Raw genomic sequence first — 56,560 nt, forward strand, 5'->3', positions numbered from 1 at the left:
CCGACGACGCCGCCCTGCAGCAGCGCCGCCGAGATCGCGTGCTCGAGCGAGGCCGCTTCTCCGGGCGGGAGCGCGCCGAGATCGACCTGCGTCACGGCGAGGAGGAGGGGGAGCACGGGCAGCAGTCCGAAGACCAGTCCCCAGAGCGGTGTCCGGCTCGCGACCACGCGTCGGAACTCCGCGGCGACGGCGCGGGTGAGCGGCCCCTCCGCGGCCGCGTCCGTCACCGCGCCCGCCGCTGCTCGAGGATCCGCGCGCCGCCGACCGCCAGGAGCGCCCAGACGGCCAGGACGGCCAGGGCGAGCGGCGCGGGGAGCATGCCCTCGACCGGCGCACCGGTCGCTCCCGCGACGGCTCCGATCGGGAGCAGTCGCCCGACGTCACGGGCGACGGTGAGCAGCGGCGCGGCGAGGGCGGCGGGGAGGACCAGGACGATCGGGATGCAGGCGTAGTAGTTCCGCACCGCGTAGCCGATGCCGACGCCCAGCACGCCGCTCACGGCACAGGAGAGGACGACGCCGACCGAGGCGGACAGCAGAGTGATGTCCGGCGTCAGGCGGCGGCCGGCCGTCGCCAGGACCACCGCGGTGATCGGCCACCAGCCCACGACCGCCACCACCCCGAAGACCGCGCCCGAGACAGCGCCGGCCAGCGCCTTCGCCGACAGGATCGCGTCCCGGCTGCCGAGCAGCAGCGTCCGGTCGAGCGAGTGGTAGTACGTCTCCCGGGTGTAGGCGTAGGACCCGTAGAAGCACGCGCCCAGGGCGGCGCAGGCCGCGAAGCCGAAGACGAAGCGGCTCGCCGGAGCGTCGTCGAGGCCGGTGAGCCGATCCGTCGTATCGGGCATGTTCAGGGCGAAGACGGGGATCAGGATCGCGTACGCGAGGAGGACCGGGAACGACGAGCCGCTGCGGGAGCGCAGGATCTCGGCCCGCGCGAGCGCGCCGGCCCCGCTCATCGGCCGGCCTCGCCGTCGACGAGGTCGAAGTAGCCGTCCTCGAGACTCCGCCCGCCCGAGCGGGTGAGGTCCTCGAGCGGGCCGTGGAAGAGCATCCGGCGCCGCAGGACGACCACCTCGTCGACGGTGTGCTCGAGCTCGGCGAGCTGGTGGCTGGAGACGAGGACCGTCCGTCCGCGCTCGGCCTCGGCGCGGATCAGGCGCCGCAGCCACCGGATCCCCTCGGGGTCGAGCCCGTTCGCCGGTTCGTCGAGGACGAGGATCTCCGGATCTCCGGCGAGGGCGGTGGCCAGGCCGAGGCGCTGGCGCATCCCGGTCGAGTAGCCGCGGACCGGCCGACGCGCCGCCTCGGCGAGGCCGACCGTCTCCAGCAGCTCGTCGACGCGGGAGAGCGGTGCGCCGACCGCGCGGCCGACGATCGCGAGGTGCCGACGGCCGGTGATGCCGTTCTCGAAGCCGAGGCCGTCGAGGTGCACGCCGACGACCCGGGCGGGAGCGCGCAGCTCCGCGAATCGGTGGCCGCCGATCCGCGCCTCACCGGAATCCGGGCGCAGCAGTCCGACCAGCCCGCGGAGCGCAGTGCTCTTGCCGGCGCCGTTCGGGCCGAGGAGCCCGACGACCGTCCCCTGCCGCACGGAGAAGCTGAGGTCGTCCACGACGCGGCGGCCGCGGAAGGTCTTGGTGAAGTGCTGGAAGTCGAGCGCAGAGCTCATGGGCGGACCTTTCGAGGGAGGGGGGTCATCGTCGTCGAGCGGTCGTCCCGCCGGCGCCGAGCGGTCGCGCGGTCAGGTCGTCGAGGAGCCGGTGCACGGGGTCGACCAGCGTCGGGTAGTCGCCGGAGACCGATCGCGCGAGCACCTTCGCGGCGGCGAAGGCGAGCGCGGGCCGGGCGTCGTCCGAGTGCAGCCGCTCGCCGAGCACCTCGACGAGCGAGCGCCGGGCGTCGGGAGCGGCGAGGGTGTGCACGTAGAGGGTCGCGACGTCGAGGTGCTCGGGGCCGCGCCCCCAGGCCTCCCAGTCGGCGAGGCCGAGCGGTGCGACGAGCAGGTTGCCGGGGTGCAGGTCGCCGTGCGCCGTCGTCCAGCACGGGGTGCCGCGCGGGAACCGGTCGCCGAAGAAGCTGTGCAGCAGCCGGTCCACGGTGGCGGGGACGGTCGACTCCCGCTGCGTCCACACGGCGCCGAGCGCGTCGAGGATGCGGCCGAGCTCGACCCAGACCGCCGGATCGACCTCGGTCTCCGGCGCGAGTTCCGCCGTCGGGGACAGGGCACGACCGGGCAGGCGGGTCATCAGCTCAGCGCGGAGCCGGAACCCCTCGACGGAGGGCGGGTCCCACTCCTCGACGGCGAGCACGACCGGCTTGGGCAGGGCCGGGAGCACGGCGCTCTCCGCCGTGCCGGTCCACCACGTCCCCTGGGCGAGCGCGGAGGGGGAGCTGACGAGGCGGAGCCAGAGCCGCTCGCGGTCGCGCCGGACGGGACCGGAGAGGGTCCTGCCTCGCCAGCCGAGGATCGTGTCACCGTCCCTCGCGGCGGCGAGCACGCGGAGGGCGTACTCGAAGGCGCTCTCGAGCACACTCCCGCCGGTCACCGGCCGACCCCCAGGCGGCGGAGTGCGTCCCCGGCGACGAGATCGAGCACCGCGCCGCCGATCGTGCCGACGCCGAGGGAGACCGAGGCGCCCCCCACCGGGGGAGTGCTCGCGGAGTCGGGCAGGGCGAGGGGATAGCCCACGGCCGGTACGTCGTCGAGCCCGGTGAGGGGCGCGAGCGCCGCGATCGGGGCGAGCAGCGACTCCGCAGGCCCGCTGACGACGGCCGTCGACCGCGGGGACCGCACCGCGATCCCGTTGCTGGTCAGCCGCACCGGGGTGCCCGGCACGATCCTCGGGTCGGCCGAAGTCCGCACGAGGAAGGCCTCGCCGTTGCGGACGACGTAGCCGCCCTCGATGCGCTCCTCGAGGGGGAGGGCTGCGACGCCGGCGAGAGCGGCGGCGAGGACGGCGGACGCGACGGCGACCCGGAGCGCTCCGACTCGCGCTTCTCTCGCGGCTCGCGCGAACCGGACGAGGGAGACGACGAGTGCGCCGAGGAGCGCTGCGGCGAACACGAGCGCGATGACCGCGCCCGGCTCGGTGAGGATCAGGACGGGGACGCTGCGGACGTACGCCCAGCCGATCAGGAGCAGGGCGAAGCCGCGGCAGCCGACCCCGAACAGGACGAGCCAGGGGGAGGTACGTGGTGCGGTGCCGCCCAGCAGGCGCAGAGCGCTGTCGCCGACGGCTCGGATCGCGGCTCTGCGCAGGAACGGCCGGTCGAGGACCGCGACCAGGGCCAGGTAGCCGTCGAGGTGCACCAGGGGGATGAGGTTGGTGACCGCGCTGAGTGCGGCCGCGACGACGAAGCACGCGAGGGCGGACCGCCCCGTCGGCGCCCACAGCAGGGCGGTGGCGGCGCTCGCCGCGAGGACGAGGTGCACCGCCGGGCCGGCCAGCGCGACCGCCGCGCGGGAGCGCCGGTCGCCCAGCCGCCAGCCGTCGGTGACGTCGCAGAAGAACGCGGGCGCGAGGTAGAAGATCATCAGCCCGGCCCGGCGGGGTCGTCCGCCGAAGGCGGCGAGGGACACTGCATGACCGGCCTCATGGACCGCTCCCGCGAGCAGGAATGCGACCGAGACCGCGAGGAGCGAGGGCAGGGGCAGTGGCTCGCTGAGGACGGCGGCGATCTCCGCCGAGTGCGCGATCGCGCTCGCGGTACCCAGGAGCAGCACCGCGACGACGGCGGTGACCGCGAGCAGCCGGACCGGTCGGCGGCGCAGGAGCCGCGCGAGCACGAGCGCCGGCCGCGTCGTGTCGAGCAGGGTCAGCTGGAGACTCGCCGGCGGTCGGAACTGCAGCCGATGCGACCGGGGCTCGCGGCGCTCGGAGCCGGCGAGGAGCCCGGCCGTCGCGAACTCGCGGAGCAGGGCGGCCGTCTCCTCGTCCGTCAGGGAGGTGCTCCCGGTGCCCTCCGTCTCGTCCGTCTCGTCCGTCTCGTGCGCGCTCGGGCGCAGCCCGGCGGCGAAGGTCGCCACCGCGGGACCGACCCGTGCGCGCGGGACGCCCCGCACCGAGAGGATCCACGGAGCGCCGGGCGCGATCGGCTCGTCGATCGTCACGGTGTCCGCCAGCCGGGGCGCGGGATCGCTCATGCCCGGACCAGCTGCAGCAGCGTCGAGTCCTCGGTCTCCACCAGCGCGGTCCGCGCGACGAGCCGCAGTCCCGCGCGCTCGGCCTCCACCGCGACCTGGTCGGCGTCGACGACGTTCACCCGCGAGCGGAAGAAGCGTGCCGCCGCACGCCCCTCGGGATCGAGACCGAGCTGCACGACCTCGACGTCCCGGTGGAGACCGTCGGGGGTGACGGCGGACGTCACGACGGCCGCTCCCGGTCCGCCGGACGGCCCGGGCACGGCGCGGATACGCGAGCTGCGGCTGCCGGCGACGTAGGCGTGGTCGGGGCTCGACGCGGTGATCAGGAGGACGCCGTCCGCTCCGAGGTGCTCGCGAGCGGCCCGGAGGAAGGCGTGCCGGCCGGCCCGGTCCAGAAGTGCGATGGACGTGGCGCCGAGGACGACGGCGCCGAAGCGCTCCGGCAGGTGGAAGCAGGTCATGTCGCCGACCAGTGCCCGGGAGCCGTCGGCGATCCTGGCGGCGGGCAGTGCCGCGATCCGCGTCCGGAGGATGTCGATCATCGTCGGCGAGAGATCGAGGCCGACGACGGGGCGGCCGAGGCCCAGGAGGGGCACCGTGAGGCGTCCGCCGCCGCAGGCCAGCTCGAGGATCGGCCCCTCGGTCCGGCGGGCCGCCGCGAGCAGGGGGCTGATCTCGCTGCGGTCCTCCGCGGTGAAGTGCTCGTAGACGACGGAGCCGTCCGGGCCGTAGAGGTCCTCCGGCGCCGCGGGGACGGGGGAGAGGGCGCCGAGGAGGGCGGCGCTCGCCGCGGTGAGCGGCGGCGGGTCCGAGGGGTGCTGCATGGTCGCTCCAGGTCTGAGAGGGGGCGGTCCCGGACGCTCGAGCGTCCGGGACCGCGGGAGGTGCACGGTCGGCTAGGTCGCGAGCAGCACGATGCTGCCGAGCGCGATCACGATCCTCAGACCGGCGTCGGCGGTCCGCCAGCCGTCGGCCGGAGCGACCGCGGGTTCGATCTCCTGGAAGAGAACGGGGTTCTCCATTTCTCACCTCCTCGGTGATGAAGTCCTCGGTGAAGAGGTGCTCTCCTCGAGAGCTAGGTCAGGACGATCGCGCCGAGCCCGAGGCCGACAGCGATCCCGAGCTTCGTGGCGATGTACCAGTCGGAATCGGGTGCGGCCATCGACTCGATCTCCTCGAATCGCAGGGGGGTGGGTGGTTGCATGCGTCGTCTCCTCGTGTCGTCGTCTGGAATCCGGGTGTCATCGGTCGGTCCCGGTCAGGTGAGGAGACCGACGAAGACGCCCGCGACGAGGAGCCCCGTCGTGAAGCCGGAGGCCGCCGACTCCCAGTCGGGAGCGACCGCCTGCTCCAGCTCATGGAATTCGAGCTCGTTCGTGGTGTTCATGTGTTCACCTCCCTCGTTCGGTCGTAGGGCCCGCGCCGGCGGGAAGGCCGCGCGCAGGAGTCGGAGGGCGTCGTCGAGCGCCAGGCCGGGCAGCGCCGAGCTGTCCCAGCGGGCGACGATCGCGAGTGCCGCGTCGCGGAGGGCGCGGTCGGCGACGGCCGGAGCGGTGATCCCCCACCGCTCGGACCACTGGGCGCTGCCGACGACGGGGTCCGGGTCGAGCCCGAGGGGAGCGGCGAACCACTGCCAGACGGCCCGTCGTCGCGCGCGACGCTCCGGGGAGTCGCGACTCCACAGGACGGGCAGCAGCGGCATCGTCGCCGGCACCTTCCGCAGGCCCGCGCGACTGCTCACCTCGTTCGCGAGGTACCAGTGCGTCGCCGCGAAGGGATCCGTGGTCGCCGAGCGCAGCGCGCCGTGACTGTCGGCGCTCGCCGCAGCGAGCGTCGCGCGGTCGGCGCGGCGGACGAGTCCGGCCTTCTCGGCGACGCGGCCGCCGGCCTCGCCCAGCGCCCCCAGCAGTCGCCTCGACCGGTCGTCGGCGGAGTGGTCGGCGGGCGACCCGGACCGCGAGCCGATCAATCGCAGGGCCGCCTCCGCCGCTCCCTCGAGCACGGAGGAGCGGGTCAGCGTCGCCGTGAGGTCGGAGTCGAGCACGGCGGCGTCGGCCCGGAGCGCTTCGCCGACCACGACGGAGCGGAGGCCGCCGATCTCGCGGCAGGCCGCGACGCTCGTCTCGCTGCCGGGCCCGATCGTCGTGGGCACCAGGACGAGACGAGGGACCTCCGTCGACGCGTGGAGGTCCGGGGCGAGAAGGCCGCCGTGCCTGCTCAGCAGTCCGTCGAGGCGCGATCGGAGGGCGCGGTCGGCGGCGAACAGGCGCGCCAGCGCCGCCACGTCGTGCAGCCTGCCGCCGCCGATGCCGACGAGGCGGTCGGGACGGACGGCACGGAGGGCGCGGTCGACGGTGTCGAGCAGCCGACCCTGCTCGGACGCGACGTCGAGGACGACCACCGGTCCGTGCAGTCGCTCGGGCTCGACGGCTCCGCACCGGACGAGCGCGCTGTCGAGCACGAAGAGGGTCCGCCGGGAGCCGGTGGTCGCCGCATCCGACGCCAGACCGGACCGCAGATCGGTGCTGCGGACGCTCATGCGTCGAGCGCCGCACTGATGATGCGCGGGATGTCCGCGAGGTCGTGGTCGCTGGACACCGCCGCAGGGAGGAACTGGATCCCGCCCGGCGCGGGATGCACGACCGCCCCGCGCCGCCGGATGTCCTCCACCAGGCCGAGGACCTCCTCGGCGCTGGCGACCCCCTCGATCCGCAGGGCCCGGAAGGACCCGGCACCGGAGGATCCGAGCACCCGCGGATGCGCGGTCAGCGCGGTGACGGCACGGTCGAGGCCGGTGCTCACGCGCGGGAAGCCGTCGGCTCCGAGCAGCTCGGGGAGCAGTGCGAGGCTCTGCAGGACGGCGGCGCAGACCGCGGGTGTCCCCGCCTGGGTCTCCGCGTGGACGAACGGGGCGTCGGCGGCATCGATCTCGGCGAGGAGCCGCTCGCCGACGACCACGGCGGCCGCCGCGAGCGTGCCGTTCGTCAGGGCCTTCGAGAGGACCACCGCGTCGGGCGCGAACGGCCAGCGCGAGGAGGCGAGGAACGGGCCGGTGCGGCCGAAGCCGGTCGCCACCTCGTCCGCGACGACGGGGACGCCGTCCTGGGACGCGCGCTCGAGTACCGCGAGGAGTGCGTCCGAGAGCGGGAGAGCGCCGGAGCCGAGGACGGGCTCCACGACGATGCCGCAGATGCGCCGTCCCTCACGGCGGAGCAGCGACTCCAGGGCGTCCGGATCGTCGTGCGCCACGTGCCGGACCCCCGAGCGGTCGACGCCGTAGAGGTCCTGGCCCAGCTCGTCGCCGCTCAGCGCGTGGGCGCCGTAGGTGAGCCCGTGGTAGCTGCCGGACAGGCCGACGACCAGCCGGCGCTCCGGCCGCCCGAGGAGCGCGGCCCGCTGGCGGAGCAGCTTCATGACCGCGTCGTTCGCGCTGCCGCCGGAGGTGGTGAGGAGGACGCGCCGGAAGGAGGCGTCCGGGAGCGAGTCGCCGACGACCGAGAGCAGCGCCGCAGCCGCCCGCTCCGCCCAGGGGTGACTCCGCCGGAAGAGGGACAGGTAGGAGGCCTCGGTCAGAGCCGCGGCGATGGCGGCGGTGAACTCCGGCCGGCCGTAGCCGAACGGCACGTTCCACAGTCCGCTCGTGAGGTCGATCGCCTCGACGCCGTCGGCGAAGCGGATGCGTGTCCCCGTCGCGCTCACTGCCGCGACGGTCCTGGCCGCCGCCGTCGGCGAGACCAGGGGCACGAGGACCGGCGAGGCCGTCACGCTCCTCTCCGGAGGTGGACGCCCTCGTGCTCGAACCGCTCGACGAGCCGCGCGACGAAGGCCTCGTCGGCCGGCGTTCGCACCCCGTCGTCCGGGCCCTCGCTCAGGAGCCGCTCGACGACGATCGCGGTGGCAGGAGCGAGGGCGAACCGCCGCAGGGTCCGGGGCTCCACCAGGACGCGCTCGTCGCCCCGGTGCAGGAGGATCAGATCGGAGCGCGTGAGCGTCGCCACCTCCCCGTCCGGTCGGAGGGACGTTCCGAGCCCGACCACCGACCACGCCGGGCCGGTGTCGTCGGCGGCGGCGAAGGCGAGGCCGGCGCGGTACAGCGCCAGCCAGGGGCGGCGCGCGATGTCGTCGGCGACATCGCCGCCCAGCGCGGCGAGCCGGTCGAGCGGACGGTACGACCTGTCGAGGGCGGCCGCGAGGCCGTCGGGGTCTCGGGCGTCGCCGAGGACCAGCCCGTCCGGACCGAGCGTCGCGACCCCGTCCCGGCCGACATCGACGGCGGCGACGGGTCCGGCAGCGGGGTCGTCCGTCAGCGGCAGACCGCTCACGGCGACCGCGGCTCCCAGGAGCTGCGGGACCAGCCGACCGGAGGCGCGGGCGGCGTCGGCGTCCTCCCGATAGGCCTGCCAGCCGTTCGCATCGCGGAGCCGTGCGGTCGTCGCACCGGTGACCGGGAGGAACGCGATCGAGGCGTAGTCCTCCGTCTGGACCCGCAGCTCGCCGAACCAGGCGACGTCTCCCGGCTCGTCGAGTCCACCGCGGTAGTCGAGGACGGCCGCGCCGTCGCAGGTCGGGGCCTCGCGGGTCGCATCGTCGTCGGTCACGCTCTCGGCCGGGAGGAGCAGGACGTCCTCCGGCCCGAGCAGTGGCTCCACCGCTCCTCGCCACCGCCGGTCGGCGAGGCGCACGACCCGTCGAGCGTCGACCCGGTCGCCGGTCACCCACTGGAGGACGGCCCGGGCGACTCCGCGTCGATCCACCGCGGTCGCTCGCGTGCCGTTGTCGGCGTCGGCGGAACGGGACGGAGTCGAGAGCGCCGTTCGCGAGCGGCGGTCGCCGCGATCGGGGGAGCGCGTCGCGTCTCCGTCGGAGCGGATCGGTCTCGGGTCGTAAGCCATACGCGGATGGTAACCGACCGAAGCTCACGTCTGTCAAGCGCGACTCGCCGACCGAATCGACGATCGCTGCTGTGCGCCACTGGCGGGGCTCGGCACGCGCCTCCGGCCCCTCCTGCCGGCGTCGGTGCTAGACATACCGGTATGAACAACGCAGCAGCAAGCAGGCGACTCCTGGGACGGCGGTGGCTGTCGTGAGATCCCGTTCCGACCTCGTCGTCCTCGTCGTGCTCGGTCTCTACGGCCTCGTCCGAGGCGTCCTCGACACCCCTGCGGTCATCGCGGCACCGAGCGCCCTCGGGATCGCGTCGCTGTGCACCTCCGCCGTGCTCCTGGTCGTGGCGATCGCAGCGCTCGCCCTCGAGCTGCGGCACAGACGGAGGAAGCGTGCCGCTGCGACCTCGCCCGCCGCCGCCCAGACGGCCCGAGAGGTCGGCGACGGGCAGTAGAGCCGGAGGCGTCAGCCCCTCGGCCTCGTCAGTACCCGCCGATGCTGGTCGGTTAGCCCCGCAGGGGCGTATCGAGACTTACCGTCCTCAGAAGGGCGGTCTGCAGACTCGTCTTTCTGGCACGGGTGGATCTCGATACGCCCGCTGCGCGGGCTACTCGATCAGCATGAACACCGCTGAGCGGGCGGCGGACGGCTCCGCACCCGTCGAGACGCCGGATCGCGGCCGCTCAGCCCGTCAGCCCCGCGATCGCGTCCAGCTCGTCCAGCGAGCCGATCCGCCGCACGCCGAACTCGACGGCCTCCGGCGGCAGCTCGCGCCCGTGCTCGGGCCCGCCGACGCGGTCGAGCCAGACCCCGCGCAGGCCGGCGTGCGCCGCGCCGATCGCATCGGTGCCCAGCCGGTCGCCGACGTACAGCGCGTCCGCCGGAGCGACGCCGAAGCGCTCGCAGGCGACGCGGAAGATCTGTGCATCGGGCTTCGTCACGCCGACCTCGCCCGACGCCACCAGGTGCTCGACCCGCTCCGTCAGCGCGATCGCGTCCATCTTGGTCGTCTGGAAGTCCACGTCGCCGTTGGTGATCACGCCGATGCGGACGCCCGCCGCGTCGAGCCGGTCGAGCACCGGCAGGGCGTCGTCGTGCAGCGTCCACGCCGCGACGTAGTGCCCCAGGTAGGCGGCGAACCACGCGCTCGCCTGCTCCGGCGTCAGCTCGACGCCGGCGTCGGCCGCGAAGGCCGTGGCGCGGGCGCGGCGCTGCCCCTCGTAGTCGAGCTCGCCGGCGAGGTAGCGGTGGTAGTGCTCCTCCTCCAGTGCGTACCATCGCCGCTGCAGCGCGCCCGCCTCGCCCGCGTAGGCGTCGCCGAGCAACGCCGCGTACGCGACGATGCCCTCGCGCACTGCGCGGGCGTGCGCGAAGAGCGTGTCGTCGAGGTCGAAGAGGGCCAGCCGCAGCACGGTCGGCTCAGCGGCCGCGGCGCAGCAGGCCGACGCGCTCGTACACGGTCGCGAGCGTGCGCTCGGCCGTCTCGGAGGCGCGGTCGGCCGCTCGAGCGAGCATCCGGTCGAGCTCGGCCGGGTCGGCGAGCAGCTCGGCGGTGCGCGCGCGGATCGGGTCGAAGGTCGCGGCGACGACCTCGACGAGGCCCTTCTTCAGGTCGCCGTAGCCGCGGCCCGCGTACTCCTGCTCGAGCGACTCGATCGTGCGGTCGGCGAGGACGGAGTAGATCGTGAGCAGGTTCGAGACGCCGGGCTTGGCGGCGCGGTCGAAGCGCACCTCCGACTCGGTGTCGGTGACGGCGCGCATGATCTTCTTCGCGGTCACCTTCGGCTCGTCCAGCACGCTCAGCAGGCCGGCGTCCGACTCCGCCGACTTCGACATCTTCGCGCCGGGGTTCTGCAGGTCGTAGATCTTCGCGGTCTCCTTCGCGATGTACGGCTCCGGCATCGCGAAGGTCGCACCGAAGCGCGTGTTGAAGCGGTTCGCGAGGTCACGGGTCAGCTCGAGGTGCTGGCGCTGGTCCTCGCCGACCGGCACGGCGTCGGTCTGGTAGAGCAGGATGTCGGCCGCCATCAGGATCGGGTAGGTGAACAGGCCGACCGAGGCCGCCTCCGCGCCCTGCTTCGCCGACTTGTCCTTGAACTGCGTCATCCGGCTGGCCTCGCCGAAGCCGGTGACCGTGTTGAGGATCCAGGCCAGCTCAGCGTGCGCCGGGACGTGCGACTGGATGAACAGCGTCGAGCGCTCCGGGTCGATGCCGGCGGCGATGTACTGCGCGGCCGTCGCGCGGGTGCGCTCGCGCAGCTCGGCGGGCTCCTGCGGCACGGTGATCGCGTGCAGGTCGACGACGCAGTAGTAGGCGTCGTAGTCGTCCTGCATCGCGACCCACTGCGTGAGGGCGCCGATGTAGTTGCCGAGGTGCAGCGAGCCGGAGGAGGGCTGCATGCCGGAGAAGATGACGGGCTTCGCGCCCGGAGTGCTGGGGGTCATGGTGAGGCCTCGTGTGCGATGGCGGCGCGGTCGGCGCCGGGGGAGAAGGGGGTCAGAGCTCGTAGTCGACGACGACGGGCGCGTGGTCGGACCAGCGGGTGTCCCAGGCGCTGGCGCGGTCGATCTCGTAGCTGCGGGCCAGGGCGGCGAGCTCCGGCGTCGCCAGCTGGTAGTCGATCCGCCAGCCGGTGTCGGTGTCGAACGCCTGGCCGCGCTGCGACCACCAGGTGTAGGGGCCGGGCACCTCGCCGGCGAAGCGGCGGCCGAGGTCGACCCAGCCCATCCCCGCTCCGGCGTTGTAGCCCTCCTCGCCCTCGGCGCCGACGAAGCGGTCGAAGTAGGCGCGCTCCTCGGGGAGGAAGCCGGCCTTCTTGACGTTGCCCTTCCAGTTCTTGATGTCGAGGGTGCGGTGGCCGACGTTGAGATCGCCCATCACCACGGCGAGCGGGTTGTGGGCCTGGAGCTGGGGGAGGCGCTCGATCATCGCGTCGAGGAAGCGCATCTTCTCGTCCTGCTTCGGCGTGCCGACGCCGCCCGAGTGGACGTAGGTGGAGACGACGGTCACGGTGCGGTCGCCGACCTCGTAGTCGGCCTCGAGCCAGCGGCCCGCGGAGTCGAAGTCGTCGGCGCCGAGCGCGACCCGGTGGATCGTGGCGCGCTTGCGCGACGCGAGCGCCACTCCGGCGCGGCCCTTGGCGGTCGCCTCGTCGTGCAGCACGTCCCACTCGTCGCCGAGCAGGCCGGTGAGGTCGTCGGTGGAGGCGCGGACCTCCTGCAGGGCGAGGACGTCGACGTCGCGGGCGGCGAGCCAGTCGCCCATGCCCTTGCGGAAGGCGGCGCGGACGCCGTTGACATTGACGGAGGCGATGCGGAGCGGCTTTCGAGTCACCGGAGCAGTCTACGGAGGACCGCCGACACGGAGCGGCACGCGGGGGAGCGGCGCAGCGGTGCATCCCGGACACGCAGAGAAGCCGGCGGCCCCGCCCCGCGCCGCCCCCTCGGAGGAGAGGGGCGACGTGGACACGGGACCGCCGGCGGGACCGCTCAGGACGGTCGGTCGGTGCGGATCAGACGGCGACGGGGCGGGCCGTGGCCGGCTCCGGGACCTCGGCGACGATCGGCGCGCGCTTGATGCTCTTCGCGATGATCACGCAGACCGCCGTGACCACCATGCCGACGAGGATCGCGACCAGGTAGAGCAGCGGCTGCCCCACGAGTCCGGTCACCCAGATGCCGCCGTGCGGGGCGCGCAGCGTCGAGCCGAACAGCGCGACGAGGGCGCCGGTGACGGCCGAGCCGATCATGGCGGAGGGGATCACGCGCAGCGGGTCGACCGCGGCGAACGGGATCGCTCCCTCCGAGATGAAGGAGGCGCCCAGCAGGTAAGCCGCCTTGCCGTTCTGGCGCTCGGCGTCGGTGAACAGGCGCTTGCGGAGCGAGGTCGCGAGGGCGAGGCCCAGCGGCGGCGTCATGCCGGCCGCCATCACGATCGCCATTACCTTGAACTGCACGGAGTTCGGGTCGCCGTCCGCGGGGACCGAGGCGAGCCCCGTGGTCGCGAAGGCGTAGGCCACCTTGTTGACCGGGCCGCCCATGTCGAACGCCATCATCAGGCCCAGGATGATCCCCAGGATGATCAGGTTGCCGCCGGTGAGGCCCGAGAGCCAGGCCGACAGTCCCTCGCTCAGCGCACGCAGCGGGGCGCCGAGGACGACGAACATCAGGAAGCCCGTGATGAAGGTCGCGATCAGCGGGATGATGACCACCGGCATCAGCGACTTGAACGCCGCCGGCAGCTTGATCCGCGAGATGTAGAGCGCCGCGTAGCCGGCGATGAAGCCGGACGCGAGGCCGCCGAGGAAGCCGGCGCCGACGGTGACCGCCACGGCGCCGCCGAGGAAGCCGGGCGCGATGCCGGGGCGGTCCGCGATGCCGAAGGCGATGAAGCCCGAGAGCACCGGCACCAGGAACGCGAAGGTCGCGCCGCCGATCAGGAACATCACTCCGGCCCAGTCGGTGATGTTGGCGATGTTGAAGCCGTTGTCGATGATCTGCTGCGGCGTGTAGCTGACGATCTGGTAGCCGCCGAAGAGGAACGACAGTGCGATCAGCAGACCGCCCGCCGCGACGAACGGGATCATGTACGAGACGCCGGTCATCAGGTTCTGGCGGATGCGCGTGCCGACGCCGACCTTCTTCGGGGCGGCGGGCGCCGCGGCCGGAGTCGAGCGGGCGGCGGACGGAGCCGTGCCGGTGCCGCGCAGGGCGAGGGCCCGGTCGAGCACCTCGTCCGGCTTCGACAGCGCCTCGGCGACGCCGACCTGGAGGATCGGCTTGCCGGCGAAGCGGTCCTTGCCGCGGATCTCGAGGTCGGCGGCGAGGATGACGACGTCCGCGGCGGCGATGTCGCCCGCGGTCATCTCGTCCGAGCCGGCGGCGCCCTGGGTCTCGACGTGGATCGGGTAGCCGCGCTTCTTCGCGGCCTGCTCCAGCGCCTCGGCGGCCATGTAGGTGTGCGCGATGCCGGCGATGCAGCTCGTCACCGCGACGAAGCGCGGGGCGCCCGTCGAGGCAACGGCGGCGGCGGGAGCGTCCTGGACCTTCGCGGCGGCGCGGTCGATGACGTCCGCGGCCTTCGCGAGCGCCTCCGAGGTGCCGACCTCGAGGGTCGGCTTGCCGGCGAAGCGGTCCTTGCCGCGGACCTCGAGGTCGGCGGCGAGGATCACGACGTCGGCGTCGGCGATCGTCTGGTCGGACATCGGGTCGGAGCCGGCGGCACCCTGGGTCTCGACCTGGATCTGGTAGCCCTTCTTCTTGGCGGCCTGCTCGAGGGCCTCGGCCGCCATGTAGGTGTGCGCGATGCCGGCGATGCAGCTGGTGACGGCGACGATCTTCACGAGACGACGACCTCTCGGGCGATGATGTCCGCGACTTCCTGGCCGCTGCCGGCGGCGCGGAGGGATCCGGTGAAGGACTCGTGGATCAGCTTGCGGGCGAGCTGGGCGAGGATCTTGAGGTGGGCCTGGTCGGCGCCGTCAGGGGCGGCGATGAGGAAGATCAGGTCCGCGGGGCCGTCCGGGGCGCCGAAGTCGACGCCGGACTTGGCGATGCCGACGGCGACGCTGGGCGAGACGACGTGCGAGGAGCGGGCGTGGGGGATCCCGATGCCGCCGGGCATGCCGGTGGCCATCTGCGACTCGCGGTCGCGGACATCGGCGAGGAAGCCGTCGAGGTCGGTGACGCGGCCGGCGTCGGCGAGCGTCTTCGCGAGCTGCGCGGTGGCGTCGTCCTTCGTGGCGGCGGTGAGGTCGACGATGACCGTCGACGCCTCGGTGAGAGCAGTCATGCGCTCAGTTCTCCAATCGGGAGGGTGGGGTCGGGGTTCTCGACGACGGAGACGTCGTCGAGGCGGAGGGAGTCGGGACCCGGGGCTTCACTGCCCGGGAGGGTGACGGCGGCGGTGCCCCAGGCGACGGCCGTCCGCAGACGCTCCGCCTCCGAGGCCTCGGTCGCCGACAGGTAGCCCGCGAGGGTGCTGTCGCCGGCGCCGACGGTGCTGAGGGGCACGACGGGGGGTGCGCCCGCCCACCACGACGAGTCCGCCGTGACGAGGAGGGCGCCGTGCTCTCCGAGGCTCACGAGCGCTCGCGCGTCCGGGAGGCGGAGGAGTGTGCGGGCTCCGTCGACGACGTCGCCGACGGACGCGAGGGAGCGGCCGAGGAGCTCCTCGAGCTCCTCGAGGTTGGGCTTCACCAGCGTCGCGGTGCCGGCCGCGATGATCGCAGTCAGCGGTGCTCCGGAGGTGTCGACGGCGAGGGGGACGCCGAAGTGGGTGGCGAGGCGTCCGAGCGCCGGGTAGAAGTCGTCGCCGAGGCCGGGCGGGACGCTGCCGCAGGCGACGAGCCAGCGCGGGCCGGCGACGACGTGGTCGCAGATCAGAGCGGAGAGCGCCTTCGCCTCCTCCGGCGTGACGGCCGGGCCGGGCTCGTTGATCTTGGTGGTCCGGCCGGTCGCGTCGTCGACGACGGTGATGTTGGTGCGGATCGGCTCGGCGATCGCGGCGCTGGCGGAGGCGACTCCGGCCGCCTCGAGCATGGTGCGCAGGTCGAGGCCGGTGGAGGCGTCGGCCGGGTAGATCGCCGTGGCCTCGACGCCGTTGCGGGCGAGGGCCCTGGCGACGTTGACGCCCTTGCCGGCCGGGTCGCGGCGCACGCCGTGGGCGCGGTTGACCTCGCCGACGGCGAAGCCGCTCGTCGACAGGGTGACGTCGATGCTGGGGTTGGCGGTGACGGTGACGATCATGCGCGGACGACCTCCGGGCCGGCCGATTCGATGTCGTCGGCGAGCTCGTCGTCGACCCCTCGATCGGTGATGACGGTGTCGATCGCGGAGAGCGGGGCGACGTGCCCGAAGTCCTGGCGGCCGAACTTGGAGTGGTCGGCGAGGACGACGACCCGGCGCGCGGCGGCGATGAGCGCGGTCTTGACGACGGCCTCGTCGAGGTCGGGGGTGGTGAGCCCCCGCTCCCGGCTGATGCCGTTCGTGCCGATGAAGGCGACGTCCACCGAGACGGTGGGGATCACCTGGGCGACCCACGGTCCGACGGCGGCCTGCGTGACGCCGCGCAGGTGCCCGCCGAGCAGGTGGAGGTCGATGTTGGGCCGGCCGACGAGCGCCACCGCGACAGGGAGGGAATGGGTGACGACCGTCAGCCGGCGGTCCAGGGGGAGCAGCTCCGCGAGGCGGACCGTGGTGGTCCCGGCGTCGATGGCGATCGAGCCGCCGTCGGGGACCTCGGCCAGCGCGGCGGTGGCGATGCGGTCCTTCTCCGCGGCGAGGTGGCCCTCGCGGGCGGCGACCTCGGGCTCGATGCCGAGGCGCTCGACGGGGATGGCCCCGCCGTGGGCCCGGCGCAGGAGGCCGCGCTTCTCCAGGCTGGTGAGGTCGCGCCGGATCGTCTCGGGCGTGACCGCGAGGGACTGCGCGAGGTCGCGGACCTCGACCCGCCCGTCGGTGCGGGCGCGGTCCAGGATCGCCTGGTGCCGCTCCGGTGCGTACATGTGGACTCCGTCGTCTCGCGAGATGCTACGCCTCGTCCGCGGTGTCGGTGTCGACCTCGGATCTGCGTTTACATCTTTTTAGACCCGTTCGTGTCCGGTGTCAACAGAAACGGACATATTCGTCGGACGTCGTTCCGCTCGGGGGCTCCGACGACGCATCAGCGTCGAGGAGAGCGCGCGTCGCGGAGAGCGACTGTCGCGGAGTCAGGCGGCCGCGTCGGCCAGCTCGTCCTCGAGGCGCGAGAGCTGCTTCTCCAGGCGTCGGCGCTTGAGCAGCGAGGCGTCCGGCAGGGCGGCGCGCAGGCGCTCGCGCTCCGCCTCGGCGAGGGTGCGGCGGGCGAGGCGCAGCTGCTCCTCGCGCTCGCGCTCGATCTCGTCCGGCGTGCGCTTGCGCGCTGAGATGCCGGCGTCGCTCATGCCCACCGAGATCCAGGAGGCGACGATCAGGATCACCTGGCAGACCAGGTTGAACCAGATCAGCAGACCGATCAGGACGGCGAAGGAGGCGAGCAGCGGGTTGCGCGAGGCGCCGCCGAGCAGTTGCGTCCCGAGGACCTTGAGCGCGCCGAGCGCGATCCCGCCCATCAGCGCGCCGACCCAGAGGTTCTTCCACGGGATCGGGATGCCGCTGAGGATCCGGAACGAGCCGGCGAGCGTCGCGGTGTCGAGCGCGAGCATGATCAGCAGGCCGACGACGGTGCCGGTGACCCGGCCGAGGGTCGAGTCGCTGCCGATCCCGAGGACGTCGAACGCGACGTCGACGAACGAGGTCGAGAAGACCGAGAGCGCCGCCGAGACGATCAGTACGGCGCCGAAGACGAGCGCGAGCCCCGCGTCCTTGAGCTTGAGCAGCACGAACAGGACGGTCGGACCGGGCAGGGAGAACAGGATCCGCACCGCCTGCCGGAGGCTGCCGAGGAAGTTGAGCGCCGTCCAGAGCAGACCGGCGGCGGCGATCACTCCGGTCCAGCCGAGGATCGTGGAGTCGAGCAGCGTGTCGATGGAGACCAGCGAGTTCTTGTCGCCGATCAGCCCGGGCACCGAGCTGGTGAGCAGCTGCAGGAGCGAGTCGCGCAGCGCCGCGTTGTCGCGCAGGACGAAGCCAAAGACCGCGAAGAAGACGAACAGCGCCGCGAAGATCGCGAACAGCGCCTGGAAGGCGAGCCCCGACGCGAACAGCGGCCCGCCGCTCTCGGAGTAGTGCAGCATCACCCGCACCGGACGTGTCCGCATGATCCGCTCGAACAGCGCCGGGATGCCGCGCGGTGCCTCGGTCGCCGCCTCCGTCATGCCCTCCAGCGTAGAGGCGCCGGGCGCGGCTCCGAGACGCACGCCTCCGCCGCGCGCGGCGACGCGACCTCCGGCTCGCGGGATCGCCCCCGGCTCGTCGAATGCCGCACATCCGACGTGCCGGAGCAGTTCCCGCGTGCCGGACCTCGGCGGCGCGACCTCCGGCTCGCAGAATCACCTCCGGCTCGTCGAATCGCCTCCGGCTCGTGGAATCGCCTTCGGCTCGTGGAATGCCGCACATCCGACGTGCCGGAGCAGTTCCTGCGTGCCGGACCTCGGCGGCGCGACCTCCGGCTCGCGGAATCACCTCCGGCTCGTGGAATTACCTCCGGCTCGTGGACTGCCGCACATCCGACGTGCCGGAGCAGTTCCTGCGTGCCGGACCTCGGCGGCGCGACCTCCGGCTCGCGGAATGATCCTCGGCTCGTGGAATTGCTTGCATCCCGCGTGCCGAGGTGGTTTCCGCGTGCCGAAGCTCGTCCGCGCGACCTCCGGCTCGCGGAATCGCCTCCGGCTCGTCGTCCTGCGCGCTTCTGACGAGCCGAGGCTCGTCTCGCGTGCCGAGGCGCCGACGCCGTCACGTCCGGCTCGCGGAACGATCCTCGGCTCGTGGAATCGCGGACTTCCGGCGTGCCGGAGCTGTTTCCGCGTGCCCGACCTCGTCCGCGGGACCTCCGGCTCGCAGAATCACCTCCGGCCCGTCACTCCGGCCGATTCTGACGTGCCCGAGCGCTTTCCGCGTGCCCGAATACGCCCGACGCGACCCTCGGCTCGTGGAACGACCTCCGGCTCGCGGAAGCACGTCACTCCGTCGCGCCGGAGCCTGTTCGGCGTGCGCCGGGGTGAGTCCGTCGTGATCTCCGGCTCGTGGAATCGCCTCCGGCTCGCGGGTGCACGGGCTTCTGACGTGCCGGAGCGTGTCCCGCGTGCCCAAGCATCGGCGCTGCCGTCCGCCGGTCGCCCGGAGACCTCGGCTTCCTCGAACCGTGCGCCTCTGACCGTCACGGGAGGCGTCCTCGCGTCGAACGCGCGGGGCTCAGCGGAGCGGGCCGCGCGCGCGGACCGCGAGGATGCTGTCGCGGGTGCGTGTCCAGTGATGCATCACGTCCGCGTAGGTGAAGCGGAGCGTCGTGTACCCGCGCTCGGCTGCTGCGCGGTCGCGATCCCGGTCTCGCTGGAAGGCGTGGGGGTCGTCGTGCCAGGCCCGACCGTCGATCTCGAGGAGCAGCCACCCGTCGATCACCAGGTCGACCCTGCCGACGCCGTCGATCTCGACCTGGATGTCGCACCTGATGCCGAGCGGATGCAGGCGGACCCGAGTGACCGACTCCGTCCCGGACTCCGACCGGGCGTCGACGAGCTCCGCGACGACGGCGAAGCGACGGGGCAGCGCCGCCAGCGCCTGGGCGAGACCATCGGCCCCGATGAGGCGCAGGCGCAGACACGAATCGGCGACGGCGACGGCGAGCTCGAGAGGCTGGCAGAGGAAGACCTGGGTCAGCGCCTCGATGCGCGTCGTCCGGATGGAGCGGTACTCCGCCGGCCGTGCACGGCGACTCCAGTGAGCGACCACGTCGTCGCCCAGTTCTCGCGGCCGCGGGCGCGAGCTGGAGGTGATGGCGAGGTGGAGTCGGGTGTCGGGCGGGCGGAAAGCGCCCGCCTCCGCCAGCAGCGAGATGCAGGACAGCGACCCGCAGGCCTCCGCCGCGCGCAGCTCCTCCGCCGACGCGTGCGGCGACGCGTACCAACCGCGCCTGATGCGGCGCAGCGCCCCCGATCGCACGGCGGCCGTGGCGTCGACGCCGACCGCGTGAAGGTAGCCGATGTGGTGCACTCCGTACTGCATGCGCCGACTCTGCCGTCGGACGGCGATCCGTGCGGACCTGATCGCCCGTTCGGTGGAGAGCTCGCGCTCACCGTGGACTGTGGAGGAGACGACCGGCGATCGAGGGCCGGCTCCGAGGACGTCGGGCTCGCACTTCGGGGTCCGGCTCGTCGATCCGCCGTCTTAGAGCGTGCCGAAGCAGTTTCCGCGTGCCGGAGCTCGGATGGGCCGACGTTCGGCTCGTGACTCCGAGTCGGGCTCGTCGATTCGACGGGTTTCAACGTGTCGGAGCCGTTTCCGCGTGCCGGAGGTGGCGCGGGCGATGTTCGGCTCGTGATACCGGGTCGGGCTCGTTGATTCGCCGGTTTCGAACGTGCCGAAGCCGTTACCGCGTGCCGGAGGTGGCGCGGGCGATGTTCGGCTCGTGATTCCGAGTCGGGCTCGTCGATCGGCCGGATTCGGGCGTGCCGGAGCAGTTCCCACGTGCCGGAGGTACACCGCGAGCACCGGGGACGACCAACGGCCCGCCGGATCCGAGGATCACGACGGGCCGAACGGGGGACGAAGCGTCAGGCGCGGCCGCGGATGACGGCCTGCTTCACCTCGGCGATCGCCTGGGTGATCTGGATGCCGCGGGGGCAGGCCTCGGTGCAGTTGAAGGTCGTGCGGCAGCGCCAGACGCCCTCCTTGTCGTTGAGGATGTCCAGGCGGGCTCCGCCGGCGTCGTCGCGCGAGTCGAAGATGAAGCGGTGCGCGTTCACGATCGCGGCGGGGCCGAAGTACTGCCCGTCGGTCCAGAACACCGGGCAGGACGACGTGCACGCCGCGCAGAGGATGCACTTGGTGGTGTCATCGAAGCGGGCGCGGTCGGCGACCGACTGCACGCGCTCCTTGCCCTTGGTGGGCGGGGTGTTCGCGATCAGGAACGGCTGCACCTCGCGGTAGGAGGCGAAGAACGGCTCCATGTCCACGACGAGGTCCTTCTCGAGGGGCAGGCCCTTGATCGCTTCGATGTAGATCGGCTGCGAGATGTCGAGGTCCTTGATCAGCGTCTTGCAGGCCAGGCGGTTGCGGCCGTTGATCCGCATCGCGTCGGAGCCGCAGATGCCGTGCGCGCAGGAGCGACGGAACGTCAGCGACCCGTCCTGGTCCCACTTGATCCGGTGCAGAGCGTCGAGGACGCGGTCGGTCGAGAACATCTCGACGTCGAAGTCCTGCCAGCGCGGCTCGGTGTCCTGCTCCGGGTCGAAGCGGCGGATGATGAACGTGACGGTGAACGCCTCCGGGGCCGCGGGGGCGGCGGGGGGCTGCTCGAGAGTGGCGGACGACACGACTAGTACTTCCTCTCCATCGGCTGGTACCGGGTGATCACGACGGGCTTCCAATCGAGGCGGATGTGGTCGCCCGCGTCGGAGGAGTGGGCGTCACCGGAGAGGTACGCCATCGTGTGCTGCATGTAGTTCTCGTCGTCGCGCTTGGGGAAGTCGTCGCGCATGTGACCGCCGCGGCTCTCCTTGCGGTTCCGGGCGGAGTAGACGACGACCTCGGCGAGGTCGAGGAGGAAGCCGAGCTCGACGGCCTCCAGGAGATCGGTGTTGAAGCGCTTGCCCTTGTCCTGCACCGAGATGTTGCGGAACCGGTCGCGCAGGCGCTGGATGGTGCCGGTGACCTGCTCGAGCGACTCGTCGGTGCGGAACACCTGGGCGTTCTTGTCCATCTCGTCCTGCAGCTCCTTGCGGATCGAGGCGATCCGCTCGGTGCCGGTGGCGCCTCGGAGCGAGGCGAGCATGTCGCGGATCGCGCCGGCGGGGTTCTCGGGCAGGGGAGTGAAGTCGACGGTCTGCGAGTAGTCCGCGGCGTTGTTGCCGCTGCGCTTCCCGAAGACGTTGATGTCGAGCAGCGAGTTGGTGCCGAGGCGGTTCGAGCCGTGCACCGAGACGCAGGCGCACTCGCCGGCGGCGTAGAGGCCGGGGACGACGGTGGTGTTGTCCGAGAGGACCTCGGCCTTGACGTTGGTCGGGATGCCGCCCATCGCGTAGTGCGCGGTCGGCATGACCGGCACCGGCTCGACGACCGGGTCGACGCCCAGGTAGGTGCGGGCGAACTCGGTGATGTCCGGGAGCTTCGTCTCCAGCACCTCGGCGCCGAGGTGGGTGCAGTCCAGCAGCACGTAGTCCTTGTGCGGGCCGGCGCCGCGGCCCTCCGCCACCTCCTGGACCATGCAGCGGGCGACGATGTCGCGCGGCGCGAGGTCCTTGATGGTGGGGGCGTAGCGCTCCATGAAGCGCTCGCCCGAGGCGTTGCGGAGGATCGCACCCTCTCCTCGCGCTCCCTCGGTGAGGAGGATGCCGAGCCCGGCCAGGCCGGTCGGGTGGAACTGGAAGAACTCCATGTCCTCGAGGGGGAGGCCCTTGCGCCAGATGATGCCGACGCCGTCGCCCGTGAGGGTGTGCGCGTTCGACGTCGTCTTGTAGATCTTGCCGAAGCCGCCGGTGGCGAAGATGATCGCCTTCGCCTGGAAGACGTGCAGCTCGCCGGTCGCCAGCTCGTAGGCGACAACGCCGGACGGCTTGTTCACGCCGTCGACCTCGGTCATCACCAGGTCGAGCACGTAGAACTCGTTGTAGAAGTTGATGCCCAGGCGGACGCAGTTCTGGAACAGCGTCTGCAGGATCATGTGGCCGGTGCGGTCGGCCGCGTAGCAGGCCCGGCGCACGGGCGCCTTGCCGTGGTCGCGGGTGTGGCCGCCGAAGCGGCGCTGGTCGATCTTGCCGTCCTCGGTGCGGTTGAACGGGAGGCCCATGTTCTCGAGGTCGATGACCGCGTCGATGGCCTCCTTCGCGAGGATCTCCGCCGCGTCCTGGTCGACGAGGTAGTCGCCGCCCTTGACGGTGTCGAAGGTGTGCCACTCCCAGCTGTCCTCCTCGACGTTCGCGAGGGCGGCGGCCATGCCGCCCTGCGCCGCGCCGGTGTGCGAGCGCGTCGGGTACAGCTTGGAGATGACGGCGGTCTTCGCCTTGGGCCCGGCCTCGATCGCGGCGCGCATGCCCGCTCCGCCGGCTCCCACGATCACCACGTCGAACTGGTGGTAGTGGACGCCGTCGGCGCCGAGGGTCTGGGTGAAGGCGCTCTGATCAGCGCCGCCGCTGTGGACGTGGCCTGGTGTGCTCACTGGGTGACTGCTCCGTTGAACGGGGTGGAAGGGCGGGAGTGGGGGAGGGGCGCTCCCGGTGGCGTGGCGGTGCCGCGCGGTCGGACCGCGCGGCACCGGGCGCCTAGGCGGCGCAGAAGGAGGGCAGCAGGCTCGGGTCCCCGCCGGTGGGGCAGGGGTTGAAGCCGAAGACGACGTAGGTGCCGAGCGCGATCAGCGCGACGACCGAGACGACGATGCCGCCCTTGAAGACGCGGGCCAGCAGCGGCGAGGTCGCGTAGTCGTTCACCAGCGTGCGCATGCCGTTGCCGCCGTGGATGAGCGCGAGCCAGAGCATCGCGACGTCCCACCACTGCCAGAACGGGTTGGCGAGCTTGCCGCCGACGAAGCCGAAGTCGATGGCCTTGATGCCGTCGCCGAGCAGGAGGTTGAAGATCAGGTGCCCGAAGATCAGGACGATCAGCACGACGCCGGAGGCGCGCATGTAGATCCAGCCCCACTTCTCCCAGTTGGTGCCGGAGGAGCGGGTCGGGACGTGCGGAGTCCGCGGTGCGGCGACGGTGCTCAATGGGCACCTCCCTCGCTGAAGACGTTGATGAGGTGGCGGGGTGCGAAGCCGAGCATCAGCACGACCCACAGGCCGATGACGACCCAGAAGAGCAGACGCTGGTTCCGGGTGGCCCAGCTCCAGAAGTCGACGAGGATGATACGCAGGCCGTTCATGGCGTGGAACGCGATCGCGGCCACGAGGCCGGTCTCGCCGAGGCCCATGATCGGGTTCTTGTACTGGGCGATGACCGCGTTGTACGCCTCGGGGCTCACGGCGATGAGGGCCGTGTCGAGGACGTGCACGAGGAGGAAGAAGAAGATGGCGACACCGGTGATCCGGTGCAGCACCCACGACCACATGCCTTCGCGACCGCGGTAGAGGGTTCCGGCCGGACGGCGGATCTTCCCCTGCTTCCGGGGTGCGAGGGTTTGAGCAGCTGAAACTGACACGAACAACCCTCCCTGGTTGACTGCTCCGTCGGCCTGACCGGACCCGCGACTCGAGGACGCGGGCGGGGCGGAGGAGCGGCGAGAACACTCGCTCGACGATTCTAAGCGCCGGGCCCGGTCGCCGCGGCTTAGGCGAGCCTTAGCTGCCGCGGGCCATCGACACGGGTGCGCCGACCGTCGCGTAGTGCGCGAGGAGCTCGTCCGTGAGCGCGCTCCAGGTGCGGTGAAGCACGCGGCGCCGGCCCGCCTCGCCGAGCCTCGAGCGGAGCCCCGGATCGTCCAGCAGCCGCTCGACCTGCCGACGCAGATCGGAGTCGCTCTCCGGCGCGTAGAGCAGCCCGTCCACGCCGTGCTCGATCAGATCGGTCGGGCCGCCGGCGTGCGGGGCGACGACCGCCGTGCCCGAGGCCTGCGCCTCCTGCACGGTCTGCCCGAAGGTCTCCTCGGTGCCGGTGTGCACGAAGACGTCCAGAGCCGCGAAGACCGCGGGCAGTCGCTCCCCGTCGAGCCGTCCGAGCATCCGCGCCGAGGAGCCGAGCGCCGCCGCGACCCGGGAGGAGGAGGGGCCGTAGCCGCCGACGACCAGGTCCGCGCCCGGAAGAGAGGAGAGGGAGGCCAGGCGCTCGACGCGCTTCTCGGGGGAGAGGCGGCCGATGTAGCCGACGAGCGCGTCGCCGGCGGCGACCGGCGCCCGCACCTCGGCGGCGTAGGGGGAGGAGCGCATCCGCGGGTGGAAGCGGTCGCTCTGCACGCCGCGCCCCCAGAGCGCGGTGCGCTCGATCCCGGCGGCGGCGAGGTCGTCGAGCGCGCTGGTCGAGGGGGCGAGGGTGAGGTCGGCGCCCGCGTGGATCTGGCGGATCACCCGCCAGGCCAGGGCCCGGGCGCCGCGGATGCCGTAGCGGGCGGCGAAGCGCGCGACGTCGGTCTGGTAGATCGCGACGCTGGGCACGCCGAGCCTGTTCGCGGAGGCGATGGCGCGCGCCCCCAGAAGGAAGGGCGAGGCGACGTGCACGACGTCGGGTTCGAAGTCGGCGAGCTCGCGGGTGAGCGCGAGCGTCGGGATCCCGACGGGGAAGTCCCGGTAGGCGATCGCCGGGTGCTCGACGACGCGGTGGCCGGCGTAGTGCCCGGGCGCCCCCGCGGCAGGGCACACGACGAGGGCCTCGATCCCGCGCGCCGCGAACTCGTCGAGGACCCGGAGGACGCTCGTGGTGACACCGTTCAACGACGGGAGGAAGCTCTCCGTGACGACCGCGACTCTCACCCTCCGGACGGTACGGGCGCCGTGTGAACGCGGGAGCGCGCCCGGGTGAACGGACGGACACGTCCGGGCGCCCTTGTATCCTGCGGACATGACATCACCTGAGACCGATGGCCGCGCCCCGCTCGACCGCTTCTACAGCGTGATCCCGGCAGGCGGGATCGGCTCGAGGCTGTGGCCGCTCTCCCGGGCCGACGCCCCCAAGTTCCTGCACGACCTCACCGGCTCGGGCCAGACCCTGCTCCGCGACACCTGGGACCGTCTCGCGCCGATCTCGGGCGCCGACCGCATCATGGTCGTCACCGGCCGTGCGCACCGCGCCGCCGTGGAGCGCCAGCTCGAGAGCCTCGAGGACCTCAACGTCGTCCTCGAGAGCGAGCCGCGCGACTCCTCCGCCGCGATCGGCCTCGCCGCCGCGATCCTCGAGCGCCGCGAGCCCGGCGTGATCATCGGCTCGTTCGCTGCCGACCACGTGATCAGCGGTCAGCACCTCTTCCACGACGCGGTCGCGGAGGCGGTCGTCGCCGCCGACGCCGGCTACATCGCGACCATCGGCATCACGCCGACCGAGCCCGCGGTGGGCTTCGGCTACATCCGCACCGGCGCCCACCTCGGCATCGAGGGCGCCGCGCACACGCTCGCCGTCGACTCCTTCGTGGAGAAGCCCGACGCCGAGACCGCCCGCACCTACGTCCAGAGCGGTCAGTACCTCTGGAACGCCGGCATGTTCATCGCTCGCGCCGACCGCCTGCTCGAGGAGCTCGGCCGCTCGAAGCCGAAGCTGCTCGCCGGTCTGCTCGAGCTCGCGGAGGCGTGGGACACCCCGGAGCGCGGCGCCGTCGTCGACCGCATCTGGCCGGGCCTCGAGAAGATCGCGATCGACTACTCGGTCGCCGAGCCGGCCGCCGCGGAGGGCAAGCTCGCCGTCGTCCCCGGCCACTTCTCCTGGGACGACGTCGGTGACTTCGCGTCGATCGCGAAGCTGCACGCAAGCGGCCTGCGCTCCGACCTGGCGATCCTCGGCGAGGACGCCCGCGTCCTGGCCGACTCCGCCACCGGCATCGTCGTCAGCGGCGGCAACCGCACCATCGCGCTGATCGGCGTGAAGGACATCGTCGTCGTCGACACCCCCGACGCCCTCCTCGTCACCACCACCGAGAACGCCCAGAAGGTGAAGGGCGTCGTCGACGCCCTCCGCCTCTCGGGCCGCACCGACGTCCTGTAGCCGATCGTCCCGAGATCCGCCCTCCCGGGAGAGGTGGATCTCGATACGCGCGCTCCGCGCGCTACTCGATCAGCAGGGTCGTACGACCGCATGTCTGAGCGGAGCCGCGTCCTTCCCCTGCTGGTCGAGTAGCCGCGCAGCGGCGTATCGAGACCGCCGTCCCCAGCAGGGCGGCTCTGCAGACTCACGTTCTGACGTCGGTGGATCTCGATACGCGCGCTCCGCGCGCTACTCGATCAGCATGGGTGGCCGCGCGCCCAGAGGGAGTCGTGCTCTCACCCGCTGGTCGCGCAGAAGTCCGGGAGCGAAGCGTCCCGGACTCCCTCGCCCGCAGGGTCGAGGGCCGCGAGCGGAAATCGCGTGCCAGCGATTTCCGCCAGCCCGACGCGACCCGCTCTGCGGAACGCACCACTCCAGGTGGCCGACCGCGGGGGAGGAGCCGCTCGCGGCTCCTCCCCAAGACCGGCACCGCGTCGAGGGCCGCGAGTCGGAATCGCGTGCGAGCGATTCCGGCCAGCCCGACGCGACCCGCTCTGCGGAACGCACCACTCCAGGTGGCCGACCGCGGGGGAGGAGCCGCTCGCGGCTCCTCCCCAAGATCAACACTGTGTAACGCTTCCCGAGTTGGCCCTCCGCGGCGGCTGAGCGTTCCGACACCTTGGGTAACGTGAGGTCATCGATGCCCTGCAGTGCCGATCGTGCGCGCGGGGCCGAATCTTGGAGGACGAATCTTGACTATCACCACGCGTAAGGCCGCGTTCGGCGGTCTCGCCGCTCTGGGCGTCACCGCGCTTCTCGCCGGTTGCGCCTCCGCCCCCGAGGAGACCGGCTCGAGCGCCGCCGCCGGTGGCGACTTCCTGCCCTGCATGGTCTCCGACGCGGGCGGGTTCGACGACAAGTCGTTCAACGAGCTCGGCTACAACGGCCTGGTCGCGGCGTCCGAGGACCTCGGAGTCACCCCGAAGACCGTCACCTCGGAGTCCGAGACCGACTACGCGCCCAACCTGACGAGCCTCGTCGACCAGGGCTGCAACCTGATCATCACCGTCGGCTTCGCCCTCGCCGAGGCCACCTCGGCCGCGGCGGAGGAGAACACCGACATCGACTTCGCCATCATCGACGACGCGTCGATCGATCTGCCGAACGTCAAGCCGATCACCTTCGACACCTCGCAGTCGGCGTTCCTCGCCGGCTACGCGGCGGCGTCGTACTCGAAGACGGGCGTCGTGGGCACCTACGGCGGCCAGCAGTTCCCGACCGTCACCATCTTCATGGACGGCTTCGCGGACGGCGTGGCGTACCACAACGAGCAGAAGGGCACCGACGTCAAGGTCGTCGGCTGGGACGTCGCCGCGCAGACCGGCTCGTTCACCGGAGGCTTCGCCGCCGGTGTCGAGGCCAAGTCGGCCGCGCAGTCCCTGATCGACCAGAACGCCGACGTCATCCTCCCGGTCGGCGGCCCGATCTTCCAGTCGGCCATCGAGGCCATCCGCGACTCCGGCAAGGAGATCGCCATGGTGGGTGTCGACGCCGACCTGTACGAGACCTACCCCGACGGCGGCGACCTGTACCTGACCTCGATCCTCAAGGGCATCGAGGCCGGCACGACCGACGTCACCTCCACCGCGGGTGCCGACGCCTTCGACGCGACCCCGTACGTGGGCACGCTCGAGAACGACGGGGTCGGCATCGCGCCGTTCCACGACTTCGAGTCGAAGGTCTCGGCCGACCTGCAGGGCGAGCTGGACACCATCAAGGAGGGCATCATCGACGGCTCGATCACCGTCGAGTCGCCGTCCGCTCCCGCCGCGTCCTGATCCCCGGATCGATCGCAGCGCACTGACGAAGAGGCCGGTGGGCCCGAGTTCTGCTCGGGCCCACCGGCCTCTCGTCGGCTGTCCCGCCGGCTCCCGCGCGCTGGCACCCCGCACCGAAAGTTAGATTGGACCCATGAAGCTCGAACTGCGGGGCATCACGAAGCGCTTCGGCGCTCTCGTGGCCAACGATCACATCGACCTCACCGTCGAACCCGGTGAGATCCACTGCCTCCTCGGCGAGAACGGCGCGGGCAAGTCCACGCTGATGAACGTCCTGTACGGCCTGTATCAGGCGGAGGAGGGCGACATCCTGCTGAACGACGTGGTCCAGCGCTTCTCCGGCCCCGGCGACGCCATGAAGGCGGGGATCGGGATGGTGCACCAGCACTTCATGCTCGTCCCGGTCTTCTCGGTCGCCGAGAACGTCATGCTCGGCCACGAGGAGACGAAGTCGGGCGGCCGGCTCGACCTGGCCGCCGCGCGCGCCCGCGTCCGCGACATCTCCGACCGCTTCGGCTTCGACGTCGATCCCGATGCGATCGTCGAGGACCTGCCCGTCGGCGTCCAGCAGCGGGTCGAGATCATCAAGGCGCTCTCCCGCGACGCGAAGGTCCTCGTCTTCGACGAGCCGACCGCCGTGCTGACCCCGCAGGAGACCGACGAGCTGATCGCGATCATGCGGCAGCTGCGTGCCTCCGGGACCGCGATCGTCTTCATCACGCACAAGCTGCGCGAGGTCCGCGAGGTGGGCGACCGCATCACGGTCATCCGCCTCGGCCAGGTCGTGGGCGAGGCCTCGCCGACCGCGAGCAACGCGGAGCTGGCCTCGCTGATGGTCGGCCGCGCCGTCGAGCTCACCGTCCAGAAGGAGCCGGCGCGGGCGGGCGACGAGGCCCTCGTCGTCAGCAACCTCACCGTCCGGGACGCGAACGGGCAGGCCGTCGTCGACGACGTCTCGTTCGAGGTCCGCCGCGGCGAGATCCTCGCCATCGCCGGCGTGCAGGGCAACGGCCAGACCGAGCTGACCGAGGCGATCATGGGCCTGCAGGAGCGCGTGGAGGGCACGGTGACCCTCGACGGCCGCCGGCTCGACGGCCTCTCCGTCCGCCGGGTGCTCGACGCCGGCGTCGGCTTCGTCCCCGAGGACCGCACCGAGGACGGCCTCGTCGCCGAGTTCACCATCGCGGAGAACCTGATGCTCGACCGCAGCGACAGCGGCCCGTTCGTCAAGGGTCTCGGCCTGCAGCTGAAGGCGCTGGAGACGTTCGCCGAGGAGCGCGTCCGCGAGTTCGACGTCCGCGCGCAGGGCATCACCACGCACGTCGGCCGGCTCTCCGGCGGCAACCAGCAGAAGGTGGTCCTGGCCCGCGAGCTCAGCCGTGAGCTGCGGCTGTTCATCGCCGCCCAGCCGACCCGCGGCATCGACGTCGGCTCGATCGAGTTCGTGCACAAGCGCATCGTCGAGACCCGCGACACCGGCGTGCCCGTCATCGTCGTCTCCACCGAGCTCGACGAGGTCGCGGCTCTCGCCGACCGCATCGCGGTCATGTACAAGGGCGGCATCATCGGGATCGTCCCCGCCGACACTCCCCGGGAGACCCTGGGGCTCATGATGGCCGGGCAGTCGCCCGCCGAGAAGGGTGCGGCCGCATGAGCGACGCGCAGTTGCCCGCCGTCGATCCGGACGCCGAGTCCGAGAGGGCGACCGGTCTCGAGCCGGGCCAGAAGCCGGGTCAGGAGGCGCGGCCCGGCCCGATCGAGAGCGGGGCCTCGCGCGTCCTCCGCGAGATCCTCTCCGGCACCGCGCTCATGTCGGTGCTGGCCGTCCTGCTCTCGCTGATCGCGGGCGGCGTGCTGATCGCCGCCACCGACCCCGAGGTCCAGTCGGCCTCGGGCTACTTCTTAGCCCGGCCGCTCGACACGCTGCAGGCGATCTGGCAGTCGGTCGCCGGGGCGTACTCCTCGCTCTTCCAGGGCTCGGTCTACAACTTCCGCCGCGAGGGCTTCGCGAACGGCATCAAGCCGCTGACCGACACCCTCGCCTTCGCCACGCCGCTGATCGCGGGCGGCCTCGGCGTCGCCCTCGCCTTCCGCGTCGGGCTCTTCAACATCGGCGGCCGCGGCCAGATGCTGATCGCCGCCGCCTGCGCCGGCTGGGTCGGCTTCTCCTTCGACCTGCCGTTCGGCGTGCACCTGGTGATCACCCTCGCCGCGGGCATCCTGGGCGGCGCGCTCTGGGGCGGCCTCGTCGGCCTGCTCAAGGCGCGGACCGGCGCGCACGAGGTGATCCTCACGATCATGCTCAACTACGTCGCGTTCTACTTCGTCTCCTACCTCCTGCGCACGCCGGGCGCCCTCCAGGCTCCGGGCTCGAACAATCCCAAGTCGCCCGGGATGAAGGACACGGCGGTCTTCCCCGACCTCCTCGGCTCCGGCTACTCGCTGAACCTCGGCTTCGTCGTCGCGATCCTCGCGACCGTCTTCGTCTGGTGGCTGCTCAACCGCTCGAGCATCGGCTTCAAGTTCCGCGCGGTGGGCGAGAACCCGCACGCGGCCCGGGTCGCCGGCATCGACGTCAAGAACAGCTACGTGTACGCGATGCTGCTCTCCGGTGGCCTGCTCGGCCTGGCCGGCAGCGCGCAGGTGATGGGCACCGTCACCACCGGCTTCACCTCCGGGATCGACGCGGGCATCGGCTTCGACGCGATCACCGTCGCGCTGCTGGGCCGCTCGCGGCCGTGGGGCGTCTTCTTCGCCGGCATCCTCTTCGGCGCGTTCAAGGCCGGCGGCTACTCGATGCAGGCCGCCGAGGGTGTGCCGATCGACGTGGTCCTCGTCGTGCAGTCGCTGATCGTCCTCTTCATCGCCGCGCCGCCCCTGGTGCGCGCGATCTTCCGCCTCCCGACGCCCGGGGTCGCCCCCAAGCGCCGCACGCGCCGCACCACGGAGGTGTCCGCATGACCACCGCAGTCTCCCGTGCCCCCGGGACCGCGTCCCGGGTCGCCGTCCGCAGCTGGAAGGCCCCGATCGCGTTCGGGATCTTCTCGCTGCTGGCCGTGATCCTGTTCGTGGCCCTCGGCCGCGACGGCACCAGCTCGTTCCGCCTCGCCTCCGGCAACGACTTCTTCGCCCTGCCGGACCTGCCGTTCCCGACCCGCGCCACCGGCGTGGTCGTGGCGGTCGTCCTGGTCGGTCTGACGGCGGTCGCCGTCGCCTTCACCCGCTCGGCCCGCCGCCTGCCGCTCTGGCTCTCGGCGCTCTTCGCGCTCGTCTTCCTGGTCGGCTTCCTGGTCTGGGCGTCCGCGGGCGCGACGCTGCCGCTGCCGGGGCTGCTCCTCGGCACCGTCGGGCTCGCGACTCCGCTGATCTTCGGCTCGCTCGGCGGGGTCATCTCGGAGCGCGTCGGCGTGGTCAACGTCGCGATCGAGGGCCAGCTGCTCGCCGGCGCCTTCACCGCGGCGATGGTCGGCTCGCTGACCCGCCAGCCCGTGCTCGGCCTGCTCGCGGCGATGATCGCGAGCGTGCTGGTCTCGTTCGTGCTCGCCGCCTTCGCGATCAAGTACCTGGTCGACCAGGTGATCGTCGGCGTCGTCCTCAACGTCCTCGTGACGGGGCTCACGAGCTTCCTCTACTCGCAGGTGCTGACCAGCGACGCCGCCGTCTTCAACTCGCCGGTCAAGTTCGACCGGCTGCCGATCCCGGGACTCAGCCAGGTGCCGATCCTCGGACCGGTGCTGTTCAACCAGACGATCATCGTCTACCTGATGTACTTCGCGATCTTCGCCGTGTGGTGGGGGCTCTTCAAGACGAAGTGGGGCCTGCGGCTCCGCGCGGTCGGCGAGCACCCCCAGGCCGCGGACACCGTCGGCATCAACGTGGCCAGGACGCGGTTCTGGAACGTCTCGCTGGCCGGCGCGATCGCGGGCATGGGCGGGGCGTACTACACGCTCGACGCGGTCGGCGCGTTCGGCAAGGAGATGACGGCGGGCGCGGGCTTCATCGCCCTGGCGGCGGTCATCTTCGGCCGCTGGGACCCGATCAAGGCCACCCTCGCCTCGCTGCTGTTCGGCTTCGCGACCAACCTGCAGAACGTGCTCGGCGTCATCGGCTCGCCGGTGCCGAGCGAGTTCATGCTGATGCTGCCCTACGTGGTGACGATCTTCGCGGTCGCCGGCCTGGTCGGGCAGTCGCGGGGTCCGGCCGCCGCCGGCAAGCCCTATCTCAAATCGTGAGGACGGATCCGATGACCGACATCGACTGGGACGCCTTGCGCACCGCCGCGCTCGACGCGATGGGCAAGGCCTACGTGCCGTACTCGAAGTTCCCCGTGGGCGTCGCCGCGCTGGTCGACGACGGCCGGGTGATCTCCGGCTGCAACGTCGAGAACGCCTCCTACGGCCTGACCCTCTGCGCCGAGTGCGCGCTGGTGTCGTCGCTGCACATGACGGGCGGCGGCCGGCTCGTCGCCTTCACCTGCGTGGACGGCAAGGGCGGCGTGCTGATGCCCTGCGGGCGCTGCCGTCAGCTGCTCTTCGAGCACTCCGCCGACGGGATGCTCCTGCAGACCGTGTCGGGCGTGAAGACGATCGACGAGGTCATCCCCGACGCGTTCGGTCCGCGCACCCTCGAGGCGTACGCGGCCGAGTAGTCCCGCCCCGCCGACGCCCTCCGCGGCGCCGACGGCCCTCCGCGGCCGTGCAGCGCCGCCGCCTCCCGCTCCCACTCCTGAACCGAGGACCTCGCATGACCCCGTCCACCCCCGTCGAGGCGTTCGACGCCGTCGACGTCATCCGCACCAAGCGCGACCGCGGCACGCTCTCGACCGCGCAGATCGACTGGCTGATCGACGCCTACACCCGCGGCTACGTCCAGGGCGAGCAGATGGCCGCCTTCGCGATGGCCGTGCTGCTCAACGGGATGGACCGCGACGAGATCCGCGACCTGACCCTCGCGATGATCGCGAGCGGCGAGCGGATGAGCTTCGACGGCCTCGGCAAGCGGACGGTCGACAAGCACTCCACCGGCGGGGTCGGCGACAAGATCACGCTGCCGCTGATGCCGCTGGTCGCCTCCTTCGGCGTCGCGGTGCCGCAGCTCTCCGGTCGCGGCCTCGGCCACACGGGCGGCACGCTCGACAAGCTCGAGGCGATCCCCGGCTGGCGCGCGGACCTCAGCAACGAGGAGATGTTCGAGCAGCTGCGGACGGTCGGCGGCGTCATCTGCGCCGCGGGCTCCGGGCTCGCTCCGGCGGACAAGAAGCTCTACGCCCTGCGCGACATCACCGGCACCGTCGAGGCGATCCCGCTGATCGCCTCCTCGATCATGTCGAAGAAGATCGCGGAGGGGACCGACGCCCTGGTCCTCGACGTCAAGTTCGGCTCCGGCGCGTTCATGACCGACATCGAGCGCTCGCGCGAGCTGGCCCGCGCCATGGTCGATCTCGGCAACGACGCCGGCGTCCGCACCACGGCGCTGCTGACCAACATGAACGTGCCGCTCGGCCTCGCGATCGGCAATGCGAACGAGGTCCGCGAGTCCGTCGAGGTGCTCGCCGGCGGCGGCCCCGCGGACGTCCGCGAGCTGACCCTCGCGCTCGCCCGCGAGATGCTGGCGCTGGCCGGGCAGCCCGACGCGGACGTCGAGGGTGCGCTCGACGGCGGCGCGGCGATGGACACCTGGCGTGCGGTCATCCGCGCCCAGGACGGCGACCCGGACGGCGCGCTGCCGGTCGCCCGCGAGACGCACGTCGTCCTGGCCGAGCGCGACGGCGTCCTGGTCGAGCAGCAGGCGCTGCCCTTCGGCATCGCGGCCTGGCGCCTCGGCGCGGGGCGCGCGCGCCAGCAGGACGCGGTGCAGCACGCCGCCGGCATCGACCTGCACGCGAAGCCCGGCGACCGGGTCCGCGCCGGTCAGCCGCTCTTCACGCTCTCCGCCGACGAGCCGTCCCGCTTCTCCCGCGCGCTCGAGGCGCTGGACGGCGCGTACCGCATCGGCGACGAGGGCGACGCGGTCCTCGACGGCGGCCCGCTGGTGGCGGAGCGCATCGCCTGACCCGCGCCGCCGCTCGGGTCGACCTCCGGCTCGCGGAACGGCCTCCGGCACGCGGAATCTGCGGATTCCGACGTGCCGGAGCTGCTTCCGCGTGCCGGAGGTGGTCGGGGTCGATATCCGGCTCGGCGAACCGAATCCGGCGCGTGAATTCCGCTCGTTCGGGCGTGCCGGAGCTGTTTCCGCGTGCCGAAGGTGAGGGTGGACGTCCGGCTCGTGAAACCGCGCCCGGCTCGTAAGATCCGCAGCTTTCAGCGTGCCGGAGTCGGTTTCGCGTGCCGGAGATGGGCAGGCAGGAGCTTCGGCTCGTGGAGTCGGCCCGGGCTCGTGGAATGCGCGGGTTCCGACGTGCCGAAGGTGATTCCGCGTGCCGGGATCGGGCCCAGAGGATGTCCGGCTCGTGGAATGAGCCCGGCTCGGGGGATTCGCGAGTTCCGGCGTGCCGGAGGTCGTTCCGCATGCCGGAGGTGGCCCGGCCTGCTCGCGCACCCGGCCTGACCCGGACGGGGTGGCAGCCGCGAGGGAGGCCGGCGCGGGCGGCACCGTAAGGTGGTCGGCGAACCGTCGTCCCACCGGAGGAGCACCGTGACCGACAGCACCGAGACCGGCAGCAGCCACGAGGAGTACCTCCTCCCGGGCGAGGGCATCCTCATCGACGACCTGCCCAAGGTGTCATTGCACGACCACCTCGACGGCGGACTCCGCGCCGAGACGATCGTCGACATCGCCGCGCAGACCGGCGTCGCCCTGCCCGCCGAGGACCCCGAGGCTCTCGAGCGGTGGTTCACCACCACGGCCGACTCCGGCTCGCTCGAGGACTACATCGCCACCTTCGAGACCACGATCGCCGTCATGCAGACCGCTTCGTCGCTCGAGCGCGTCGCGCGCGAGTTCGTGCTCGACCTCGCCGCCGACGGAGTCGTCCACGGCGAGATCCGCTGGGCGCCCGAGCAGCACCTCCGCTCCGGTCTCACCCTCGATGCGGCCGTCGAGGCCGTGCAGGAAGGACTCGAGCAGGGCGTCCAGGAGGCGGCCGCGCACGGCTCGCGGCTCGGCGTCGGCCAGCTGATCACCGCGATGCGGCACACCGACCGCTCGCTCGAGATCGCCGAGCTGGCCCTGCGCCACCGCGAGCGCGGCGCGATCGGCTTCGACATCGCCGGTGCGGAGGCGGGCTTCCCCGCGTCGCGGCACCGCCCCGCGTTCGAGCTCCTCGCCGCCGCGCACTTCCCGACGACCGTGCACGCGGGCGAGGCGGACGGCCTCGACAGCATCCGCTCGGCGCTCCTGGACGGCCGGGCACTGCGCCTCGGCCACGGCGTCCGGCTCGCGGAGGACATCCGCGTCGAGCGCCAGGACGACGACGCCAGCTACGTCACCCTGGGCGAGCTCGCCGAGTGGGTGAAGGACCGGCGGATCGCGCTCGAGCTCAGCCCGTCCTCGAACCTGCAGACCGGGGCGATCGCCGCGTGGGGCACCGAGCTCGCCGACCACCCGTTCGACCTGCTCTACCAGCTCGGCTTCCGCGTCACCGTCAACACCGACAACCGCCTGATGAGCGGCACGACGCTCAGCCGCGAGCTCGCGCTGCTCTCGGACGCGTTCGGCTACGACCTCGACGACCTCGAGGCGTTCCAGGTCAACGCGGCCGAGGCGAGCTTCCTGCCGCTGGACGAGCGCCGCGAGCTGATCGAGACCATCAGCGCCGGCTTCGAGGCGGCCTGAGCATGCCCCTCGACCCGCTCTCCGACGCCGCGGTGGCCCTGCGCCACCCCGCCGCCAGCTGGCGCGAGGCGGTCATGGAGGCGGGCCGCGCCCTCGAGCGCAGCGGCGCGGTCGACCCGGCCTACTCCCGCCGGATGGTCGAGCAGGTCGACGTGCTCGGGCCCTACATCGTGATCGCCCCCGGCCTCGCCCTCGCGCACGCCCGCCCCGGCAACGACGTGCTCGCGGACGGGATCTCGGTGGTCACCCTCGCCGACCCCGTCGCCTTCGGCCACAGCACCAACGACCCGGTCTCGGTCGTCATCGGCATCGCCGCCACCCAGGCGCACGGCCACGTCGGCTTCGTCTCCGGCCTCGCCGACGTCCTCAGCAAGCCGGATGCGGTCGCGGCCCTCGCCGCCGCCCGCACCGTCCGCAGCATCAACGCCGTCCTCACCGACGACACCCCGCACCACGGAAGAAGCGCATGAAGATCGTCACCCTCTGCGGCGCCGGAATCGGCACCTCCGCCATCCTCAAGCTCGGCGCCGAGCGCGCCCTCGAAGCCCTCGACCTCGAGGCCGAGGTCGTCGCCTCCGACCTCGCCTCCGTCGACGCCCTCGCCGCCGACGCGCAGGTCATCCTCACCTCCAGCGAGCTGATCGACAGGATCGGCAAGACCTTCGCCGAGGTCGTCGTCATCGACAACTACCTCGACCAGACCGAGATCACGGCGAAGATCGAGCGCGCGCTCGGCGGTGCCGTTCTCTGAGCCGCTCCCTGCGCGGCTCAGCGCAGTCGGCTTCTCGTCGTGGTGCGTTCCATGGAGCGTGTCGCGTCGCGCTGTCTCGAATCGCTTGGCACGCGATTCTCGATCGCGCGCTCTGCCTTGAGGGTGCTCGCTCCTGACCCGTGGTGCCGTTTTCTGAGCCGCCCCTTGTGCGGCTCAGCGCGGTCGGCTTGTCGACGTGGTGCGTTTCGTGGAGCGGGTCGCGTCGCGCTGTCGAGAATCGCTTGGCACGCGATTGTCGACAGCGCGCTCTGCCTTGAGGGTGCTCGTTCTGGGTGGGTGCGAGGGCGGTCCGGGTCGCGAGATGCCACTTGTGTGCGCGACACGCCGGGGGAGGCTTGCACAAGTGGCATCTCGCGAGGCGGGCGGCGGGGCGGCGGGTCAGGGGGCCAGCAGGGTGAGGGTGCGGGTGAGGAGGGTTCGGGCGCGGGCGGGGGAGAGGCGGGTCGGCTGCTCGGCGGCGCGGGCGACGGCGATGCCGTCGAGGACGGCGAGGAGGAGCGCGGCGTCGTCGGGGCCGAGCGGCGCCGTGGGGTGCGCGGCGTGCAGCAGCTCCAGGACGACGTCCTCCGTGCGCGACCAGCCGGCGGTGTGCAGGGCGCGGATCTCGGGGTCGGTGCCGGCGCGTGAGGCGAACGCGGTCCAGACGACGGCGTCGGGGACGTCGGCGTCCTCGACGCAGGCGATCGCCTCGCAGAAGGCGCGGAGACGAGCGTCCGCCGACGGCTCCTCCTCCCGCAGGTCGAGCATCCGTCGGCGGAACCGCTCCTCCACCGCTGCCATCGCGCCGGTCAGCAGCGCCTGCTTCGTCGGGAAGTGGTGCTGGACGGCGCCTGCCGAGACGCCTGCTTCAGCGGCGACGGTCCGGATGCTGAGCTGATCGGCCCCGCGCGTCGAGAGGACGGTGACGACCGCCGAGAGGATGTCGCTCCTGCTCTCGCGCCGATCGGCCACGTGCGCTCCCCTCGATCCGTCCGCTCGAGCAGGCTACGCTCTCGACCATGACCAATACGACTGTATTGCCAATCGCCGAGACGGCGAGAGCGCGCATCGACTCGCTGGACGTCGTCCGCGGCGTCGCGATCATCGGGACCCTCGGCACCAACATCTGGCTGTTCTCCCACCCCTGGGGACTGCTCGGGATGCTCAGCGAGCCGGTGACGCCCGGGACATCCCCGGGCGCGCAGACCGTGCAGCTGGTGCTGATGGCTCTGGCACAGGGGAAGTTCCTCGCCCTGCTCTCGCTCACCTTCGGCATCGGGCTGGCGATCCAGCACGCGTCGGCGGTCCGCCGGGGTCGGCGCTGGCCCGGCCGCTACCTCTGGCGGGCGACGCTGCTCCTGTTCGACGGCGCGGTCAACTACGTGCTGATCGCGGAGTTCGATGTGCTGATGGGCTACGCGGTGACGGGAGCGGTCGTGGCCTGGCTGCTGCTCACCCGGCCGCGGACGCAGCGGCGCACGGTGGTCGTCCTCGGGGCGTTGCACGTCCTGCTGATCTCGGCGCTCGTGGCGCTCGTGGCGACGCAGCCGGGTGCCGCCGGTCAGGGTCCGACGGGTCGCAGCCCCTACGCTGACGCCTCCTTCCTCGGCCTCGCCGTCTTCCGGCTGCAGAACACGGGAGTCTTCCGTGCCGAGCCCCTGCTGATCGGATTCCTGAGCCTGGCGATGTTCCTGCTCGGTGCTCAGCTGCTGCGCGCCGGCCTCTTCGCGGAGGAGGGGCGACTGCTGCGGCGGCGGCTGATGGTCCTCGGTGCGGTCGCCGCTCCGGTCGATCTGGCGCTCGGACTCACCGGGAGCGCGGCCGGTCTGCTGGCCGAGCGCTACCTCGTCGCTCCGCTGGTGGCGCTCGGGCTGCTCGCCCTCCTCGCCGAGCTCGGCCTGCGCCGGGGCAGCGACGGCTGGCTCGCGCGTCGCGCTCGCGAGGTCGGCCGGGTCGCTCTGAGCGCCTATCTCCTGCAGAACCTGCTCGGGGGCGCTCTGTTCTACGGCTGGGGCCTCGGGCTCGCGGTCACCGTGGCGCCGTGGCGGGTACCCGTGACGATCGGCGCCTTCGTCCTGATCGCGTCGATCGTCGTGCTCGCCGCGCATCTCTGGCTCCGCCGCTTCGCTGTCGGCCCGGTCGAGTGGCTCTGGAAGCGCGGCGAGCAGCTCGGGAGTCGTCCCTCGCGCTGACGACGTGGTGCGCCAGAGCCCGCGCCAGGGCGGCAGGGTCGGGACGTCCGTGCGATTCTCCGACCTGGCTCCGTCTCCGAGCCTCTTCACCGAATCGAGAGGACTGAAGTGCGCACTCGCATCCGCTGCACGATCGCCGGGCTCACCACCCTCGGGCTCCTGGCGGGAGGCGCTGTTCTGGGGGCGGGGCCCGCCTTCGCTCAGACCCCGTCACCCGCCGCGTCGACCGCCACAGCCACCTCCACTGCCGCTCCGGAGTGGAGTGCGACCGCGACCTACACGGGCGGGCAGCAGGTCACCCGCCAGGGGAGGCTCTACACCGCCGGCTGGTGGACCAGCGGCGAGGACCCGCTGCGGGTCTCGGGGGCCGTCGGGACCGACAAGGTCTGGCAGCCCGCCGCGGGCGTGACCGCGCCGACGGTCGCGCCGACCCCCACCGCCGCGCCGACGCCGACCGCCGCTCCCGCACCGACCCGCGCTCCTGCGTCCGTCACCGTCCCGGCGCCGTCCGCGAGCCTCGCGCCGGCCGCCCCCGCGTCGAACCCGTTCCCCGGTGTCGCGGAGTGGAGCGCGTCGGCGACGTACACCGGCGGCCAGCAGGTCGTGCGCGACGGGAAGCTCTACACCGCCGGCTGGTGGACCAGCGGTGCGGACCCCCGCGAGGACTCTGGACCCATCGGCTCCGGCAGGGTCTGGCAGCCGGCCGCCGCGGTCACTCCGGCACCGGCGCCGACTCCCGCGGTCACTCCGACTCCGGCGAGCACCACGACCCCGTCGCCCGCGCCCGCCCCGACCACCGATCCCGGGAAGGCCCCGAGACCTTCGGCGGCGCCCGCGACCGGAACGTCCCCCGCCGTCCTGCGCTCCGGCTACAAGGACATCACCATCAACATGGACTGGAACACCCACCAGCTGCGGACGGTGCTCGACGGGAAGATCGTCCCCCTCGTGGGGCCGGACTCCTGGGCGAGCCGGACCGGCAGCAGCGCGGTCACGCTCGCCTTCGCCTCCGGCACCGGGGACGCCCCGAACTGGGCGGGCGTCACGGCGGACGAGTTCCGCAGCTCGATCGACCAGCTGGTCGCCGCGGACGTGGACTACGTGCTCGCCACCGGAGGAGCCTCGGCGGTGTTCACCGCGAACGCTGCGCAGCTGGACTCCTTCATCAGCCGCTACGCCTCGAAGAACCTGATCGGCATCGACTTCGACATCGAGCGCGGGCAGACCGCCGCGCAGATCCGGGAGCTCGCCGACGCCGCTGCCGTGGCCGAGGTGAAGTACCCGGACCTCCGGTTCCAGTTCACCCTGCCCACCGCGGCGGCGTCGGACGGATCGAGGTACAGCCTGACCGACGTCGGAGTCACGACCGTCGAGGCGATCAAGGCCTCGGGCGTGCAGCACTACACCGTCAACCTGATGGCCATGGACTACGGGTCGCCGACCGCCGCGAACGCGGTCATCGATTCGACGACCGGGAGGACCGACATGGGGGCGTCCGCCGTCCAGGCCGCTCGGAACGTGCACGAGAAGCACGGCATCCCCTACTCGAAGCTCGAGCTGACCGCGATGATCGGCGTCAACGACGTGACCGAGGAGGTCACCTCCGTCGCGGACTTCGAGACGATCGCCGCCTTCGTGAAGACGCAGGGCCTCGCCGGACTGCACCACTGGTCCGTCGACCGGGACACGCCCTCCACCGTGGGCGTGGTGTCTCCGCTGGGCTCCGGGACGGCCATCCCGTCAGGAGCGTTCGCCGCGGTCGTCAACCGCGCCGGCTGACCCCCGCCCGTTCGCTGCGCCGCCCCGCCGACCCGTGGGGCGGCGCTGCGGCGTGCCCCGGACCCGGTCCTCGCCGTCCGTGTCGCTCGTCCTTCGCTGCATCCGTCCTCTCCGCCCGCCCCCTTCCCAGGAGCCGCCCACCCATGTCCTCGATCCCGTCCGACCCCTCCTCACCCGAACTCCGGCACGCCTCGCGGCGTCCGCGTCCGCTGCTCCGCCGACTCCTGTCCGTCCTCGCGGCGGCCGTCGCCGTCGTCCTCGGGCTCACCCTGTCGACGGTCGCGGCGGCGTTCGCGCTCGCCGTGTCCCTGCCCTTCGCGATCGCCGTGTGGGTGGTCCTGTCCCTGCTTCTCGTCTTCCTGCTGGTCTCGGCCGTGCAGCGCCTGCTCCCGCGACGGCCTCGGCCGGTCCGCCGGTCGGTGCGCCTGCGCACCCCGCTGATCGTCGCCGCGGTCGCGACCGCCGCCATCGGCGCGCTCGCCGGCGGGACCGTGCTCGCGCCGATCGGCGGGTCGTCCGTCGGCTTCGGCCCGGTGGCCCCGCAGTACTGGGACCTCTCCACCGGCTCGCACGTCGCGTACTGGAAGACCCCCGCTCCCACTCCCGGGGGATCCGAGGTCCCGATCGTGTACGTGCACGGCGGCCCCGGCGGCTATGTCGCCGCCCTGGACCTCGACTTCCTGCCCGCCCTCGCCGAGACCGGCCACGACGTCTACCTGTTCGACCAGCCGGGCGCCGGCTACTCCGACGACCTGCCGATCCACGACTACTCGCTGGAGCGGTCCGTCGCCGACATCGACGCCGTCCGGGAGAAGACGGGCGCGGATCGCGTGATCCTCGTCGGCCACTCGGCCGGGGGCTACCTCGCCGCCGCCTACACCGCCAAGCACCCCGAGCACGTGGAGAAGGCGGTCCTCCTCTCCTCCGGGACCTACGACCCGTCGGAGGACGGACGGCGCGCGGTCGCCGAGGCGCAGGCGGCAGCCGATGCGCGGCCGGTCAAAGACCCGGCAGAGCGGGCGGAGCCCGCAGCGGAGGAGCCCGCTCCTCTCCCGCTGGGCGCTCAGCTGCGCGCGGCCGCCGGAGTGGCGCTTCTGCGGTCGGTCGGCCCGGACGCCGCCGTGAACCTGCTCCCGCAGGACGCCGGCAGGCGTGTGGCGGCGGCGTCGCTGGGCGAACCCGGCGGCATCAATGTCTACTCGAACCTGCTGCTGACCGACGACTTCCTGGCGCACTGGGCGATGACGCTCGAGCAACTCCACACGGTGGACGTGCCCACGCTGGTCGTGCGGGCGCAGGACGACTTCGTCGACTGGCGCGGCCAGCACGCCCTTGCCGAGGCGATCCCCGGCGCGCAGACGGTCTTCATCCCCGAGGGCGGGCACGCCCCCTGGGTGCGGGCTCGTGAGCGCAGCCTCGCCGCCGTGTCCGACTTCCTCCTGGACCGGGCGCAGCCGATCTCCACCGGCGACGCCGACCCGGGGCTGGCGGACGCTCCCGATCGCGGCTGACCGCCGCTCAGCGCAGGAGCTCGGCGGCTCCCGTCCGCAGGGCGTCGAGGCGGGCGGCGACCGCGCCGCGGCGGGCGTCGGCGTCCGCCTCGTGCGACCACGCGTCGAGGTAGAGCTTCACCTTGGGCTCGGTGCCGCTCGGCCGGGCGATCAGGCGGGCGCCGTCGAGGGTGAACCGCAGTGCATCCGTCGGCGGCAGCGCTCCGCCCGCCGCGAGCAGGTCCTCCGTGCGCTGCACGGCGAGGCCGGCGATCGCGGCGGGCGGCGCGCTGCGCAGCCCCGCCATGATCCGGCCGATCTCGGACAGGTCGGTCACCCGGAGCGAGATCTGCTCCGAGCCGAACAGGCCGAAGCGCTCGGCGAAGGCGTCGAGCTCGTCGGCGATCGTGCGGCCCTCCGCGGCGAGCGAGGAGGCGAGATCGAGGAAGGCGAGCGCCGCCGAGATGCCGTCCTTGTCGCGGACCGTCTCCGGGTTCACGAGGTAGCCGAGAGCCTCCTCGTAGCCGAAGACGAGGTCCGGGACGCGGGAGATCCACTTGAAGCCGGTCAGCGTCTCCGCGAACTCCAGCCCGTAGTCCCGGGCGACCGCTCCGAGCGCGGGGGAGGAGACGATCGAGCAGGCCAGCGCGCCGCCCGTCCGGCCCGCGGTGCGGGCGCGCTCGGCGGCGCGCCAGCCGAGCAGCGCGCCCACCTCGTTGCCGGAGAGGCGACGGAAGCCGTCCGCGAGCGACGCGTCCGGGATCGCCGCGGCGAAGCGGTCGGCGTCGGGATCGTTGGCGACGATCAGCTGAGCGCGGCCCGAGCGCGCGGTCGCGAAGGCGAGGTCGAGCGCCCCGGCCTCCTCGGGGTTGGGGAACGCCACCGTGGGGAACGCGGGATCGGGGTCGATCTGCTCGACGACCACGGCCGGCTCGTCGAAGTCGGCGGCGGAGAGCACGCGGTGCGCGGTCTCCCAGCCCACGCCGTGCATCGCCGTGTAGACGACGCGGAGCGGCGCCGACTGCCGTCCGACCGCCGCCGTCGCGGCGATGTAGGCGTCGACGACGGATTCGTCGGCGACGCGGTACTCGCCCCGCGGCAGCTCGGTGACGCGGCGCTCGGTCGCGACCGCGAGGATCCGCTCGGCGATCGCGGAGTCGACCGGCGGCACGATCTGCGAGCCGTCGTCGTCGCCGCCGAGGTAGACCTTGTAGCCGTTGTCCTGCGGCGGGTTGTGGCTCGCCGTCACCATCACTCCGGCGTCGGCGCCGAGGTGGCGGACGGCGAAGGCGAGCACGGGAGTCGGCAGCAGGCGGGGGAGCAGCACGGCGTCGGCACCCGCGCCGGCCATCAGGGCGGCCGAGTCCTCGGCGAAGACGCGGGAGTTCCTCCGCCCATCGTAGCCGATGACGATCAGCGGGCGCTCGAGGCCTTGCGCGCGCAGATGGTCGGCGAGCCCGACGGCCGCCTGCGAGACGAGGACGCGGTTCATCCGGTTCGACCCGGCCGCGATCGCCCCGCGGAGCCCGGCGGTGCCGAAGGCGAGGCGCTCGCGGAAGCGGTCCGCCAGCTCTGCCGCGGCGGCGGGGTCACCGGCGGCGTCGGCCGACAGCAGGTCGACGAGCTCCTGCCGCGTCTCCGGGTCGGGGTCCTGGGCGAGCCAGTCCTCGGCGCGCGCGCGGACGTCCGCCGTCACAGCGCGCCCGTGATCCCGGCGAGGAGGCGGGCGAGGTCGTCCTCGGCGTTCCGCCCGGCCTCGAGGACCTCCTCGTGGCTCAGCGGCGTCTTCTGGATGCCCGCCGCCAGGTTCGTGATCAGCGACATGCCCAGCACCTCCATGCCCGCCTCGCGCGCCGCGATCGCCTCGAGGGCGGTCGACATGCCGACGATGTGGCCGCCGATGATCCGGGCCATCTGCACCTCGGCCGGGCTCTCGTAGTGCGGGCCGCGGAACTGCACGTAGACGCCGTCGTCGAGGTCCGCGCGGGTCTCCCGGGCCAGCGCCCGCAGCCGGGCCGAGTAGAGGTCCGTGAGGTCGACGAAGGTCGCGCCCTCGAGCGGAGAGTCGGCGGTGAGGTTGATGTGGTCGCTGATCAGGACCGGGGTGCCGGGGGTCCAGTGCTCCTTGATGCCGCCCGCGCCGTTGGTGAGGATCATCACCGAGGCGCCGGTCGCCGCGGCGACCCGGACGCTGTGCGCGACCCGGCGCACGCCGTACCCCTCGTAGTAGTGGGTGCGGGCGCCGATGATCAGCGCGCGCTTGCCGGTCGGCAGCAGCACCGAGCGGAGGCTGCCGCCGTGGCCGTGCACGGCCGACTTCGTGAAGCCGACGATGTCGGTCGCCGGGACCACGGCCGTCGTCTCGCCGATCGCGTCGGCGGCCTTGCCCCAGCCGCTGCCGAGCGTGAGGGCGATGTCGTGCTTCTCGACGCCGGTCGCCTCGATGATCTGGGCGGCGGCCTCGGCGGCGATCGCGAAGGGATCGGCGTCGGCGGAGTCGAGCGGATTGGGGGTCTGGTCAGCCATTCCCCCACCCTATCCACGCGCGACGCGGGGGCGGGCTCGGCCCGCGGACCCTCCTGGACCCGCGTCGATTGGGCGAACTCCCAGCACGGGAGGACAATGGGAGACATGCCTTACGAGTTCGAGCGCACGCAGCGGATCGCCGTCCTCGGAGGGGGACCCGGCGGCTACGAGGCCGCCCTCGCCGGAGCCCAGCTGGGCGCCGAGGTCACCCTCGTCGAGCGGGTCGGAGTGGGCGGATCGGCCGTCATCACCGACGTCGTGCCGTCGAAGTCGCTGATCGCGACCGCCGAGGCCACGAATGCGATCGGCGAGGCCGCCGACCTCGGCGTGCAGTTCTTCACCCGCCACGAGCAGACGAACAAGCCGGTCCGCCCCGAGGTCGCGGTCAACCTCGCCACGGTCAACAAGCGCCTCCTCGGGCTCGCCCGCCAGCAGTCCGAGGACATGCGCGCGAACCTCGTCCACCACGGCGTGCGCATCGTGCAGGGCGACGGGCGCCTCGACGGCTCGAACGCGCTGATCGTCGCGACCGCGCCCGGCGACGAGGGCATGGACTTCGACCGGATCGAGGCGGACACCATCGTCGTGTCCGTCGGCGCCAGCCCGCGCATCCTGCCGTCCGCCGCGCCCGACGGCGAGCGGATCATGAGCTGGACCCAGCTCTACAACCTCAAGACGGTGCCAGAGCATCTGATCGTGGTCGGCTCGGGCGTCACCGGCGCGGAGTTCGCCTCCGCGTATCGCGCGCTCGGCGCCAAGGTCACGCTGATCTCCTCCCGCGACCAGGTCCTCCCCGGCGAGGACGCGGACGCCGCCGCCGTGATCGAGAACGTCTTCAAGCGCAACGGCATGGTCGTGCTGTCCAAGTCGCGCGCCGATCGCGTCGAGCGCACCGAGACCGGCGTCCGCGCCGTGCTGTCCGACGGCCGCGTCGTCGAGGGCTCGCACTGCCTGATGGCCGTCGGCTCCATCCCGAACACCGCCGGCATCGGCCTCGAGGAGGCGGGCGTCCAGCTCACCGACTCGGGCCACATCCGCGTCAACCGCGTCGCGCGCACCAGCGTCCCCTCGATCTACGCGGCCGGCGACTGCACCACGTTCCTGCCGCTCGCCTCCGTCGCCGCCATGCAGGGCCGCACCGGCGTCTTCCACGCCATGGGCGACGCGGTGAACCCCACCGAGGTGCGCAACGTCGCGGCGAACATCTTCACCCAGCCCGAGATCGCGACCGTCGGCTGGAGCCAGAAGGAGATCGAGGAGGGCCTCGCCCAGGGCGAGATCTACAAGCTCCCCCTCGCCGCCAACCCGCGGGCCAAGATGATGGGCATCCGCGACGGCTTCGTGAAGGTCTTCGCCCGCACCGGCTCCGGCACCGTCATCGGCGGCGTCATCGTCGCCCCCAAGGCCAGCGAGCTGATCTTCCCCCTCGCCCTCGCCGTCGAGCACCGCCTCACCGTCGACCAGGTCGCCCGCGCTTTCACCGTCTACCCCAGCCTCACCGGCTCCATCTCGGAGGCGGCGCGCGCCATGCACATCGTCAGCTGACGCTGACGATGTGCACGCCATCCTCTGAGCCGCTCCCCGCGCGGCTCAGCGCAGTCGGCTTCGCGACGTGGTGCGTCCCGCAGAGCGTCTCGCGTCGCGCTGCCGAGAAACGCTGGCACGCGTTTCCCGGTCGCGGCGCTCTGCCCTGCGGGCGAGCGGCTCCGGCGGGTGCCCGCCCCATGCTGATCGAGTAGCGCGCGGAGCGCGCGTATCGAGATCCGGTGCCGCCTGGGGCGCGGCGTCAGCGGTGGTGGTGGAAGCGGCCTTCAACCGCATTGCTGATCAAGGGAGGGTCTCGATACGCCGCTGAGGCTACTCGACCAGCATGGGGCGGACGCGGTTCCGGCGGTCGCGCATCGGCCGATCATGCTGATCGAGTAGCGCGTGGAGCGCGCGTATCGAGATCCGACGCTGCCCGAGGCGCGGCGTCAGCTGTGGTGGGAGCGGCGTTCACCCGCACTGCTGATCGAGGGAGGGTCTCGATATGCCGCTGCGCGGCTCCTCGACCAGCATGGGGCGGACGCGGTTCCTGCGGTCGCGCATCGGCCGTCCATGCTGATCGAGTAGCGCGTGGAGCGCGCGTATCGAGATCCGGCGCCGCCCGGCGCGCAGTATCAGCTGTGGCGCGGTGTCATCGCTGGTGGGCGATGAGGGCGGCTCCTGGCTGATGGCGTGCGCCTGGAGCTGCACTGCTGGTCGAGGGGCGGTCTCGATACGCCGCTGCGCGGCTACTCGACCAGCATGAACCCGCCGAGCCCTCCCGCGAGCAACGGCTCAGCCGGCCTGCGTGGAGCGGCCCGGCTCGCCCACGAGCAGCGTCAGGCAGAGCGCGAGACCGAGAAACGCGTGTCAGCGTTTCTCGGCCGCGCGACGTTAGACGCTCTGCGGAACGCACCACGTGAACGGGCCGACTGCGCCGGGCCGCGCGGGGAGCGGCCCGGAATCAAGCACCGATGGACAGCAGCACGTGGCCCGAGGAGACCGTGGTGCCCGCCTCCGCGTTCAGGGAGCGGACGACGCCGTCCTTGTGGGCGGTGAGGGGCTGCTCCATCTTCATGGCCTCGAGGACGACGACGAGGTCGCCGGTGACGACGGTGTCGCCCTCGGCGACGGCGACCTTGACGATGGTGGCCTGCATCGGGGCGGTGACGGAGTCGCCGGTGACGGTGCTGACGGAGGCGGAGCCGCGGCGCTTGGGGGCGGCGGCAGCGGGACCGCGGGACGGGCCGGAGCCGACGAGGTCGCTGGGCAGGGTGACCTCGACGCGGCGGCCGTCGACCTCGACCACGACGCTCTGGCGGGCGGCCGGTCCGTCGATCGCGCCGGGCTCGCCGCTCCACGCCTCGATGGTGTTGTCGAACTCGGTCTCGATCCAGCGGGTGTAGATCGAGAACGGCTCGTCGCCGGCGGGGGCGAAGGCCGGGTCCTCGACGATCGCGCGGTGGAACGGCAGCACGGTGGGCAGGCCGGTGACCTCGAACTCGGCGAGGGCGCGGCGGGAGCGCTCGAGCGCCTCGGCGCGGGTCGCGCCGGTGACGATCAGCTTGGCCAGCAGCGAGTCGAACGAGCCGGAGATCACGTCGCCGGCGACGACGCCGGAGTCGACGCGCACGCCCGGTCCGCCGGGCGCCTTGAAGACGTGCACGGGGCCGGGGGCGGGCAGGAAGCCGCGGCCGGCGTCCTCGCCGTTGATGCGGAACTCGAAGGAGTGGCCGCGGGGCTGCGGGTCCTCGTAGTCGAGCAGGCCGCCCTCGGCGAGGCGGAACTGCTCGCGGACGAGGTCGATGCCGGTGACCTCCTCGGAGACGGGGTGCTCGACCTGCAGGCGGGTGTTCACCTCGAGGAAGGAGACGGTGCCGTCCTTGCCGATCAGGAACTCGCAGGTGCCGGCGCCGACGTAGCCGACCTCGCGCAGGATCGCCTTCGAGGCGCGGTAGAGCTCGGTGTTCTGCTCGTCGGTGAGGAACGGCGCGGGCGCCTCCTCGACCAGCTTCTGGTGCCGGCGCTGCAGCGAGCAGTCGCGGGTGGAGACGACGACGACGTTCCCGTCGGCGTCGGCGAGGCACTGGGTCTCGACGTGCCGGGGCTGGTCGAGGTACTTCTCGACGAAGCACTCGCCGCGCCCGAAGGCGGCGATCGCCTCACGGGTGGCGGAGGCGAACATCTCCTCGACCTCGTCGCGCTCGCGGGCGACCTTCAGGCCGCGGCCGCCGCCGCCGAAGGCCGCCTTGATGGCGACCGGGAGCCCGTGCTGGTCGACGAACTCGAGCACCTCGGCGGCGCCCGAGACGGGGTTCAGGGTGCCGGGCGCGAGCGGAGCGCCGACCTTCTCGGCGACGTGGCGGGCCGAGACCTTGTCGCCGAGGCGCTCGATGGCCTCCGGCGACGGGCCGATCCAGACCAGTCCGGCGTCGATGACGGCGCGGGCGAAGTCGGCGTTCTCGGCGAGGAAGCCGTAGCCGGGGTGCACGGCGTCGGCGCCGGAGCGGCGGGCGACCGAGAGCAGCTTCTCGATGACGAGGTACGTCTCGGCGCTGGTCGTGCCGCCGAGCGCGTACGCCTCGTCGGCGAGGCGGCTGTGCACGGCGTCGCGGTCCTGGTCGGCGTAGACGGCGACGGAGGCGATGCCGCTGTCACGGGCGGCCCGGACGACGCGGACGGCGATCTCGCCTCGGTTGGCGATGAGCACCTTCGTGATACCTGGCATGGTCCCCAACCCTAGAGGGCGCCCCGCGGATGCCCGGCGCGGCTCACCACAAAGAAGGGCGAGCGCTTCGTCGGTTCCCAACAAGGGCGGCCGGGAGCGGGCGGTGTCAGCGGTGCCCGGGTGTCAGCGGTTCCAGAGCGACGGCCAGGACACCCCGAGCTCGCGGACGAGCGAGCGCAGCGTCGGCACGGACATCCCGATCACCGTCGACGGGTCGCCCTCGATCGCGGTGATGAAGCCGGCGCCGCGCCCGTCGATCGTGAACGCGCCGGCCACCTCGAGCGGCTCCCCGGTCGCGACGTAGGCGTCGATCTCGTCGTCCTCGATGTCCGCGGCGAAGGTGACGGCGGCGGAGGTGACCGCTCCGGTCTCGGCGACGATCCGCCCGCCGCGGTGGTCGATCAGCCAGTGGCCGGAGTGCTGGCGGCCGGTGCGCCCGCGCTGCGCCCGCCAGCGCTCGCGGGCGCGCTCGGGCTCGTGCGGCTTGCCGTGCACGACGCCGTCGAGCACGAAGGCGGAGTCGCCGCCGAGGACCAGGCCGTCGATCTGCGGCCCGAGGACGGCCGTCGCCTTGGCGCGGGCGAGCAGCGCCACGGTCGCGTCGGCGTCCAGCGCGGCTCCGCGCTCCCGCTCGGCCCGGGCGACGGCGGCCGGCTCGTCGACCTCCGAGGGGACGACCACGGGCTCGATCCCGGCGGCGCGCAGCAGTGCCAGGCGGGCGGGGGAGGTGGAGGCGAGGTGGAGGCGCACGAGGGCTCCCTGCGATCGGGCCCACGCTGTGGGATGCTCGACGGATGGCACAGACCCCGCCCCGCGCGTCCGACCGAGCCGCGGGGACCGGCGAGGCACTCGGGACCGAGATCGAGCTCGACATTAGCAACGTCGCCCACGGCGGCGTCTTCGTCGCCCGGCACGAGGGCCGCGTCGTCTTCGTCCCCGATGTGCTGCCCGGCGAGCGGGTCCGCGTGCGGGTCAGCGAGATCCGCCACGACAGCTTCTGGCGCGGTGAGGCGCTCGAGGTGCTCGAGGCGTCGCCGCACCGCGTCGAGCACGTCTGGGCGCAGGCGGGCATCGACCGCCGCCCCGAGGAGCGCGTCGGCGGCGCCGAGTTCGGCCACGCCGCGCTCGAGTACCAGCGCGAGCTCAAGCGCGCCGTGCTGGTCGACTCCTTCTCCCGCTTCGCCCGGCGCGAGGTCGACGTCGTCGTCGCACCGGTCGCGGGCGACGACGAGTCCGGCGGCCTCGGCTGGCGCACCCGCAACCGCCTGCACGTCGACGACTCCGGCCGCGTCGGTCCCTACGCCGCGCGCAGTCACCACGTCGTCGACGTCGAGGGCCTGCCGCTCGCGACCGCCGCCTCTTCGGCCGCGGCCCCGCTCGACCAGCGTCTGGCTCCGGGTTCCGTCGTCGACCTCGTCGACGCCGCCGGCTCGGACGGCGCGGCCGTGCTCGTGCACGACCCGTCCGACAAGCGCGCCAGGAGGGACCGGACGGTCGTCTCCGAGTTCGTCGCGGACCGCACCTTCCGCGTCGACCGCTCCGGCTTCTGGCAGGTGCACCGCGGGGCCGCGGCGACCCTCTTCGACGCGGTGCAGGCCGCCGTCGACGCCGGCGTCGCCGACGTCCGCGCCGCCAACCACGACCTCTACGGCGGAGTGGGGCTGCTCGCCGCCGCGCTGGCCGACCACCTCGGCGCCGGCGTCCGGGTCACGAGCGTGGAGAGCGACGCGCGGGCCACGGAGCACGCCCTGGAGAACCTCGCCGATCAGGTCGGTGCCCGCGCGGTGACCGCCCGGGTCGACCGCTACCTCCGCGACGCGCTCGCCCAGGCCGACGCCCGCGAGCGCGAGCGCTGGCGGGCCGCCACCGTCATCCTCGATCCGCCCCGGGCGGGAGCCGGCCGCGCCGTGACCGACGCCCTCGTCGAGCTCGCGCCCGCGCAGCTGGTCTACGTCGCCTGCGATCCGGTGGCGCTCGCCCGCGACGTCGGCGCGCTCTCCGCGGGCGGCTACGAGCTCGAGCGGCTCGACGGCTTCGACCTCTTCCCGCACACCTCGCACGTGGAGGCCGTCGCCCGCCTCGTGCGCCGAGACACCTGAGCGCGGCGTCGCCAGCATGAGCCCGAGGGAGACCACCGATGACCGCTGAGTCCGCTGCCGCGCCGAGGGTGCGGGTCGCCATCGTGGACGACCACGAGTCCGTCCGCCTGGGTGTCGCCGCCGCCGTCGAGGCCGCGGGGATGCAGGTGGTGGCCGCGGCCGAGACGGTGCGCGCGCTCGAGGAGGTCCTCGGCGGCTCGGAGATCGAGGTGCTCGTCCTCGACCTCTCCCTGAACGACGGATCGAGCATCACGGCGAACGTCAAGTGGGGCCAGGTGCGCGGCTCGGCCGTCCTGGTCCACAGCATCGCCGACCGCGTGGTCGCCGTTCGCGAGGCGCTCGCGGCGGGCGCCGCCGGAGTGATCCCGAAGTCCTCTCCGATGTCGACCGTGGTCGCCGCGATCCGCACCGTCGCGCGCGGCGAGGTCCTGAACAATCTCGAGTGGGCGTCGGCGATCGACGCGGACGACGACTTCGCCCGCGCGGTGCTCGGGCGCCGCGAGCGCGACGTGCTGCACCTCTACGCCTCCGGCCTGCCGCTCAAGCTCGTCGCCGACCGCCTGCAGATCTCGGTGTCGACCGCCAAGGAGTACCTCGACCGGATCCGCGACAAGTACGTCGAGATCGGGCGGCCGGCCCCGACGAAGGTCGATCTGCTGCGCCGCGCCGTGGAGGACGGCATCCTGCCGGGCATCGATCCGGACGACGGCGATGCCGGGCGCTGAGGTCGTCCCCGCGCGCGCTCCGGCGAACCGCGAGCGCATCGACCGGATCATCAGCACGGTCGTCTCGTTCTTCGGCTTCGGCTTCGCGCTGCAGACCGTGCCGCCCATCCTCGGTCAGCTCCCGGTCCTGCGGCCCGAGGTCGCCTGGCCCGTGCTGGTCGTCGTCTTCGGCGCGCTCGGCGCCTCGGTGGTCACCGCGGTCGCGCGGCGCGGGACGCAGGTCAGCGGCGCCGTCGTCGCCGCGTCGCTCCTGCTCGCGCTGCTCACCTGGCCGCTGACGATCCGCCCTGACGCCGTTCCCCAGGAGACGCCGTGGATCTGGTACCTGCTGACGATCGGCACGGCCTTCTGCACGATCGTCGCGCCGCTGCGGCTGGCGATCGTGTACGCCTCCGTCACCACGATCCTGTTCGGCGTCCTGCGCGTCCTCCCCTCGGGCGGCGGAGCGTCGCCCACCCGCGCCGCCCTCGACGCCGTCTACGTGGGCATCGTCGGCTTCGTCATGCTGGTCCTGATCACCGTGCTCCGGCAGTCGGCGGACCGGGTCGACCGTGCGCAGCGCACCGCGATGGAGCAGTACGAGGGGGCGATGCGCCAGCACGCCGGCGAGGTCGAGCGGGTCGAGGTCGACGCCCTCGTGCACGACAACGTGCTCGCGACCCTGCTCGCCGCGGCGACGGCCGAGTCGGGCGCCGAGCGCGCCCTCGTCTCCTCGATGGCGCGGAAGACGCTCTCGGTGCTGCTCCCGGACGAGGAGGCCGACCTCGACGCAGGAGAGGTGCCGCTGGAGCTGCTCGAGCGGCAGCTGTCGCACGCGGCCTCGACCTTCGTGGCGGAGTTCGGGGTCGTCCTCGACGGCGACGTCGACCCGCGGACGACGACGATGCCGCGACCGGTCGCGGAGGCCGTCCTCGGCGCGGTCTGGCAGGCCCTGACCAACAGCGTCCAGCACGCCGGTCCGAGCGACGCCGTCCGGCGATCGGTGCGCGGGCAGCTCTCGGCGTGCTCCGTCGAGGTCGTCGTCGAGGACGACGGCCGCGGTTTCCTCCTCGCCGACGTCCCGCGCGAGCGGCTCGGCATCCGGCTCTCGATCCTCGACCGGGTGCACCAGGTGCAGGGCTCGGCGCGCGTCGACACCGTCCCCGGCGAGGGCACCCGGGTCGTCGTCCTCTGGCCCGCCGCGAAGGGCCGATCGTGATCGCCTACCCGCGCCCGCTGCTCTACGCGCTGGGCGGGGGCTTCTCGCTCTACCACGTCGTCCTCGCCTTCTTCTCCTACCGGCTGACACCCGCCACTCCCGCCGATCTGACGGCCGTCGCCGTCTACATCGCCGCCACCGTGATCGCCCTCCTGCCGAGCTCGACCACGCGGATGAACGCGGTGACCGCGTGGGCGATGGCGGGAGTGGCGGTGGGGCTGCCGCTGCTCGTCTCTCCGTCGCTGGACCCCGGTGCCTCCAACGGCTACTCCACCTGGTACATCGCGGCGGTCGGCACGCTCATGACGATCGTCTGCGCCCGTCGGCGCCCCCTGGCGGCGTGGACCGGGATGGCGTTCCTGATCGTGCACACGACGGTCTGGGCGGGTCCCGTCGCTCTGGCGACCCTCGGCGTCGTCGGCGGAATCGCCTGGGTCGGCATCGCGCAGCTCCTGATCATCGAGCTCGGCCGCGCCGGCTCCGAGGCGCGCGTGCTCGAGGCCGCCGAGCGGGCCGCCGCGTCGTGGCGCGCGGCGGAGGAGGCGCACCTCTCCGAGCGGGAGGTGCGGCTGGAGCAGACCCGCACCATCGCCTCCGAGATGCTGCTGCGCATCGCCACCAGCCCGGTGGGCCTCACCGATGAGGAGCGCCGCGAGTGCGCCCTGCTGGAGGCGTCCGTCCGGGACGAGATCCGGGGGAGGCGGCTGCTGGACGACGACGTCCGCCGCCTGGTGCTCGACGCGCGACGGCGGGGCGTCACGGTATCGGTGCTGGACGACGGCGGGCTGGACCGGACCACGGAGGAGGAGAGCCGGCGGGTGCTGCGCGAACTCGCCCGGGCGCTCGGCGGCATCGGCGAGGGGGTCGACCGCGTCGTCGTCCGCACGGCGTCGGCGGACTCGCCGTCGGCGGTGACGGTCGTGGGCCTGCGGACCGCGGGCGACGGCAGCGCGGGCGCCCTCGGCTCGGACGACGCGGGCGACGAGGTGGACGCCTGGGTCGAGATCCGGCGCGACGAGCAGGGTGTCCTCGAGGACTGAACCGAGCCGTCCGCGCCGCTCGGTGCGCTGCGGATCCCCGGTGCGCCGGGCGACCCTGCGGCGGACGCGCGGTTAAAAGAGTGCGGCGGGCTGTCCACTCCTCCGAAGAGGGGGCCCAGCCCGCCGTCAAACCCCGAGTGAGGGTGACAACCCGAATGTCACCCTCACTCGCCCCCAAAACACCCGCCTGCTTACCCTGGTCGGCGAGTGATTGGCGATGCCCCCTCCGTGGAGTGAGCACCTAACACGCATAACTATGCCGAGGACTGCGAGGGGCGGGTAGTCGGCACTTTAGGGGACTAATCGGGGTACAAAATCCGCGTTCCGCGTCGTTCCGGCCCGAACGGGCCTCCCGCAGCGCTCAGCCGGAGAACGAGCGCCAGGCTCCGGGAGCCGGCTGCAGCGGTGCCCGGACGGCGGCGGCGCGGTCGCTCCAGCCGCCGCTAGGGACGACCGGCACCTCGGCGACCGGGTGCGACTGCGCGGCGAGCGCGGTCACGACCGCGGTCACGGCGGCGATCTCGCGCGCATCGAGGCCGGGAGTGGTGATGACGACGGTGGGGGCGGAGTCGGCTGCGCTCATCCCGCGACGGTACCGCATGCCGTTCACGGTCCCGCGTGCGGGCCGGTGACTATGCTGACGCCGGACGCCGCCGGAGCGACGCCCCTTCCGTCCGAACAGGAGTGTCACCGCATGCCGTCGTGGTCCCTGAAGCGCGGCCGCGCCTCCGCCCGTCGCGTCGCCGCGGTCCTCCGGTCCTCGCCCGCGGCCTTCGCGACGACGGCGGCGGTCCTGCTCGCCAGCGCAGCGGCCGGCACCCTTCTCGCCCCGGCGAGCGACGAGACCGGCGCCTGGTGGGCGGCCGGCGCCGGCACGATCCTCGGCGGCCGGCCCTGGGCCGCGGTGACCGGCCTGCTGATCGCGTCGGGCCCGCCCGCGCTGCTCCTCGTCGTCCTCCTGCTCCTGCCGCTGCTGATCGCGGCCGAGCGCCGTCTCGGAGCGCGCCGGCTGGTCCTCGCCTTCCTGCTCACCGGGGCGCTCGGAACGACGGTCGGAGCGGCCCTGCAGAGCGTCGGCGCCTCCGTCGGCGAGTGGTGGGCCGGGGACACGGTCGGCGACCACACCTTCGACCCGCTGATCGGCGGCGTCGGTGCGCTGCTGGCCGCGACGGCCTTCATGGGCGGCCTCTGGCGCCGGCGCCTGCGCGTCACCGTCTTCGCGGTGGTCCTGATGTTCGTGCTCTACGCCGGCGACTCCGCCGACGTGTACCGACTCCTCGCGGGCATCGCCGGCCTGGCGATCGGGGCCGTGATGGCGCACGGGGTGAGCGGACTGCGCCCGCAGCGCCCCGCGCCGAGCTCGCACCGGGAGTCGCGCGCCCTGCTCGCCGCGGTGGTCGCGGTCACCGCCCTCGGTCCGCTCGTCGCCGTGCTCTCCGACTCGGGCTACGGGCCGTTCTCGTTCCTCGGCCGGCTGCTGCAGAGCGCGTTCACCGGCGCCGCCGATCTCGAGGACCCCTGCGGCGCCACGGTCCGGCACTGCGCGCACCACGTGCGGCTGAACCTGATCTCGCCCGGGCCGATCCTGCTCACCTTCGTCCCGATGATCCTGCTGCTCGTCGCGGCGTACGGGATGCGCTCCGGGCGCCGTCTCGGTCTGCTGCTCGCGATCGGCGTCAACGCAGCCATCGCGATCCTCGACATCGTCCTTCTGCAGCGCGCGGCGCGGCACCCCGACTTCCAGTACTACGCCGAGTACCTGCTCTGGGTGGCCACCACCGTGGTCGTCCCGGTCGCGGTCATCGTCCTCCTGGCGGTCGGCAGCAGGCACTTCCGGATCCGGGCTCCGCGGGAGTCGGCGCGCCGCTGGTCACTGGTGGTCGGCATCGGCTTCGTCGTCTCGCTCGGCGGCTACCTCGCGCTCTCGGCCTCGACCCGGACCAGCTTCGAGCCGGTGCTCGGGATCGGCCGGCTCCTCCTCGACGGGCTGCTGCGTTTCGTGCCGTCGAGCTTCCTCGGTGGGCACGGCCTGCTGGCGGTGCCGCGGGAGCCGCTCGCCCGCCTCGGCTTCGAGTGGGTCGGGCCGGTCTTCTGGCTCCTCGTCGTCGTCGCGGTGATCGCGCTCCTGCGGGCGACCGACGTGCAGGGCGTGCGCGGCGACGAAGCGGTCTACCGCCGGCTGCTCGTGCGCCACGGCGCCGGCAGCCTCGGCCACCAGGGCACCTGGCAGGGCAACGAGCACTGGATCGCCCCCGACGGCGAGGGCGGAGTCGCCTACCGGGTCGTGGGCGGGGTCGCGATCACGCTCTCCGATCCGGCCTGCGCGCCCGAGCGGCGCGCGGAGGTGGTCGCCGGCTTCGTCGCGTTCTGCGACGAGCGCAGCTGGACACCGGTCTTCTACAGCGTCCACGACGAGCTGCTGCCGGTCTTCGACGGCCTCGGCTGGTCGCGGATCTCGGTGGGCGAGGAGACGATCATCGAGCTCGGTGGCTTCGAGCTGACCGGGAAGCGCTGGCAGAAGGTGCGCTACCCGCTCACCCGCGCGATCAAGCTCGGCATCGAGCCGGTCTGGACGAGCTGGCCGGAGCTGTCGCTGGGGATGGCCAGCCAGATCGTCGACCTGTCCGAGAAG

51 protein-coding genes (2 of these 51 cut by a window edge) are annotated in these 56,560 nt (G+C 72.7%); 20 read left to right on the top strand and 31 right to left on the bottom strand.

Annotated features, from left to right (window positions below; translation table 11 throughout):
* The 11 genes from EDF45_RS05105 to EDF45_RS05145 all read right to left on the bottom strand — a co-directional run.
* On the bottom strand, positions 1–227 hold the 5' portion of the coding sequence (locus EDF45_RS05105; protein WP_123735182.1) for a hypothetical protein. It extends 490 nt beyond the left edge of the window; 227 of the gene's 717 nt are visible here — the first part of the coding sequence; the start codon lies at positions 225–227; the stop codon falls past the left edge of the window.
* On the bottom strand, positions 224–958 hold the full coding sequence (locus EDF45_RS05110) for a hypothetical protein (protein WP_123735183.1): 735 nt from the start codon (positions 956–958) through the stop codon (positions 224–226). The genes EDF45_RS05105 and EDF45_RS05110 overlap by 4 nt, the downstream gene beginning before the upstream one ends.
* Positions 955–1,671, bottom strand: a complete 717-nt coding sequence (locus EDF45_RS05115; RefSeq protein ID WP_123702532.1) for an ABC transporter ATP-binding protein — start codon at positions 1,669–1,671, stop codon at positions 955–957. Before EDF45_RS05115 ends, EDF45_RS05110 begins: the two co-directional genes overlap by 4 nt.
* Before the next feature lie 25 nt (positions 1,672–1,696).
* On the bottom strand, positions 1,697–2,548 hold the full coding sequence (locus EDF45_RS05120) for a phosphotransferase (RefSeq protein WP_148060221.1): 852 nt from the start codon (positions 2,546–2,548) through the stop codon (positions 1,697–1,699).
* Positions 2,545–4,146 carry a daptide biosynthesis intramembrane metalloprotease gene (gene mpaP, locus EDF45_RS05125; RefSeq protein WP_123735185.1) on the bottom strand — a complete coding sequence of 534 codons (1,602 nt, stop codon included), beginning with the start codon at positions 4,144–4,146 and terminating at the stop codon, positions 2,545–2,547. Before mpaP ends, EDF45_RS05120 begins: the two co-directional genes overlap by 4 nt.
* Complete coding sequence (mpaM, locus tag EDF45_RS05130; RefSeq protein ID WP_123735186.1) at positions 4,143–4,970, bottom strand: daptide-type RiPP biosynthesis methyltransferase; 828 nt, start codon at positions 4,968–4,970, stop codon at positions 4,143–4,145. The genes mpaP and mpaM overlap by 4 nt, the downstream gene beginning before the upstream one ends.
* 72 nt (positions 4,971–5,042) lie before the next feature.
* Positions 5,043–5,168, bottom strand: a complete 126-nt coding sequence (locus EDF45_RS21705) for a hypothetical protein (RefSeq protein WP_260311822.1) — start codon at positions 5,166–5,168, stop codon at positions 5,043–5,045.
* Between the two features lie 53 nt (positions 5,169–5,221).
* Positions 5,222–5,350 carry a daptide-type RiPP gene (locus tag EDF45_RS21710; RefSeq protein WP_260311824.1) on the bottom strand — a complete coding sequence of 43 codons (129 nt, stop codon included), beginning with the start codon at positions 5,348–5,350 and terminating at the stop codon, positions 5,222–5,224.
* A 54-nt stretch (positions 5,351–5,404) separates the two neighbouring features.
* Positions 5,405–6,685 carry an iron-containing alcohol dehydrogenase gene (locus tag EDF45_RS05135; protein WP_123735187.1) on the bottom strand — a complete coding sequence of 427 codons (1,281 nt, stop codon included), beginning with the start codon at positions 6,683–6,685 and terminating at the stop codon, positions 5,405–5,407.
* Positions 6,682–7,911, bottom strand: coding sequence for a daptide-type RiPP biosynthesis aminotransferase (mpaD, locus tag EDF45_RS05140; RefSeq protein ID WP_221181083.1), 1,230 nt, complete (start codon positions 7,909–7,911; stop codon positions 6,682–6,684). The genes EDF45_RS05135 and mpaD overlap by 4 nt, the downstream gene beginning before the upstream one ends.
* Positions 7,908–9,038, bottom strand: a complete 1,131-nt coding sequence (locus EDF45_RS05145) for a hypothetical protein (RefSeq protein ID WP_123735188.1) — start codon at positions 9,036–9,038, stop codon at positions 7,908–7,910. The genes mpaD and EDF45_RS05145 overlap by 4 nt, the downstream gene beginning before the upstream one ends.
* 191 nt (positions 9,039–9,229) lie before the next feature.
* Here EDF45_RS05145 and EDF45_RS05150 point away from each other — a divergent pair, with 191 nt between their 5' ends.
* Entirely contained in the window at positions 9,230–9,484 is a 255-nt protein-coding gene (locus tag EDF45_RS05150; protein ID WP_148060222.1) for a hypothetical protein, read from the top strand.
* A gap of 229 nt (positions 9,485–9,713) precedes the next feature.
* Here EDF45_RS05150 and EDF45_RS05155 read toward each other — a convergent pair whose 3' ends face one another.
* From EDF45_RS05155 to EDF45_RS05225, 14 genes are all read right to left on the bottom strand, one after another.
* Positions 9,714–10,442, bottom strand: a complete 729-nt coding sequence (locus EDF45_RS05155) for an HAD family hydrolase (RefSeq protein WP_123735190.1) — start codon at positions 10,440–10,442, stop codon at positions 9,714–9,716.
* 7 nt (positions 10,443–10,449) lie between these two features.
* Positions 10,450–11,475 (bottom strand): tryptophan--tRNA ligase, encoded by a 1,026-nt coding sequence (gene trpS / locus EDF45_RS05160; protein ID WP_123735191.1) that lies wholly within the window; start codon positions 11,473–11,475, stop codon positions 10,450–10,452.
* 52 nt (positions 11,476–11,527) lie between these two features.
* Positions 11,528–12,364: an exodeoxyribonuclease III gene (locus EDF45_RS05165; RefSeq protein WP_123733890.1), complete on the bottom strand. Its 837-nt coding sequence runs from the start codon at positions 12,362–12,364 to the stop codon at positions 11,528–11,530.
* 178 nt (positions 12,365–12,542) lie between these two features.
* Positions 12,543–14,372: a PTS fructose-like transporter subunit IIB gene (locus EDF45_RS05170; protein ID WP_243646235.1), complete on the bottom strand. Its 1,830-nt coding sequence runs from the start codon at positions 14,370–14,372 to the stop codon at positions 12,543–12,545.
* Positions 14,369–14,821, bottom strand: a complete 453-nt coding sequence (locus EDF45_RS05180) for a PTS sugar transporter subunit IIA (RefSeq protein WP_123445279.1) — start codon at positions 14,819–14,821, stop codon at positions 14,369–14,371. The genes EDF45_RS05170 and EDF45_RS05180 overlap by 4 nt, the downstream gene beginning before the upstream one ends.
* On the bottom strand, positions 14,818–15,777 hold the full coding sequence (locus tag EDF45_RS05185; protein WP_123735192.1) for a 1-phosphofructokinase family hexose kinase: 960 nt from the start codon (positions 15,775–15,777) through the stop codon (positions 14,818–14,820). The genes EDF45_RS05180 and EDF45_RS05185 overlap by 4 nt, the downstream gene beginning before the upstream one ends.
* On the bottom strand, positions 15,774–16,535 hold the full coding sequence (locus EDF45_RS05190; RefSeq protein ID WP_123445281.1) for a DeoR/GlpR family DNA-binding transcription regulator: 762 nt from the start codon (positions 16,533–16,535) through the stop codon (positions 15,774–15,776). The genes EDF45_RS05185 and EDF45_RS05190 overlap by 4 nt, the downstream gene beginning before the upstream one ends.
* 204 nt (positions 16,536–16,739) lie before the next feature.
* Positions 16,740–17,825: a YihY/virulence factor BrkB family protein gene (locus tag EDF45_RS05195; RefSeq protein WP_123735193.1), complete on the bottom strand. Its 1,086-nt coding sequence runs from the start codon at positions 17,823–17,825 to the stop codon at positions 16,740–16,742.
* A 1,036-nt stretch (positions 17,826–18,861) separates the two neighbouring features.
* Positions 18,862–19,671, bottom strand: a complete 810-nt coding sequence (locus EDF45_RS05200) for a DUF559 domain-containing protein (protein ID WP_123735194.1) — start codon at positions 19,669–19,671, stop codon at positions 18,862–18,864.
* Positions 19,672–20,219: 548 nt separating this feature from the next.
* Entirely contained in the window at positions 20,220–20,981 is a 762-nt protein-coding gene (locus EDF45_RS05205) for a succinate dehydrogenase iron-sulfur subunit (protein ID WP_123445284.1), read from the bottom strand.
* A 2-nt stretch (positions 20,982–20,983) separates the two neighbouring features.
* Positions 20,984–22,726, bottom strand: coding sequence for a succinate dehydrogenase flavoprotein subunit (gene sdhA, locus EDF45_RS05210; RefSeq protein WP_243582900.1), 1,743 nt, complete (start codon positions 22,724–22,726; stop codon positions 20,984–20,986).
* A 199-nt stretch (positions 22,727–22,925) separates the two neighbouring features.
* Positions 22,926–23,369, bottom strand: a complete 444-nt coding sequence (locus tag EDF45_RS05215; protein WP_123702562.1) for a succinate dehydrogenase hydrophobic membrane anchor subunit — start codon at positions 23,367–23,369, stop codon at positions 22,926–22,928.
* Complete coding sequence (gene sdhC, locus EDF45_RS05220; protein WP_123445287.1) at positions 23,366–23,800, bottom strand: succinate dehydrogenase, cytochrome b556 subunit; 435 nt, start codon at positions 23,798–23,800, stop codon at positions 23,366–23,368. Before sdhC ends, EDF45_RS05215 begins: the two co-directional genes overlap by 4 nt.
* A gap of 139 nt (positions 23,801–23,939) precedes the next feature.
* Complete coding sequence (locus EDF45_RS05225) at positions 23,940–25,064, bottom strand: glycosyltransferase family 1 protein (protein WP_185020086.1); 1,125 nt, start codon at positions 25,062–25,064, stop codon at positions 23,940–23,942.
* 88 nt (positions 25,065–25,152) lie between these two features.
* Here EDF45_RS05225 and EDF45_RS05230 point away from each other — a divergent pair, with 88 nt between their 5' ends.
* The 10 genes from EDF45_RS05230 (at position 25,153) to EDF45_RS05275 (ending at position 36,627) form a co-directional block, all read left to right on the top strand.
* The gene (locus EDF45_RS05230) at positions 25,153–26,286 is read left to right on the top strand and encodes a mannose-1-phosphate guanylyltransferase (protein ID WP_123735196.1); all 1,134 of its coding nucleotides are present in this window, start codon (positions 25,153–25,155) and stop codon (positions 26,284–26,286) included.
* Between the two features lie 731 nt (positions 26,287–27,017).
* On the top strand, positions 27,018–28,103 hold the full coding sequence (locus EDF45_RS05235; RefSeq protein ID WP_123735197.1) for a BMP family protein: 1,086 nt from the start codon (positions 27,018–27,020) through the stop codon (positions 28,101–28,103).
* Between the two features lie 133 nt (positions 28,104–28,236).
* Positions 28,237–29,757 (top strand): ABC transporter ATP-binding protein, encoded by a 1,521-nt coding sequence (locus tag EDF45_RS05240; RefSeq protein ID WP_123735198.1) that lies wholly within the window; start codon positions 28,237–28,239, stop codon positions 29,755–29,757.
* A complete protein-coding gene (locus EDF45_RS05245; RefSeq protein WP_123735199.1) occupies positions 29,754–31,064 on the top strand; it encodes an ABC transporter permease in 1,311 nt (436 codons plus the stop codon). The genes EDF45_RS05240 and EDF45_RS05245 overlap by 4 nt, the downstream gene beginning before the upstream one ends.
* Positions 31,061–32,335, top strand: coding sequence for an ABC transporter permease (locus EDF45_RS05250; RefSeq protein WP_123735200.1), 1,275 nt, complete (start codon positions 31,061–31,063; stop codon positions 32,333–32,335). Before EDF45_RS05245 ends, EDF45_RS05250 begins: the two co-directional genes overlap by 4 nt.
* 11 nt (positions 32,336–32,346) lie before the next feature.
* Entirely contained in the window at positions 32,347–32,751 is a 405-nt protein-coding gene (locus tag EDF45_RS05255; RefSeq protein ID WP_123445294.1) for a cytidine deaminase, read from the top strand.
* A gap of 95 nt (positions 32,752–32,846) precedes the next feature.
* Complete coding sequence (locus tag EDF45_RS05260; protein WP_123733900.1) at positions 32,847–34,154, top strand: thymidine phosphorylase; 1,308 nt, start codon at positions 32,847–32,849, stop codon at positions 34,152–34,154.
* Between the two features lie 582 nt (positions 34,155–34,736).
* Positions 34,737–35,876 carry an adenosine deaminase gene (locus EDF45_RS05265; RefSeq protein WP_123735201.1) on the top strand — a complete coding sequence of 380 codons (1,140 nt, stop codon included), beginning with the start codon at positions 34,737–34,739 and terminating at the stop codon, positions 35,874–35,876.
* A gap of 2 nt (positions 35,877–35,878) precedes the next feature.
* On the top strand, positions 35,879–36,346 hold the full coding sequence (locus EDF45_RS05270) for a PTS sugar transporter subunit IIA (protein WP_123735202.1): 468 nt from the start codon (positions 35,879–35,881) through the stop codon (positions 36,344–36,346).
* Positions 36,343–36,627 (top strand): PTS sugar transporter subunit IIB, encoded by a 285-nt coding sequence (locus EDF45_RS05275; protein ID WP_123445297.1) that lies wholly within the window; start codon positions 36,343–36,345, stop codon positions 36,625–36,627. Before EDF45_RS05270 ends, EDF45_RS05275 begins: the two co-directional genes overlap by 4 nt.
* A 399-nt stretch (positions 36,628–37,026) precedes the next feature.
* On the opposite strand, the gene EDF45_RS05280 is transcribed toward EDF45_RS05275, so the two are convergent.
* On the bottom strand, positions 37,027–37,599 hold the full coding sequence (locus EDF45_RS05280) for a TetR/AcrR family transcriptional regulator (protein ID WP_123735203.1): 573 nt from the start codon (positions 37,597–37,599) through the stop codon (positions 37,027–37,029).
* A 47-nt stretch (positions 37,600–37,646) separates the two neighbouring features.
* On the opposite strand from EDF45_RS05280, the gene EDF45_RS05285 reads away from it, so the two are divergent.
* The 3 genes from EDF45_RS05285 to EDF45_RS05295 all read left to right on the top strand — a co-directional run bounded on the left by EDF45_RS05285 (position 37,647) and on the right by EDF45_RS05295 (position 42,109).
* Positions 37,647–38,819, top strand: a complete 1,173-nt coding sequence (locus EDF45_RS05285; protein WP_123735204.1) for a DUF418 domain-containing protein — start codon at positions 37,647–37,649, stop codon at positions 38,817–38,819.
* 108 nt (positions 38,820–38,927) lie between these two features.
* Positions 38,928–40,598 carry a carbohydrate-binding protein gene (locus EDF45_RS05290; protein ID WP_123735205.1) on the top strand — a complete coding sequence of 557 codons (1,671 nt, stop codon included), beginning with the start codon at positions 38,928–38,930 and terminating at the stop codon, positions 40,596–40,598.
* 143 nt (positions 40,599–40,741) lie between these two features.
* A complete protein-coding gene (locus tag EDF45_RS05295) occupies positions 40,742–42,109 on the top strand; it encodes an alpha/beta hydrolase (protein ID WP_123735206.1) in 1,368 nt (455 codons plus the stop codon).
* 7 nt (positions 42,110–42,116) lie between these two features.
* Here the strand turns inward: EDF45_RS05295 and EDF45_RS05300 are convergent, their stop codons facing one another.
* Positions 42,117–43,784, bottom strand: a complete 1,668-nt coding sequence (locus EDF45_RS05300) for a phospho-sugar mutase (protein WP_123735207.1) — start codon at positions 43,782–43,784, stop codon at positions 42,117–42,119.
* Complete coding sequence (locus EDF45_RS05305; RefSeq protein WP_123735208.1) at positions 43,781–44,614, bottom strand: purine-nucleoside phosphorylase; 834 nt, start codon at positions 44,612–44,614, stop codon at positions 43,781–43,783. The genes EDF45_RS05300 and EDF45_RS05305 overlap by 4 nt, the downstream gene beginning before the upstream one ends.
* 105 nt (positions 44,615–44,719) lie before the next feature.
* Between EDF45_RS05305 and EDF45_RS05310 the strand changes: the two genes are divergently transcribed.
* Entirely contained in the window at positions 44,720–46,159 is a 1,440-nt protein-coding gene (locus tag EDF45_RS05310; protein ID WP_123702591.1) for an NAD(P)H-quinone dehydrogenase, read from the top strand.
* A gap of 943 nt (positions 46,160–47,102) precedes the next feature.
* Here the strand turns inward: EDF45_RS05310 and EDF45_RS05320 are convergent.
* Both EDF45_RS05320 and EDF45_RS05325 read right to left on the bottom strand, forming a co-directional pair.
* Positions 47,103–48,866 carry a biotin carboxylase N-terminal domain-containing protein gene (locus tag EDF45_RS05320; protein ID WP_123735210.1) on the bottom strand — a complete coding sequence of 588 codons (1,764 nt, stop codon included), beginning with the start codon at positions 48,864–48,866 and terminating at the stop codon, positions 47,103–47,105.
* 123 nt (positions 48,867–48,989) lie between these two features.
* On the bottom strand, positions 48,990–49,616 hold the full coding sequence (locus EDF45_RS05325) for a nucleoside triphosphate pyrophosphatase (protein WP_123735211.1): 627 nt from the start codon (positions 49,614–49,616) through the stop codon (positions 48,990–48,992).
* A 44-nt stretch (positions 49,617–49,660) separates the two neighbouring features.
* Between EDF45_RS05325 and EDF45_RS05330 the strand changes: the two genes are divergently transcribed.
* Genes EDF45_RS05330 through EDF45_RS05345 form a run of 4 tightly spaced genes read left to right on the top strand, consistent with a single transcriptional unit; the run spans position 49,661 to position 53,928 of the window.
* The gene (locus tag EDF45_RS05330) at positions 49,661–50,965 is read left to right on the top strand and encodes a class I SAM-dependent RNA methyltransferase (RefSeq protein WP_123735212.1); all 1,305 of its coding nucleotides are present in this window, start codon (positions 49,661–49,663) and stop codon (positions 50,963–50,965) included.
* 38 nt (positions 50,966–51,003) lie between these two features.
* Positions 51,004–51,690 (top strand): response regulator, encoded by a 687-nt coding sequence (locus EDF45_RS05335; RefSeq protein ID WP_123735213.1) that lies wholly within the window; start codon positions 51,004–51,006, stop codon positions 51,688–51,690.
* Entirely contained in the window at positions 51,677–52,888 is a 1,212-nt protein-coding gene (locus tag EDF45_RS05340; RefSeq protein ID WP_123735214.1) for a sensor histidine kinase, read from the top strand. The genes EDF45_RS05335 and EDF45_RS05340 overlap by 14 nt, the downstream gene beginning before the upstream one ends.
* Positions 52,885–53,928 carry a hypothetical protein gene (locus EDF45_RS05345; RefSeq protein WP_123735215.1) on the top strand — a complete coding sequence of 348 codons (1,044 nt, stop codon included), beginning with the start codon at positions 52,885–52,887 and terminating at the stop codon, positions 53,926–53,928. The genes EDF45_RS05340 and EDF45_RS05345 overlap by 4 nt, the downstream gene beginning before the upstream one ends.
* Before the next feature lie 361 nt (positions 53,929–54,289).
* Here EDF45_RS05345 and EDF45_RS05350 read toward each other — a convergent pair whose 3' ends face one another.
* On the bottom strand, positions 54,290–54,511 hold the full coding sequence (locus EDF45_RS05350; RefSeq protein ID WP_123445310.1) for an acyl-CoA carboxylase subunit epsilon: 222 nt from the start codon (positions 54,509–54,511) through the stop codon (positions 54,290–54,292).
* Between the two features lie 111 nt (positions 54,512–54,622).
* Between EDF45_RS05350 and EDF45_RS05355 the strand changes: the two genes are divergently transcribed.
* On the top strand, positions 54,623–56,560 hold the 5' portion of the coding sequence (locus EDF45_RS05355; RefSeq protein WP_123735216.1) for a bifunctional lysylphosphatidylglycerol flippase/synthetase MprF. The gene runs 726 nt beyond the window's last position; the window shows 1,938 of its 2,664 coding nt (coding positions 1–1,938); it begins with the start codon at positions 54,623–54,625; the stop codon falls past the right edge of the window.

The organism is Rathayibacter sp. PhB186 (assembly GCF_003751825.1).
Classification (GTDB): domain Bacteria; phylum Actinomycetota; class Actinomycetes; order Actinomycetales; family Microbacteriaceae; genus Rathayibacter; species Rathayibacter festucae.

Bases quoted from the DNA above. Each gene is read 5' to 3' on its own strand.
- EDF45_RS05110 (WP_123735183.1), bottom strand. From the start codon at position 958: ATGAGCGGGGCCGGCGCGCTCGCGCGGGCCGAGATCCTGCGCTCCCGC.
- EDF45_RS05115 (WP_123702532.1), bottom strand. From the start codon at position 1,671: ATGAGCTCTGCGCTCGACTTCCAGCACTTCACCAAGACCTTCCGCGGC.
- mpaP (WP_123735185.1), bottom strand. From the start codon at position 4,146: ATGAGCGATCCCGCGCCCCGGCTGGCGGACACCGTGACGATCGACGAG.
- mpaM (WP_123735186.1), bottom strand. From the start codon at position 4,970: ATGCAGCACCCCTCGGACCCGCCGCCGCTCACCGCGGCGAGCGCCGCC.
- EDF45_RS21705 (WP_260311822.1), bottom strand. From the start codon at position 5,168: ATGGAGAACCCCGTTCTCTTCCAGGAGATCGAACCCGCGGTCGCTCCG.
- EDF45_RS21710 (WP_260311824.1), bottom strand. From the start codon at position 5,350: ATGCAACCACCCACCCCCCTGCGATTCGAGGAGATCGAGTCGATGGCC.
- EDF45_RS05135 (WP_123735187.1), bottom strand. From the start codon at position 6,685: ATGAGCGTCCGCAGCACCGATCTGCGGTCCGGTCTGGCGTCGGATGCG.
- EDF45_RS05145 (WP_123735188.1), bottom strand. From the start codon at position 9,038: ATGGCTTACGACCCGAGACCGATCCGCTCCGACGGAGACGCGACGCGC.
- trpS (WP_123735191.1), bottom strand. From the start codon at position 11,475: ATGACCCCCAGCACTCCGGGCGCGAAGCCCGTCATCTTCTCCGGCATG.
- EDF45_RS05180 (WP_123445279.1), bottom strand. From the start codon at position 14,821: ATGACTGCTCTCACCGAGGCGTCGACGGTCATCGTCGACCTCACCGCC.
- EDF45_RS05185 (WP_123735192.1), bottom strand. From the start codon at position 15,777: ATGATCGTCACCGTCACCGCCAACCCCAGCATCGACGTCACCCTGTCG.
- EDF45_RS05190 (WP_123445281.1), bottom strand. From the start codon at position 16,535: ATGTACGCACCGGAGCGGCACCAGGCGATCCTGGACCGCGCCCGCACC.
- EDF45_RS05195 (WP_123735193.1), bottom strand. From the start codon at position 17,825: ATGACGGAGGCGGCGACCGAGGCACCGCGCGGCATCCCGGCGCTGTTC.
- EDF45_RS05200 (WP_123735194.1), bottom strand. From the start codon at position 19,671: ATGCAGTACGGAGTGCACCACATCGGCTACCTTCACGCGGTCGGCGTC.
- EDF45_RS05230 (WP_123735196.1), top strand. From the start codon at position 25,153: ATGACATCACCTGAGACCGATGGCCGCGCCCCGCTCGACCGCTTCTAC.
- EDF45_RS05240 (WP_123735198.1), top strand. From the start codon at position 28,237: ATGAAGCTCGAACTGCGGGGCATCACGAAGCGCTTCGGCGCTCTCGTG.
- EDF45_RS05245 (WP_123735199.1), top strand. From the start codon at position 29,754: ATGAGCGACGCGCAGTTGCCCGCCGTCGATCCGGACGCCGAGTCCGAG.
- EDF45_RS05250 (WP_123735200.1), top strand. From the start codon at position 31,061: ATGACCACCGCAGTCTCCCGTGCCCCCGGGACCGCGTCCCGGGTCGCC.
- EDF45_RS05255 (WP_123445294.1), top strand. From the start codon at position 32,347: ATGACCGACATCGACTGGGACGCCTTGCGCACCGCCGCGCTCGACGCG.
- EDF45_RS05260 (WP_123733900.1), top strand. From the start codon at position 32,847: ATGACCCCGTCCACCCCCGTCGAGGCGTTCGACGCCGTCGACGTCATC.
- EDF45_RS05270 (WP_123735202.1), top strand. From the start codon at position 35,879: ATGCCCCTCGACCCGCTCTCCGACGCCGCGGTGGCCCTGCGCCACCCC.
- EDF45_RS05275 (WP_123445297.1), top strand. From the start codon at position 36,343: ATGAAGATCGTCACCCTCTGCGGCGCCGGAATCGGCACCTCCGCCATC.
- EDF45_RS05285 (WP_123735204.1), top strand. From the start codon at position 37,647: ATGACCAATACGACTGTATTGCCAATCGCCGAGACGGCGAGAGCGCGC.
- EDF45_RS05295 (WP_123735206.1), top strand. From the start codon at position 40,742: ATGTCCTCGATCCCGTCCGACCCCTCCTCACCCGAACTCCGGCACGCC.
- EDF45_RS05305 (WP_123735208.1), bottom strand. From the start codon at position 44,614: ATGGCTGACCAGACCCCCAATCCGCTCGACTCCGCCGACGCCGATCCC.
- EDF45_RS05310 (WP_123702591.1), top strand. From the start codon at position 44,720: ATGCCTTACGAGTTCGAGCGCACGCAGCGGATCGCCGTCCTCGGAGGG.
- EDF45_RS05320 (WP_123735210.1), bottom strand. From the start codon at position 48,866: ATGCCAGGTATCACGAAGGTGCTCATCGCCAACCGAGGCGAGATCGCC.
- EDF45_RS05330 (WP_123735212.1), top strand. From the start codon at position 49,661: ATGGCACAGACCCCGCCCCGCGCGTCCGACCGAGCCGCGGGGACCGGC.
- EDF45_RS05335 (WP_123735213.1), top strand. From the start codon at position 51,004: ATGACCGCTGAGTCCGCTGCCGCGCCGAGGGTGCGGGTCGCCATCGTG.
- EDF45_RS05340 (WP_123735214.1), top strand. From the start codon at position 51,677: ATGCCGGGCGCTGAGGTCGTCCCCGCGCGCGCTCCGGCGAACCGCGAG.
- EDF45_RS05350 (WP_123445310.1), bottom strand. From the start codon at position 54,511: ATGAGCGCAGCCGACTCCGCCCCCACCGTCGTCATCACCACTCCCGGC.